This is a genomic window from Pseudomonas sp. PB103 (assembly GCF_009764635.1).
In the GTDB taxonomy this organism is placed as follows: domain Bacteria; phylum Pseudomonadota; class Gammaproteobacteria; order Pseudomonadales; family Pseudomonadaceae; genus Aquipseudomonas.
In genome coordinates this window covers 1-46,141 of sequence record NZ_RWIL01000011.1, presented here as the reverse complement: position 1 = coordinate 46,141, position 46,141 = coordinate 1, and the positions used below count along the sequence as shown (strand labels likewise).

General features: G+C 59.8%; 42 protein-coding genes and 1 pseudogene. 15 read left to right on the top strand and 28 right to left on the bottom strand.

Translation table 11 applies throughout. The features are described from left to right. Window positions 1–67: 67 nt before the first annotated feature. From EJA70_RS02285 to EJA70_RS02265, 5 genes are all read right to left on the bottom strand, one after another. Window positions 68–589 (bottom strand): hypothetical protein, encoded by a 522-nt coding sequence (locus EJA70_RS02285; RefSeq protein ID WP_158829340.1) that lies wholly within the window; start codon window positions 587–589, stop codon window positions 68–70. After that, a complete protein-coding gene (locus tag EJA70_RS02280; RefSeq protein WP_008083144.1) occupies window positions 589–1,233 on the bottom strand; it encodes a hypothetical protein in 645 nt (214 codons plus the stop codon). Before EJA70_RS02280 ends, EJA70_RS02285 begins: the two co-directional genes overlap by 1 nt. Before the next feature lie 157 nt (window positions 1,234–1,390). Beyond that, a complete protein-coding gene (locus EJA70_RS02275) occupies window positions 1,391–1,735 on the bottom strand; it encodes a YegP family protein (protein ID WP_158829338.1) in 345 nt (114 codons plus the stop codon). 172 nt (window positions 1,736–1,907) lie between these two features. Next, entirely contained in the window at window positions 1,908–2,213 is a 306-nt protein-coding gene (locus EJA70_RS02270; protein WP_158829336.1) for a ribbon-helix-helix domain-containing protein, read from the bottom strand. 14 nt (window positions 2,214–2,227) lie between these two features. After that, the gene (locus tag EJA70_RS02265; protein ID WP_008083139.1) at window positions 2,228–2,809 is read right to left on the bottom strand and encodes a DJ-1/PfpI family protein; all 582 of its coding nucleotides are present in this window, start codon (window positions 2,807–2,809) and stop codon (window positions 2,228–2,230) included. A gap of 280 nt (window positions 2,810–3,089) precedes the next feature. Between EJA70_RS02265 and EJA70_RS02260 the strand changes: the two genes are divergently transcribed. After that, window positions 3,090–3,980 (top strand): DMT family transporter, encoded by an 891-nt coding sequence (locus EJA70_RS02260; RefSeq protein ID WP_158829334.1) that lies wholly within the window; start codon window positions 3,090–3,092, stop codon window positions 3,978–3,980. A 227-nt stretch (window positions 3,981–4,207) separates the two neighbouring features. Here EJA70_RS02260 and EJA70_RS02255 read toward each other — a convergent pair whose 3' ends face one another. The 4 genes from EJA70_RS02255 to EJA70_RS02240 all read right to left on the bottom strand — a co-directional run bounded on the left by EJA70_RS02255 (window position 4,208) and on the right by EJA70_RS02240 (window position 7,843). Next, window positions 4,208–5,425: an SAM-dependent methyltransferase gene (locus EJA70_RS02255; RefSeq protein ID WP_158829332.1), complete on the bottom strand. Its 1,218-nt coding sequence runs from the start codon at window positions 5,423–5,425 to the stop codon at window positions 4,208–4,210. 302 nt (window positions 5,426–5,727) lie between these two features. Next, window positions 5,728–6,345 (bottom strand): TPM domain-containing protein, encoded by a 618-nt coding sequence (locus EJA70_RS02250; protein WP_158829330.1) that lies wholly within the window; start codon window positions 6,343–6,345, stop codon window positions 5,728–5,730. Between the two features lie 33 nt (window positions 6,346–6,378). After that, a complete protein-coding gene (locus EJA70_RS02245) occupies window positions 6,379–7,119 on the bottom strand; it encodes a YgcG family protein (protein ID WP_158829328.1) in 741 nt (246 codons plus the stop codon). A gap of 115 nt (window positions 7,120–7,234) precedes the next feature. Continuing rightward, on the bottom strand, window positions 7,235–7,843 hold the full coding sequence (locus EJA70_RS02240; protein WP_008080121.1) for a LemA family protein: 609 nt from the start codon (window positions 7,841–7,843) through the stop codon (window positions 7,235–7,237). 259 nt (window positions 7,844–8,102) lie between these two features. On the opposite strand from EJA70_RS02240, the gene bglX reads away from it, so the two are divergent. Next, window positions 8,103–10,394, top strand: coding sequence for a beta-glucosidase BglX (gene bglX / locus EJA70_RS02235; RefSeq protein WP_158829326.1), 2,292 nt, complete (start codon window positions 8,103–8,105; stop codon window positions 10,392–10,394). A 130-nt stretch (window positions 10,395–10,524) separates the two neighbouring features. Here bglX and EJA70_RS02230 read toward each other — a convergent pair whose 3' ends face one another. The 6 genes and pseudogenes from EJA70_RS02230 to EJA70_RS02205 form a co-directional block, all read right to left on the bottom strand. After that, on the bottom strand, window positions 10,525–11,682 hold the full coding sequence (locus tag EJA70_RS02230) for a phosphatidylserine/phosphatidylglycerophosphate/cardiolipin synthase family protein (RefSeq protein ID WP_158829324.1): 1,158 nt from the start codon (window positions 11,680–11,682) through the stop codon (window positions 10,525–10,527). A 1-nt stretch (window position 11,683) separates the two neighbouring features. Next, window positions 11,684–12,274, bottom strand: a complete 591-nt coding sequence (locus EJA70_RS02225) for a YceI family protein (protein ID WP_158829322.1) — start codon at window positions 12,272–12,274, stop codon at window positions 11,684–11,686. Between the two features lie 259 nt (window positions 12,275–12,533). Further along, window positions 12,534–12,884, bottom strand: a pseudogene (locus tag EJA70_RS02220) (peptidase dimerization domain-containing protein); the annotation flags it as partial. Window positions 12,885–13,221: 337 nt separating this feature from the next. Beyond that, window positions 13,222–13,518, bottom strand: a complete 297-nt coding sequence (locus EJA70_RS02215) for an amidase (protein WP_158829320.1) — start codon at window positions 13,516–13,518, stop codon at window positions 13,222–13,224. Continuing rightward, window positions 13,515–14,588 (bottom strand): serine hydrolase, encoded by a 1,074-nt coding sequence (locus tag EJA70_RS02210; RefSeq protein ID WP_158829318.1) that lies wholly within the window; start codon window positions 14,586–14,588, stop codon window positions 13,515–13,517. Before EJA70_RS02210 ends, EJA70_RS02215 begins: the two co-directional genes overlap by 4 nt. 138 nt (window positions 14,589–14,726) lie before the next feature. Continuing rightward, entirely contained in the window at window positions 14,727–15,608 is an 882-nt protein-coding gene (locus tag EJA70_RS02205) for an acyl-CoA dehydrogenase family protein (protein WP_158829316.1), read from the bottom strand. 153 nt (window positions 15,609–15,761) lie between these two features. Here EJA70_RS02205 and olsB point away from each other — a divergent pair, with 153 nt between their 5' ends. After that, complete coding sequence (gene olsB, locus EJA70_RS02200) at window positions 15,762–16,517, top strand: L-ornithine N(alpha)-acyltransferase (protein ID WP_158829314.1); 756 nt, start codon at window positions 15,762–15,764, stop codon at window positions 16,515–16,517. Continuing rightward, window positions 16,517–17,308 (top strand): 1-acyl-sn-glycerol-3-phosphate acyltransferase, encoded by a 792-nt coding sequence (locus tag EJA70_RS02195; RefSeq protein ID WP_158829312.1) that lies wholly within the window; start codon window positions 16,517–16,519, stop codon window positions 17,306–17,308. Before olsB ends, EJA70_RS02195 begins: the two co-directional genes overlap by 1 nt. Window positions 17,309–17,433: 125 nt before the next feature. Here EJA70_RS02195 and EJA70_RS02190 read toward each other — a convergent pair whose 3' ends face one another. Then, a complete protein-coding gene (locus EJA70_RS02190; protein WP_158829310.1) occupies window positions 17,434–18,012 on the bottom strand; it encodes an ACP phosphodiesterase in 579 nt (192 codons plus the stop codon). A 169-nt stretch (window positions 18,013–18,181) separates the two neighbouring features. On the opposite strand from EJA70_RS02190, the gene EJA70_RS02185 reads away from it, so the two are divergent. The 4 genes from EJA70_RS02185 (at window position 18,182) to EJA70_RS02170 (ending at window position 21,654) form a co-directional block, all read left to right on the top strand. Then, a complete protein-coding gene (locus EJA70_RS02185) occupies window positions 18,182–18,484 on the top strand; it encodes a helix-turn-helix transcriptional regulator (protein ID WP_008080109.1) in 303 nt (100 codons plus the stop codon). 34 nt (window positions 18,485–18,518) lie between these two features. Continuing rightward, complete coding sequence (locus EJA70_RS02180) at window positions 18,519–19,685, top strand: MFS transporter (protein WP_158829308.1); 1,167 nt, start codon at window positions 18,519–18,521, stop codon at window positions 19,683–19,685. Window positions 19,686–19,713: 28 nt separating this feature from the next. Beyond that, a complete protein-coding gene (locus EJA70_RS02175; RefSeq protein WP_008080107.1) occupies window positions 19,714–20,763 on the top strand; it encodes an alkene reductase in 1,050 nt (349 codons plus the stop codon). 186 nt (window positions 20,764–20,949) lie between these two features. Next, window positions 20,950–21,654: a hypothetical protein gene (locus tag EJA70_RS02170; protein ID WP_158829306.1), complete on the top strand. Its 705-nt coding sequence runs from the start codon at window positions 20,950–20,952 to the stop codon at window positions 21,652–21,654. A gap of 233 nt (window positions 21,655–21,887) precedes the next feature. Here the strand turns inward: EJA70_RS02170 and emhR are convergent, their stop codons facing one another. After that, a complete protein-coding gene (emhR, locus tag EJA70_RS02165; protein ID WP_008080104.1) occupies window positions 21,888–22,520 on the bottom strand; it encodes an efflux system transcriptional repressor EmhR in 633 nt (210 codons plus the stop codon). 266 nt (window positions 22,521–22,786) lie between these two features. Here emhR and EJA70_RS02160 point away from each other — a divergent pair, with 266 nt between their 5' ends. The 5 genes from EJA70_RS02160 (at window position 22,787) to EJA70_RS02140 (ending at window position 31,352) form a co-directional block, all read left to right on the top strand. Beyond that, a complete protein-coding gene (locus EJA70_RS02160) occupies window positions 22,787–23,944 on the top strand; it encodes an efflux RND transporter periplasmic adaptor subunit (protein WP_008080103.1) in 1,158 nt (385 codons plus the stop codon). A 3-nt stretch (window positions 23,945–23,947) separates the two neighbouring features. After that, window positions 23,948–27,100, top strand: a complete 3,153-nt coding sequence (gene emhB, locus EJA70_RS02155; RefSeq protein WP_158829304.1) for an efflux RND transporter permease subunit EmhB — start codon at window positions 23,948–23,950, stop codon at window positions 27,098–27,100. Then, window positions 27,097–28,557, top strand: coding sequence for an efflux RND transporter outer membrane subunit EmhC (gene emhC, locus EJA70_RS02150; protein WP_158829302.1), 1,461 nt, complete (start codon window positions 27,097–27,099; stop codon window positions 28,555–28,557). The genes emhB and emhC overlap by 4 nt, the downstream gene beginning before the upstream one ends. Window positions 28,558–28,999: 442 nt before the next feature. Further along, window positions 29,000–30,259, top strand: a complete 1,260-nt coding sequence (locus tag EJA70_RS02145; protein WP_158829300.1) for an OprD family porin — start codon at window positions 29,000–29,002, stop codon at window positions 30,257–30,259. A 286-nt stretch (window positions 30,260–30,545) separates the two neighbouring features. Beyond that, window positions 30,546–31,352, top strand: coding sequence for a methyltransferase domain-containing protein (locus tag EJA70_RS02140; protein WP_158829298.1), 807 nt, complete (start codon window positions 30,546–30,548; stop codon window positions 31,350–31,352). Between the two features lie 131 nt (window positions 31,353–31,483). On the opposite strand, the gene pcaC is transcribed toward EJA70_RS02140, so the two are convergent. The 11 genes from pcaC to pcaR form a co-directional block, all read right to left on the bottom strand. Then, entirely contained in the window at window positions 31,484–31,876 is a 393-nt protein-coding gene (gene pcaC / locus EJA70_RS02135; protein ID WP_008080096.1) for a 4-carboxymuconolactone decarboxylase, read from the bottom strand. A gap of 13 nt (window positions 31,877–31,889) precedes the next feature. Further along, window positions 31,890–32,678 carry a 3-oxoadipate enol-lactonase gene (gene pcaD, locus EJA70_RS02130; protein WP_158829296.1) on the bottom strand — a complete coding sequence of 263 codons (789 nt, stop codon included), beginning with the start codon at window positions 32,676–32,678 and terminating at the stop codon, window positions 31,890–31,892. A 12-nt stretch (window positions 32,679–32,690) separates the two neighbouring features. Next, entirely contained in the window at window positions 32,691–34,055 is a 1,365-nt protein-coding gene (locus EJA70_RS02125; RefSeq protein WP_158829294.1) for a 3-carboxy-cis,cis-muconate cycloisomerase, read from the bottom strand. A gap of 45 nt (window positions 34,056–34,100) precedes the next feature. Beyond that, window positions 34,101–35,396 carry an MFS family transporter gene (locus tag EJA70_RS02120; protein ID WP_008080093.1) on the bottom strand — a complete coding sequence of 432 codons (1,296 nt, stop codon included), beginning with the start codon at window positions 35,394–35,396 and terminating at the stop codon, window positions 34,101–34,103. Window positions 35,397–35,677: 281 nt separating this feature from the next. Further along, entirely contained in the window at window positions 35,678–36,244 is a 567-nt protein-coding gene (pcaG, locus tag EJA70_RS02115) for a protocatechuate 3,4-dioxygenase subunit alpha (RefSeq protein WP_158829292.1), read from the bottom strand. A 1-nt stretch (window position 36,245) separates the two neighbouring features. Next, on the bottom strand, window positions 36,246–36,950 hold the full coding sequence (pcaH, locus tag EJA70_RS02110) for a protocatechuate 3,4-dioxygenase subunit beta (protein WP_008080089.1): 705 nt from the start codon (window positions 36,948–36,950) through the stop codon (window positions 36,246–36,248). A gap of 36 nt (window positions 36,951–36,986) precedes the next feature. Beyond that, window positions 36,987–38,192, bottom strand: coding sequence for a 3-oxoadipyl-CoA thiolase (pcaF, locus tag EJA70_RS02105; protein ID WP_178116826.1), 1,206 nt, complete (start codon window positions 38,190–38,192; stop codon window positions 36,987–36,989). Then, entirely contained in the window at window positions 38,189–38,968 is a 780-nt protein-coding gene (locus EJA70_RS02100; protein ID WP_008080085.1) for a CoA-transferase subunit beta, read from the bottom strand. Before EJA70_RS02100 ends, pcaF begins: the two co-directional genes overlap by 4 nt. Next, window positions 38,968–39,825: a CoA transferase subunit A gene (locus EJA70_RS02095; RefSeq protein WP_158829288.1), complete on the bottom strand. Its 858-nt coding sequence runs from the start codon at window positions 39,823–39,825 to the stop codon at window positions 38,968–38,970. Before EJA70_RS02095 ends, EJA70_RS02100 begins: the two co-directional genes overlap by 1 nt. Window positions 39,826–40,087: 262 nt before the next feature. Next, window positions 40,088–41,434 carry an MFS transporter gene (locus EJA70_RS02090; RefSeq protein ID WP_158829286.1) on the bottom strand — a complete coding sequence of 449 codons (1,347 nt, stop codon included), beginning with the start codon at window positions 41,432–41,434 and terminating at the stop codon, window positions 40,088–40,090. Between the two features lie 293 nt (window positions 41,435–41,727). After that, window positions 41,728–42,570, bottom strand: coding sequence for a pca regulon transcriptional regulator PcaR (pcaR, locus tag EJA70_RS02085; RefSeq protein WP_008080069.1), 843 nt, complete (start codon window positions 42,568–42,570; stop codon window positions 41,728–41,730). A 649-nt stretch (window positions 42,571–43,219) separates the two neighbouring features. Here pcaR and EJA70_RS02080 point away from each other — a divergent pair. Both EJA70_RS02080 and EJA70_RS02075 read left to right on the top strand, forming a co-directional pair. Further along, window positions 43,220–43,420: a hypothetical protein gene (locus EJA70_RS02080; protein ID WP_008080067.1), complete on the top strand. Its 201-nt coding sequence runs from the start codon at window positions 43,220–43,222 to the stop codon at window positions 43,418–43,420. Window positions 43,421–43,795: 375 nt separating this feature from the next. Continuing rightward, window positions 43,796–45,271, top strand: a complete 1,476-nt coding sequence (locus tag EJA70_RS02075; RefSeq protein ID WP_158829284.1) for an inorganic phosphate transporter — start codon at window positions 43,796–43,798, stop codon at window positions 45,269–45,271. Window positions 45,272–46,141 lie beyond the last annotated feature (870 nt).

The following is a 46,141-nucleotide window of genomic DNA, read 5'->3' as shown; positions in this document are numbered from 1 at the left end:
CGATCTTTTGCTCTTGAAAACAGAATCAAAAGATCGCAGCCTGCGGCAGCTCCTGCATTATCGGCGCTCAGAGGCTGGCGGCGCGTTGCATGGCTTCACGGTTGAACGGTTGATCCTTGAGCACCTGCGCGATAAACGCATCACTGATCAGACGCACATGCTCCATCTGGCCTCCAGACGGATTGACCAGACCACGCCAGGCGCTGGAATGGTTGTTCACCGCGTACACACCCAACACTTCCTTGCCATGGCTGAGGCTGAATACCACCGTGCTGTCCCAACTGACCGGCACCGGCACAATGAACATCGTCAAGGCGCTCAAAAACATCTGTGGCTGCAGGCCGCCGATGTTGCTGTTGGCGATCACCAGCACGTTGTAACCGTCCTCGCTGCGTCCAGCCTTGACCTCGTCGAAGGTGCCGCGATGGCGCAATTCGTCGCGCAGCATCCAGCTCGGCAGCCCGATGACGTTGACGCTGATCGCCGGCAAGCGTTCGCTGTAATCGACCTCAGGTGTCTTCAGGCTGTGGGTGGTCTGACAGCCGCCCAGCAGCAAGAGTATTCCGAGTAACAGAGCATGGATACGCATTAGAGTTTTCCTGACAGCATGGCTTTATAAACAGAGGCGCTGGGGCCGTTTTCTTCGCGGATGAACGGCGTCGCGGTGTACAGGTTCGGCATGTCCAGACGCTGCAGGCCTGGCACTTGCGGGTACTTGGCGCGCACCAGCGCCGCGTCGCGCTCAAGGTGATCGCTGTGCAAAAACAGGCACGTCATGTCGCGACCGAGCAAACAGCCAGCGCGAAAATCACCGATGTAATAGGCTTTGCCGGCGTCCAGTTGCAGGCCAATGGTGAAGTCTTCACGGCTCCACGACAGCGACTGGCCGCGATCGAAACGCACGTTATAGATTTCGTAGCGTCCGGGTTTCAGCGGCATGACAAACAGCGTGCCGATACCGTGACCGGTCTCGCGCACGTCGCGCTCGGTGCGGGCATAAAACTCGTTGTGCAACCGCGCCGTGGCGAAGTCATCGCTGCCACGTTTGCGGATCATCAGCATCTGGTCATGAGCGCCGAATTTGGCCTTCGGCCAGATACCGACCACGCCCACCAGATAAGCCACGCCGGAATCGGCGGTCGGGCTGAGTTCGTCATCAATCTGGGTCGGGGACAGGCTGTAGCAGCCGCTCAAGCCGAGCAGCACGGTCAGGACAGCAAAAAAACGCATCATCAGCGGAAAAACTCTCGCGGGTAAACAAATCAGACACGCACGAAAGAGTTCTTCAGATCGCCCCTTCCATGGATTGGCGGCGAAGGATACGCAAAATGATGGCACATTGCCAGAATTCGGGCGCCATTGCTTTGGCGCACGAATACCAGGGGGATGTTCAGAGCACTGGCAGGGTCTTGTCTTTGATCACCTTGGTCGGGCCATTGACCTTGACGCTGGCGATGCCTTTATCGCAGGCAGCGTCCGAGGAATAAGCCTCGCTGCTGCCAATGATCTGGTGATTGGCGGCTTTGAGATTGAAGTACGGATGCCCGTCCTTCGTCGACTTCTTCTCGTAGCGTTCATCCAGCGGGCTGTTGCTCTGCACTGACGCAATGCCGCCCTCGGCTGCCGCGCGGGTGGTGTACAGCTCGCTGGTCAGAATCGTTTCGGCATTCGCCGCTTTCAGCACGAACCGGAACTGGCCGTTGCTGCTTTTACTCAATTCATACCATCCGGACATGCTCGTTTCTCCTGGGCGATTGAGGGATTTCGCGCTTCAGAGTAAAGACCAGCCAAGCGAATCTGTCGCCTATACCGGCCCCATCGCGGGCAAGCCCGCTCCCACAGGGTACGAGGCACACACAATACCTGTGGGAGCTGGCTTGCCAGCGATAGGATCAACCCGGTCTGGGCTATTTCACCTGCGCCCGCACCACCGACAACGCCGGCACAGCCACCCGCCGCTGGCTCAGATAGCGCATGCAACTCACGCGCAGGAACGAGGCAAAATTCACCACTTCACCGCGATAATCCATTACCTCCTCATACAGCTTGGCGATCAATTGGTTGGTGCTCATGCCGTCGACCTCGGCAATCTCGCTGAGGATGTCCCAGAACTGATTTTCCAGGCGCAATGTCGTCACTACGCCGCAGATGCGCAGCGAGCGCGAGCGTGACTCGTAGAGAATCGGGTCAGCCTTGACGTAGAGCTCGCACATGGGCGAAACCTCATTTACAGGGTGATTTTCGTGCCGAGCAAGCCAAGGAAACCCGCCAGCCAGTTCGGATGCGCCGGCCATGCCGGGGCTGTCGCCAGATTGCCTTGAACGTGGCCATCCGTCACTGCGATGTCGATGTACGTACCGCCCGCCAGTCGCACTTCCGGGGCGCAGGCCGGATAGGCGCTGCACTCACGTCCTTCGAGCACACCCGCTGCGGCCAGCAGTTGTGCGCCGTGGCAAACGGCGGCGATCGGTTTGCCGGCCTTGTCGAACGCGCGCACCAGGTCGAGGACTGTGTCGTTGAGGCGCAGGTATTCCGGCGCACGGCCGCCGGGGATCAACAGCGCGTCATAGTCGGCCTCGCGGGCCTTGGCGAAGTCAAAGTTGAGGGCGAACAGGTGACCGGGTTTTTCGCTGTAAGTCTGATCGCCTTCAAAGTCATGGATCGCGGTGCGCACGGTGCTGCCAGCCGCTTTGTCCGGGCACACGGCGTGGACGGTATGCCCGACCATTTGCAGGGCCTGGAACGGCACCATCACTTCGTAGTCTTCGACGTAATCGCCAACCAGCATCAGGATTTTTTTCGCGGCCATGGGGAGGACTCCTCTGGGAAATGCTTGGGAGTATTGAAGGTAGACCTATTCGACAGTGACGGGTAACAACGGGCTACTACTGTAGGAGCTGCCGAAGGCTGCGATCTTTTGATCTTGACCTTAAAAACAGGTCAAAAGATCGCAGCCTTCGGCAGCTCCTACGTGGCGGGGATTACCCGCAACTGTACGGATAAGTAAGTGCCTAGCTGTAACAGCCACAAGCCCCCGGTTTATGGCTTGATGAAGGTCACTCTCAACCCCTACGATTCTGGTCCCCATCATGTCCTCGCGCGAAAATACCGGCATGGCCCTAGGCCTGCTCGGCGTGGTGATTTTCAGCCTCACCCTGCCCTTCACCCGCATCGTGGTGCAGGAACTGCATCCGCTGCTCAACGGCCTGGGTCTCGCGTTGTTCGCGGCGATTCCGGCGGCGTTGCTGTTGTTGTGGCGTCGTGAGAAGTGGCCGACCTGGCGGCAAGTCAAAGGCCTGAGCCTGGTGATCGCCGGGGTGATTCTCGGGTTCCCGGTGTTATCGGCGTGGGCGATGCAAACGCTGCCAGCGTCCCACGGCGCATTGGTCAATGGCTTGCAACCGCTGTGCGTGGCGCTGTACGCGGCATGGCTGTCCCACGAGCGGCCTTCAAAAGCCTTCTGGGCCTGCGCGGCATTGGGCAGTGCGTTGGTGCTCGGTTATGCGCTGTATAGCGGCGCGGGCAGCATTCAGGCCGGGGATTTGTTGATGCTCGGGGCGATTGCGGTCGGCGGCCTGGGTTACGCCGAAGGTGGCCGGTTGGCCAAGGAAATGGGCGGCTGGCAGGTGATCTGCTGGGCGCTGGTGCTGTCGACGCCGCTATTGATCGGGCCGGTTTTGTACTTGGCACTGCAGCATCAAGGCGCGGTCTCGACCAAAGCCTGGTGGGCGTTTGGCTACGTCGCCCTGTTCTCGCAGTTTCTCGGGTTCTTTGCCTGGTATGCCGGGCTGGCCATGGGCGGGATCGCTCGAGTCAGTCAGATCCAGTTGCTGCAGATCTTCTTCACCATCGCGTTCTCGGCGCTGTTCTTTGGTGAGCACGTCGAGCCGATTACCTGGGTGTTTGCCTGCGGGGTGATTGCGACCGTGATGCTCGGCCGTAAAACCGCCGTGCAACCGGCCCGCATAGCCAGCGTATGAACGGTTGAACGGTTGAACGGTTGAACGGTTGAACGGTTGATCGGTTGATCGGTTGATCGGTTGATCGGTTGATCGGTTGATCGGTTGATCGGTTGATCGGTTGATCGGTTGATCGGTTGATTATGTAGGAGCTGCCGAAGGCTGCGATCTTTTGATTTTGTTTTTAAGATCAAAAGATCGCAGCCTTCGGCAGCGCCTACAGGATGTGTATTCCAAGGCAATAATCGTCAGGCCAGGTAGCCGTCGGCGCGCAGCAGGGTTTCCAGGCAGTGCTCGCTGATGTGGTAGAACGCCTTCAACTCGGCAATCTTCACCAACAGCTGCGCGGGGTCGACCGGCTCGGCGCGTTTCACCGCGAGGATCATCTTGTTCTTGTTGGTGTGATCGAGCGAGATGAACTCGAATACCTTGGTCTCGTAACCGCACGCTTCCAGGAACAACGCACGCAAACTGTCGGTAACCATTTCTGCCTGCTGGCCCAGGTGCAAACCGTATTGCAGCATCGGCTTGAGCAGCGCCGGGCTCTGGATTTGCAGGCGGATCTGCTTGTGGCAGCACGGCGAGCACATGATGATCGACGCCCCCGAACGAATGCCGGTGTGGATCGCGTAGTCGGTAGCGATGTCGCAGGCATGCAGGGCGATCATCACGTCCAGTTCGCTGGGCGCGACACTGCGCACATCACCGCACTTGAACACCAGTCCCGGATGATCGAGTTTCGCCGCCGCAGCGTTGCACAGGTTGACCATGTCTTCACGCAGCTCGACGCCGGTGACTTCGCCTTCGGCCTTCAAGGTGTTGCGCAGGTAGTCGTGAATCGCAAAGGTCAGGTAACCCTTGCCCGAACCGAAGTCCGCCACGCGCACCGGTTTGTCCAGCGCCAGCGGCGACGAAGTCAGCGCGTGGCTGAACACTTCGATGAACTTGTTGATCTGCTTCCACTTGCGCGACATCGCCGGAATCAGCTCTTGCTGCGCGTTGGTCACGCCGAGGTCTTTGAGAAACGGTCGGCTCAGTTCGAGAAACCGGTTTTTTTCACGGTTGTGCTCGGCGGACGGCGCTTCGCGCAATTGCTGCGGTTGGCTCTTGAACAGCGAACTCTTGCCCTTTTTGCTGTATTCGAGCTGAGCTTCGTCAGTCACAGTGAGCAAATGCGCATTTTTGAACGCAGTCGGTAGCAGCGCGGCAATGGTTGCCACGGCTTCGCTCAGCGGCAGGTTTTTGGTGATGTCGCGGGTTTTGTAGCGATAGACAAAAGACAGGTTCGGCTGCGCCTTGACCGTCACCGCTTTGATGATGACCCGTTGCAAATCCGCTTCTTCACCGACGTATTTGGCCAGCACCAGTTTGATGAAACCGTTCTGGTCGAGGCTGGTCTGCAGCAGCTCGATGAACTGGGCGTGGTGATCGGGTGCAGGCTTGGTGGACGGCGCGGTAACGGACATGGAAAAGCGGCCTCGGACGGGCAAAATCGGGAATGGCGGGTATTTTAGGGGGGATGTCGGTCGGGGACACTCTCTTATTTACCGAACGGTTCTCAAGAGCCCCCTCACCCTAGCCCTCTCCCGGAGGGAGAGGGGACTGATTGGGGGATATTGAAGAGGTTCACCGACTTGAAAGAGTGTCTTTGAATCCATAATCGACTCGGTTCTACAGGTCGATGTCGAGCACCAGACACCTCGGTCGGCCCCCTCTCCCTACGGGCGGTCCGACGTTTCGGGAGGGCTGGGGTGAGGGGCTTTGGCTTTTAGGCCAACACCACCAACCGATTCGGCAATTCATTGCGCACTTGCGTCACCGGCACATGCACTTTGAGCAATTCTCCGCAGGCTTCGATACACGTCACAAACCCTTCCAGCGTGCGCCCCTGCCGCACCTGCTCGGTAAACGCCGCGACAATCGCATCCCAACGCTTGTTGTCCAGCCGACTGGAAATCCCCTCATCCACCAGAATCTCCACATACCGCTCCGCCTCGCAGACAAAAATCAGCATGCCGGTGCTGCCCACCGTGTGATGCAGGTTCTGCTCGAGAAACTGCCTGCGCGCCAAGTTCGACGCACGCCAATGGCGTACGCGACGCGGCACCAGATGCGTGGTGATTTTCGGCAGACGAAACAGCAGGCACAGCACGATAAACGCGCCCCACTGCACCAGCAGCAGACTGTGCAGGGTCAGCCAGCCGGTCAGGTAATGCACGACACCTGGCACCACCAGCGCCAGCAAACTCGCCCACAGCAGCGGGATGTACGCGTAATCGTCGGCGCGCGCCGCGAGTACTGTCACCAGTTCGGCGTCGGTGTCGCGCTCGACCCGGGCAATGGCCTCGGCGACTTTGCGTTGTTGATGTTCGGTCAGTAGTGCCATGTCGAAAAGTGCCTGCTCATTATTGTTTTAATGTCACCAGCCGCCGGACGATCCACCGCCGCCGAAACTGCCCCCGCCACCGCTGAAGCCGCCGCCGCCAAAACCGCCACCACCAAAGCCGCCGCCTCCGCCACCACCGCCACGGCCGGCGGGAAGGATACCGAGCATCTGGAAGACAAACACCGCCAGGATGAACAGCATCAACAGAAAAACGAACAATCCGGGATGGCGCGAGATGAAATCATCGGAAGGATCACCGCTCGACTCATACACCGTCGACGGCTCGTCCAGCGGATTGCCGCCGAGCACCACCAACATCGCCGCGACGCCGTCGCTGATGCCTTTGCTGAAGTTGCCGGTCTTGAACGCAGGCGTGATCACTTGATGGATGATCACCGACGTTTGCGCATCGGTGAGTCGATCTTCCAGGCCATAACCGACTTCAATGCGCAGTTTGCGCTCGTCACGGGCGACGATCAGCAGCGCGCCGTTGTTCTTGTCTTTCTGGCCGATGGCCCAGTGCCGACCGAGCTGAACACCGAAATCCTCGATGGTGGTGCCCTGCAGATTGGGCAGCGTGACCACCACCAATTGCTCGCCGGTCGCCTGTTCGTGGGCCTGCAACTGCTGATTCAATTGCGCACGCACCGACGGCTCGATCATCTGCGCGTCGTCCACCACCCGCCCGCTCAGCGCCGGGAACGTCAACTCGGCCCGGGCGCTGAGGGCAAATACCCACAACACCAACACCAGCCCCATCTTCAACACACGCATCTATTACCCCCACCAATCCCCTGTAGGAGCTGCCGAAGGCTGCGATCTTTTGATCTTGATTCTAAAAACCAACGTCAAAAGATCGCAGCCTGCGGCAGCTCCTACACAGGCTTTCTCAGAATTTCACTTCCGGGGCCTTTTCCGCACCGGGTGTGGTGGCTTCAAAGGTTTCGCGGATCGGCAGGTCGCTGTACATCACGCTGTGCCAGAGGCGACCGGGGAAGGTGCGGATTTCGGTGTTGTATTTCTGCACCGCCAGAATGAAATCGCGGCGCGCCACGGCGATGCGGTTTTCCGTGCCCTCAAGTTGCGATTGCAGGGCGAGGAAGTTCTGGTTGGCTTTCAAATCCGGATAACGCTCGGAAACCACCATCAAGCGACTCAAGGCGCCAGTCAGTTGATCCTGTGCCTGCTGGAACTGCTTGAGCTTCTCGGGATTGTCGAGGGTGCTGGCGTCCACCTGAATCGAAGTGGCCTTGGCCCGCGCCTCGATCACCGCCGTCAGGGTTGCTTCCTCATGCTTGGCGTAGCCCTTCACCGTTTCCACCAGGTTGGGGATCAGGTCGGCGCGGCGCTGGTACTGGTTCTGCACCTGGCCCCACGCCGCTTTGGCCTGCTCGTCGAGGGTCGGGATGTTGTTGATGCCGCACGCCGTCAGCAATGTGGCCATGACCAGTAACGTGGCGACCTGCAAGCGCGAGCGGTAGGTTGGGCTGACATTCATCAGAGTGATGCTCCCTGGCACATTGGATTAAAAATCCGGTGGAAAAACATTCGCGACCGGCTCTTGGGGCATAATCGGCCGCGCCACTGGATTGGTACGGGTTAATGGGCTAAAAAGTGCCCTGTGCGATCACGCTGCCGAGGCTCGGCGGTCGTTTTTGCTCGGTGTTTTCGAGCTTGCACCCGAACAACAATAGTCGCTCCCTAAATTTTGGCTGGCCGGTGTTGCATCGCCGCTTGGGCCCTTGAGAAAAATATTCATGAAGAAGCTGTGTTTGCTGGGTCTGTTCGTCAGCCTGGCCAGTCATCAAGTATTGGCCGCCACGACCCCGGTACCCCTGGAAAACAAGGACGCATTCATCAGCAACCTGATGAATCAAATGACCCTCGATGAGAAGATCGGCCAGTTACGCCTGATCAGCATCGGCCCGGAGATGCCCCGCGAACTGATCCGCAAAGAGATCGCCGCCGGTAACATCGGCGGCACGTTCAACTCGATCACCCGCCCGGAAAACCGCCCGATGCAGGACGCCGCCATGCGCAGCCGTCTGAAGATCCCGATGTTTTTCGCCTATGACGTGATCCACGGTCACCGCACAATTTTCCCGATTCCGCTGGCCCTCGCGTCGAGCTGGGACATGGACGCCATCGGCCAGTCCGGCCGTGTCGCGGCTAAAGAAGCCGCCGCCGACAGCCTCGACATCACCTTCGCGCCAATGGTCGATATCTCCCGCGACCCGCGCTGGGGCCGCAGCTCCGAAGGTTTCGGTGAAGACACCTACCTGACCTCGCGCATCGCCGGCGTGATGGTGCGCGCCTATCAGGGCGCTACCCCGAGCGCGGCCGACAGCATCATGGCCAGCGTCAAACACTTCGCCCTGTATGGCGCGGTTGAAGGCGGTCGTGACTACAACACCGTCGACATGAGCCCGGTGAAGATGTACCAGGATTACCTGCCGCCGTACCGCGCCGCGATTGATGCCGGCGCCGGTGGCGTGATGGTTGCGCTGAACTCGATCAACGGCATTCCGGCCACGGCCAACACCTGGCTGATGAACGATCTGCTGCGCCGCGACTGGGGTTTCAAAGGCCTGGCGGTCAGCGACCACGGCGCGATCTTCGAACTGATCAAGCACGGTGTCGCCCGCGACGGTCGTGAAGCGGCGAAGCTGGCGATCAAGGCCGGCATCGACATGAGCATGAACGACACCCTCTATGGCAAAGAACTGCCGGGGCTGCTCAAGGCCGGCGAGATCGAACAGAAAGACATCGACAACGCCGTGCGCGAAGTCCTCGCCGCCAAGTACGACATGGGCCTGTTCAAGGACCCGTACCTGCGCATCGGCAAAGCTGAAGATGATCCGGCCGACACCTATGCCGAAAGCCGCCTGCACCGTGCCGAGGCCCGCGAAGTCGCGCGCCGCAGTCTGGTGCTGCTGAAGAATCAGAACGAAACCCTGCCACTGAAGAAAGACGCGAAAGTCGCACTGGTCGGCCCGTTGGCCAAAGCGCCGATCGACATGATGGGCAGTTGGGCCGCAGCAGGTAAACCGACGCAATCGGTGACCCTGTTCGACGGCATGAGCTCGGTGATCGGCAACAAGGCGAACCTGATCTACGCCCGTGGCGCCAATATCACCAGCGACAAGAAGGTGCTGGATTACCTGAACTTCCTCAACTTCGATGCCCCGGAAGTGGTCGATGATCCGCGCCCGGCCAACGTGTTGATCGACGAAGCGGTCAAAGCGGCGAAGGATGCTGACGTGATTGTCGCCGCGGTGGGCGAATCGCGTGGCATGTCCCACGAATCCTCCAGCCGTACTGACCTGAACATCCCGGAAAACCAGCGTGAGCTGATCCGTGCGTTGAAAGCCACCGGCAAACCGCTGGTGCTGGTGCTGATGAACGGCCGTCCGCTGACCATCCTCGAAGAGAACCAGTCGGCTGACGCGATTCTGGAAACCTGGTTCAGCGGCACCGAGGGCGGCAACGCCATCGCCGACGTGCTGTTCGGCGACTACAACCCGTCGGGCAAACTGCCGGTGACCTTCCCGCGTTCCGTGGGCCAGATCCCGACCTACTACAACCACCTGAGCATTGGCCGGCCGTTCACGCCGGGCAAACCGGGCAACTACACCTCGCAGTATTTCGATGACACCACCGGGCCGCTGTTCCCGTTCGGTTATGGCCTGAGCTACACCCATTTCGCCCTGAGCGACATGGCGCTGTCGTCGACCACGCTGAACGCCACCGGCAAACTCGACGCCAGCGTCATGCTGAAAAACACCGGCAAGCGTGACGGCGAAACCGTGGTGCAGTTGTACATCCAGGACGTCACCGGCTCGATGATCCGCCCGGTGAAAGAACTGAAGAACTTCCAGAAAATCATGCTCAAGGCCGGCGAACAGAAAGTCGTGCACTTCACCATCAGCGAGGATGACCTGAAGTTCTACAACGCCCAGCTCAAATACGCGGCGGAGCCTGGCAAGTTCAACGTACAGATCGGCCTGGATTCGCAGGACGTGACACAGCAGAGCTTTGAACTGCTGTAACAGCAGCAACACTGCAAAACCTGTGGGAGCTGGCTTGCCAGCGATGGCGGCCTAACAGTCAATTGATATGTTGAATGTGACGGCCTCATCGCTGGCAAGCCAGCTCCCACAAAGTTTTTTGGTGTGACCGCTACCCGCGGCGATCAAGGATGTTGACGACCACCCGATCCACCCACCCCCACACCCGCTGCTTGACCCGCCGCCACAACGGCCGACGCTGCCACTCTTCCAGACTCACCCGCTGACTCAGCCCGAAGTCCTTCACAAAACTCGCCTGCACCGCTGCCGTCAACGTCGGATCCAGCGCCTCCAGATTCGCCTCCAGATTGAAGCGCAGGTTCCAGTGATCGAAGTTGCACGAGCCGATGCTCACCCAATCGTCCACCAGCACCATTTTCAAATGCAGGAAGCACGGCTGATATTCGAAGATCTGCACCCCGGCCTTGAGCAGTCGCGGGTAGTAGCGATGTCCGGCATAACGCACCGACGGGTGATCGGTGCGCGGCCCGGTCAACAGCAAACGTACATCGACACCGCGCGCGGCAGCCTTGCGCAGGGAGCGGCGGATTTTCCAGGTTGGCAGGAAATACGGCGTGGCCATCCAGATGCGTTTTTGCCCACTGTTCAATGCACGGAACAATGATTGCAGAATGTCGCGATGCTGGCGGGCATCGGCATACGCCACGCGGCCCATGCCCTCGCCCTTGTCCGGTACGCGCGGTAATCGCGGCAGACCGAAATGCGCGGCCGGGCGCCAGGCGCGGCGATAGCGGTTGGCGATCCACTGACGATCAAACAGCAATTGCCAGTCGATCACCAATGGCCCGCTGATCTCGACCATCACTTCGTGCCATTCGCTGGTGTCATGCCCCGGCGTCCAGAATTCGTCGGTGACGCCAGTGCCGCCCACCACCGCCAGACGCTGATCAACCAGCAGCAATTTGCGGTGATCGCGATAGAAGTTGCCGACCCAGCGCCGCCAGTTCAGCCGATTGTAGAAACGCAGTTCCACCCCGGCATGGGTCAGGCGCTGGCGCAGATTGAGGGTGAACGCGAGGCTGCCGTAATCATCGAAAAGGCAACGCACGCGCACCCCACGTTCGGCCGCCAGCACCAGCGCTTGCACGATGGTTTCGGCACAGGCACCGGCCTCGACCAGGTACAGCTCAAGCTCGATCTGCTTCTGCGCGCCAGCGATCTGCTCAAGCATGCGCGGAAAGAATTGCGGGCCGTCGATCAACAGTTCGAACCGGTTGCCGTCACGCCATGGGAACACCGCGCCGCGCATGTCAGCGCGCCGTGAAGATCAGCACCGCACCCACCGGCACCGACAGACTGATGGCCGACAGGTCGGCGAGTTTGCGCAGGCTTTCCAGCCCCGGCGCCAGATCAAAATCTTCGGCGTTGATCACCAGCGGTTCCAGGGTGACCACCTGAAAGCGCCGATCATCGAGCCGCGTCGCCAGCAATTCGGCAGGGTATTCGTGTTGTTTGCCATGCAGGTTGACGGTCAGCGGCAGGCGCAATTCCAGCTGCGCGCCGGGGGCCAGATCGTTGATCGGGCGCAGGTCGATCTGGGTGGTGATGGTCGCTTCGGGAAATTGCTCGATCTGGAACAGCTCCTTGCGCATGCGCTCATCGCGCAGCGGGATGCCACTGTTGATCGAGTCCAGCTCGACTTCGACTTCGGCGCGACCGTCGGGATCGACCTTGCCGTGCAGCACCAGAAAGCGCTGCACTTCGGAAATGTGGGCATTTTTCGTGCTGACGAACGACAGCCGCGACGACTCGCCGTCCAGGTACCAATTGGCCTGCGCTGGCAGCGCGACGGCGGCGAGCAGCAGGCTGGACAGGGTTGCACAGAGGGAGCGGTTGAACATTGAGGACTCGTGGGGCCGATAAACCTGCACGAACCTTAACTGGCTGGGGCGTTATTGCAAACTTTCACAGAGCTTCCGCTGATTTCCCTGGGTAAGGGGGATCCTGTGGCGAGGGGATTATCCCCGCTGGGCTGCGAAGCGGCCCCTGCGGTGTGTCATTGAAACCCTACATTCAGGATTTGCGACTGCTGCACAGCCGAGCGGGGATAAATCCCCTCGCCACAAAAACACCCTGAACCTCCAAAATCCATTCACCGCAAACATCGGCATTCAGCGCACGCAAACTCAGGCGCAGAATCGCCTGCTGCGGAATGACGTTGGCCGCCTCCCCCGCTTGCAGTGCGCCGACGGTAACCACCGCTGCCTGCTGCGCATCAATGTTGCGCGCGACCACGGTTTGCAGCGCCATCACCACACTCGCCGCAGCGACCAGTGGATCGACCGTCAGGTGCGGCATCGAGCCGTGGCCGCCAACGCCTTCGATGACCACGTTGAGCAAGTCCTGCGAAGCCATCATCGGCCCTTCGCGAAAGCCCAGATGCCCGGCGGGCAGGCCCGGCATGTTGTGCATGCCGAACAATGCATCGCAGGGGAAACGTTCAAGCGGGCCAGAATGTGCTGATGTCGGGGCATGACGGTTCTCCTCGCGCGGGTGTTCCCGGTCTTGTTGTTTGCAATGAATTCACGACACGTTGAAAGGCAGGTCGTGCTCACCGCCAGATAACCGCGAGACGCGCGCGAGGACAATCAAATGTGGTTCCACAGAGTGGAACCCGAGATCTTCTGGCTCTGCGAATACCTTGTGAACCAACACAAACCCTGTGGGAGCTGGCTTGCCAGTGATAGCGTCGGCACAGGCGATATTTTTTGACTGACACACCGCCATCGCTGGCAAGCCAGCTCCCACAGGGTTCTCTATTTACAGGGTTATGATGATGCCCCTTGGATCAGGGATTGAGGCGGCAGCCCTGGCGTTCGCTTTGCCACTGGGCGCTGTTGCTGCGGCCCATGCCGCTGACGGTGATGGTTTTGCTGGCGGGGTCATCGCTGAACTGGCTGATCGGCAGCCATTGTTTTACGTAGCCACGGCAATACTCGGCATTGTTGTTCATCACGTAGCGGCACGAGCAATATTCCTTGGCGGTGTAGGCGCTGATGATGTCCGGGAAGGCCCACACATTTTCACGCTCGTAGACCATCCAGCCGAGCAGAAGAACCAGCAGCAACAGCGAAAAGCGCTTCATGGCCGCACCGCCTTCAGCACACGTTTGAGCAACTCGTTATGACGGTAGCTGCCATCGCGATCATCGCCATAACGGACGATCACCAGTTTCTCGCTGGGAATCACATACAGCGCCTGCCCCCAATGGCCGAGGGCAGCGAAAGTATCGGACGGCGCCTCGGGCCACGGTGACGCCGCGCCATCTACCGCTCGATTGAGCCACCACTGTCCGCCGGGCACGGCTTCGTCCTGGTGGGCCTGGTAACCGGCGAACGGTTTCAGGTTGAACCCGAGCCAATCCTTGGGCAGCAACTGCTGGTCATCCCAACGCCCGTCGCGGGCCATCAACAGCCCGACTCGCGCCAGATCCCGTGCGGTGAGATAAGCGTAAGACGAAGCGACAAAAGTGCCCGTCGCATCGGTTTCCCACACGGCGTGGTGGATGCCCAAAGGCTCAAACAGCGCTGTCCACGGATAGTCGGGATAACGCTGCGGGCCGACGATGTTTTTCAATGCGGCGGCGAGCAGATTGCTGTCGCCGCTGGAGTAACGGAAGGCCTGCCCCGGCGCAGCGTAGCTGTCTTGTTCGGCAGTGAACGCGGCCATGTCGCGATGACCACGGGTGTAGAGCATCGCCACTACCGAAGATTTTAGCGGCGCGTATTCGTAGTCTTCCTGCCAATCGATACCTGAAGCCCAATGCAGCAGATCGGCGAGTTTGATGTCCGGGTGTTTTGCCAGCGGCGGGTAAAACTTTACGGCCGGGTCTTCGAGTTTGAACAGGCCTTCGCCGTACGCCACACCGAGCACGGTGGCCATCAGGCTTTTGCTGATCGACCAGGTCAGGTGCGGGGTTTGCGCATTGGTCGCGCCGGCGTAACGTTCGTAGATGATCTGGCCGTCGCGGATGATCAGCAGCGCATCGGTGCGGATGCCTTTGCGGGTGGTGTCGTCGCGGGGTGGGAAGGCGTAACTTTCCAGCGCCCCTGTATCGGTGATGGTCGCGCCGATTGGCCACTGCTCGCCAGGCCATTGTTCGGCGTGAACGGTGCAGCTGATCAACAGTAGAAACAGCGACAGGCCTTTGCACATGGTGAAGTCTCGGCAGACAAGTGTGCTGATCCTAGCCCGGAAAAATGACAATCTGCCCTGTAGGAGCTGCCGCAGGCTGCGATCTTTTGACGTTGTTTTTGAAAGACAAGATCAAAAGATCGCAGCCTGCGGCAGCTCCTACAGGGGACGTTGAAAAGCTTTGGCCAGGCGTTTGGCTCGGGCGGCGGAGGCCAACCGCATCACTCCTTGATCGCGCTGCCACATCATCGCCCACTCCGGATTACCGTCGCACAACGCCTGACTCACCTCGCCCTCCAGCGAATCAAATTGCGCAAACAACCCACCCAACAACACATGCCCGGCCGGATTGTTCGGCGGTTGCCGACTCGCCTCTGCACACCCGGCCAACAGCGCCAGCAAGCGCAATTGCAGCGCTTGCGGCCAATCGCTGTCCCGCCCGACGCCATACAGCCACGCGGTCATCGCGCTCAACACATAGACATCTTCAAGGGTACGGAACGGTTTCACATAAGCGTCCCAACCATCCCCCGCCAACAACTCACACAGCGCGCCATCGAGCAGCAACCGACCATGACTGATGTCCGGCATCAACGGCAGCGCCGGCAGTTTTTCCACGCTCACGCCGGGTTCGCCGCGATACACCACGGCCAGACTCAGACGCGGACTTTCGCCGGGTTCTTCACTGCGCGCGGCAATCAGCAGCCAGTCCGCCGCATCGCCGGCGGTGACGAAATCCTTGCGTCCGCTCAGGCGCAAATCGCTCAGTCGCGTTTGCATATCCGCCGGGCGCAGGCTGCGCTGTTCGGTCGCACACAGAGCGCCAAGGCTGAGCGGCGCGCTCGGCCACAACATGCGCAATGCCGCCTGATAACCGACCAGAAACGCCAGCCCCGGCGTCGCCATCCGCCGCCCGCCCGCGACCGCCAATTCGAACGGTGTGACGTTGCCCAGTTGCTGCAACAACGTCGCGAAACCCTCGGCCAGGTCAGCAACGGCAGGCAATCGTTCACGGCTGTGCAGCAGATCTGGCCAGGGCAAAAGAGGCTCCTTGTGGGCTGTCATATAAGCATCACCGAACGTTCATGGCGATGACACCGGGGCTACATAGCCTGACTTTGCACAACACGGCTGCATAAAGAAAGTCGATCGGCTGCAACCCACGACGGGTTCAAGGCCCGTACGGAGATTCACATGACTCAGATCGCCCGCATCAGCGACACCGGCAATGAACGCCGCCTGCAAGCCGAACGCCTGATCGGCGCCGAGGCCTTGCAGCAAGCCCAGGCCTTGCGCTTCAACGTCTTCAGCGGCGAATTCAACGCCAAGCTGAAAGGCGCGGAACTGGGCCTGGACATGGATGATTATGATGTTCACTGCAGCCACATCGGCGTGCGTGACTTGAACACCGGGCGCCTGGTGGCGACCACGCGTCTGCTCGATCACACCGCCGCCAGCAGCCTCGGCAAGTTCTACAGTGAAGAAGAATTCAGCCTGCACGGCCTGCCGCATCTGCAAGGCCCGATCCTCGAAATCGGCCGCACCTGCGTCGACCCGGCGTACCGTAATGGCGGCACCATCGCCGTGCTGTGGGGCGAGTTGGCCGAAGTGTTGAATCAGGGCGGCTACAGCTATCTGATGGGTTGCGCGAGCATTCCGATGCAGGACGGTGGCGTTCAGGCGCACGCGATCATGCAGCGTCTGCGCGAACGCTATCTGTGTACCGAACACCTGCGCGCCGAGCCGAAAAATCCGCTGCCGACGCTGGATATTCCCTCCAACGTAATCGCCGAAATGCCGCCGCTGCTCAAGGCCTATATGCGTCTGGGCGCGAAGATCTGCGGCGAGCCATGCTGGGACGAAGATTTCCAGGTCGCCGACGTGTTCATCCTGCTCAAGCGCGACGAACTCTGCCCACGCTACGCCAAACACTTCAAGGCGGCCGTGTGATGAGCCGGCTGCGGGTGTACGCGCGGATCGCGCGGGTGCTGCTGGTGGTCTCGCTCGGTTTGACCATGGCCAGCGTGTTCGGCGTATTTGAACGGATTGGTCTGGCGCATTCGATGGAGCGGCGTCAGCGTTGGTCGCGTTTTTTCATGGCACGCCTGAGCAACGCCCTGCCCTTTCGCATGACCGTGCTCGGCGAGCTGCCCAGGCAGCCGATGCTGTGGGTCAGCAATCATGTGTCGTGGACGGACATTCCGTTGCTCGGCATGCTCACGCCGCTGTCGTTTCTGTCCAAGGCTGAAGTGCGCACCTGGCCGGTGGCCGGTTGGCTGGCCGCGAAGGCTGGCAGCCTGTTCATCCGCCGTGGTTCGGGCGACAGCCAGTTGATCCGCAAGCAGATGACCCGTCACCTGCAAACCGCTCACCCGCTGCTGATGTTCCCGGAAGGCACCACCACCGATGGCCGCTCGCTGCGCACGTTTCACGGTCGCTTGCTGGCGGCGGCGATTGATTCCGAAGTGATGCTGCAACCGGTGGCGATTCGTTATCTGCGTAACGGCGAAATCGATGCGCTGGCGCCGTTTATTGGTGACGATGATTTGCTGTCGCACTTGATGCGTTTGTTCAGCAACGATTGCGGGGATGTCGAAGTTCACCTGCTCAAGCCAATTGCCTGTCAGGGTCGCGAACGTGCGGCCCTGGCGTTCGAGGCGCAGCAGGCGGTGCAGAAGGCGTTGTTTGGATCGATCCCGGAAGTCCGACAATCGCCAGTGCGCCCGGCAATTGCTGCCTGAAATACAAACTTTGAAATCACCCTAAGACCCTGTGGGAGCTGGCTTGCCAGCGATACCGGCAGACCAGTCGACATCTAAGCTGGATGTGCCGACGCCATCGCTGGCAAGCCAGCTCCCACAGGGATTCAGGTTGTCTGAGAGAATTGAGAAAAGTGCTGGAGATGCGGGTAGAAGAGCCGGAAGTCTTCACTCAGCGGCTCATACAACCGCCGCAATTCCTGCATCGCCCCCGCCAGCTCTTCTGGCCGGCTCAAGCGCCGCGAGATCCCGCGCAACACCTGTTCCAGCACTTCAAATTCCTGATACGAACCCAACCAGTCATTGGCGACCATATGCGGCGCAATCTTCGCCAGTCGCTCGGGCAACTGCTGCTCATGGGTGAGTACCCGATAAACGTCTGCGGTGAAGATCTCCAGCGGTTGATCGGCGTACAACCGCCAGTCTCGCGCCAAACAGTGATCGAAAAACACATCGAGCACGATTCCCGCATAACGCCGCCGCGTATCGGTAAACCGCCCCAAGGCGATGTCCACCAGCGGATGGCGATCGGTAAACACGTCAATCCGTCGATGCAGTTGAATCGCTGCCTCCACCTCCGGCGCAAACTGCCCTTGCAACCGACCTTTGACGAAGTCGCCATACAGGCTGCCGAGCAATTGACCGGGGCGCTGGCCACCGAGGTGTAAATGTGCGAGATAGTTCATGGGCGCAGCTTAGCACCGCGCCCTGCAATCGACACCTCACCATATCGTTATAACCCGATATACCGATTTATGCGCTCATCAGATCAAAATCATATTGGTATATCGCGAAATACCGATTTAAAGTTCGCCTCATCGCGATATAGCGTTGTACACAACCGAGCACCCTGCCATGAACCTTGACCTCGACGAAATAATAAAAGCCCTGGCGCACCCAGTACGGCGAGACATCCTCAACTGGCTGAAAGACCCGAAAGCCGAGTTTCCGGAACAGCTGCACAACCACGAGTACGGCATCTGCGCCGGACAGATCGATCAGCGCTGCGGCCTGTCGCAGTCGACTGTTTCTGCCCACCTCGCGACGTTGCAACGCGCCGGGTTGATCAGCAGCCAGAAGGCCGGGCAATGGCACTTTTTCAAACGTAACGAGGACGTGATCCAGGCGTTCCTCAGCACCCTCAGTAAAGAGCTCTGACCCTTAACGTCAGCCAGCCGACAAGGAAACACACATGCCCCTCTCGCTACTCATCCTCGCCTTGAGCGCCTTCGCCATCGGCACCACCGAATTCGTCATCATGGGCCTGTTGCCCGATGTCGCGGCCGACCTCGGTGTGTCGATTCCCGGCGCCGGCTGGCTGGTGACCGGTTACGCCCTGGGCGTGGCCATCGGCGCGCCATTCATGGCCATGGCCACCGCCAAACTGCCGCGTAAAGCGGCACTGGTCGCGTTGATGGGCATCTTTATTGTCGGCAACCTGCTCTGTGCCATGGCCAGTGATTACAACGTGCTGATGTTCGCCCGAGTGATCACCGCGCTGTGCCACGGTGCGTTCTTCGGTATCGGTTCGGTGGTGGCGGCCAACTTGGTGCCGGCCAACAAGCGTGCATCGGCGGTGGCCTTGATGTTCACCGGTCTGACTTTGGCCAACGTGCTTGGCGTGCCGTTGGGCACTGCGCTGGGTCAGCAATATGGCTGGCGCTCGACCTTCTGGGCGGTGACCGTGATTGGCGTGATTGCGCTGATCGGCCTGATCCGCTTCCTGCCAGCCAAGCGTGATGAAGAAAAACTCGACATGCGCGCCGAACTCGCCGCCCTCAAAGGGGCTGGGATCTGGCTATCGCTGAGCATGACCGCGTTGTTCGCCGCCTCCGTCTTCACCCTGTTCACCTACGTTGCGCCGTTGCTCGGCGAAGTCACCGGCGTGTCGCCGCGTGGCGTGACCTGGACCCTGATGTTGATCGGCCTGGGCCTGACCGTCGGCAACATCATCGGCGGCAAGCTCGCCGACAAAGGCATGGCCGCCACGCTGATCGGCGTATTCATCACCATGGCCGTGGTCTCCACCGTGCTGACCTGGACCAGCGTCGCGCTGATCCCGACTGAAATCACTCTGTTCCTCTGGGCCACCGCGTGTTTCGCCGCCGTGCCTGCACTGCAAGTCAACGTGGTGACCTTCGGCAAGGCCGCACCGAACCTGGTCTCGACCCTGAACATCGGCGCCTTCAACGTCGGCAACGCCCTCGGCGCCTGGGTCGGCGGCAGCGTCATCGCCCACGGCTATGGCCTGACCAGCGTGCCACTCGCGGCCGCCGCCCTGGCAGTGCTCGCCCTGCTGGTGACCCTGATTACTTTCCGTCAGAACGGCAATACCGATCTGGCCCCCGCTACTCACTGATTAACTTTCACCTACGAGGGTTGTAGACATGGCAACTATTTTCGATCCGATCAAACTCGGCGACGTCGAGCTGGCCAACCGCATCATCATGGCTCCACTGACCCGCTGCCGCGCCGATGAAGGCCGCGTACCGAATGCGTTGATGGCTGAATATTATGTACAGCGCGCCTCCGCCGGCCTGATCCTCAGCGAAGCCACTTCGGTGACGCCGATGGGCGTGGGCTACCCGGACACCCCGGGCATCTGGTCCAACGATCAAGTGCGCGGCTGGGCCAACGTGACCAAAGCCATTCACGGCGCTGGCGGCAAGATTTTCCTGCAACTGTGGCACGTCGGTCGCGTCTCGCACCCCTCGTACCTCAACGGTGAAGCGCCGGTTGCCCCGAGCGCCATTCAGCCAAAAGGTCACGTCAGCCTGGTTCGCCCGATGGCCGACTACCCAACACCACGTGCGCTGGAAACCGCTGAAATCGCCGACATCGTCGACGCCTACCGCACCGGCGCCGAGAACGCCAAAGCCGCCGGTTTTGACGGCGTGGAAATCCACGGCGCCAACGGCTACCTGCTCGACCAGTTCCTGCAAAGCAGCACCAACCAGCGCACCGACAACTACGGTGGCTCTTTGGAAAACCGTGCGCGTCTATTGCTGGAAGTGACTGACGCAGCGATCGAAGTCTGGGGTGCCGGCCGTGTCGGTGTGCACCTGGCACCGCGCGCCGACTCCCACGACATGGGTGACGACAACCTGGCGGAAACCTTCACCTACGTCGCGCGTGAGCTAGGCAAGCGCGGTATCGCGTTCATCTGCTCCCGTGAAAAGGAAGGCGCGGACAGCCTCGGCCCGCAACTCAAAGAAGCGTTCGGCGGCCCGTACATCGCCAACGAGCGCTTCACCAAGGACAGCGCCAATGCATGGCTGGCCAGTGGCAAGGCTGACGCGGTGGCGTTTGGCGTACCGTTCATTGCCAACCCGGATCTGCCGGCTCGCTTGCAGGCCGATGCGCCGTTGAATGAAGCGCGCCCGGAGTTGTTCTACGCTAAAGGCCCGGTGGGTTATATCGACTACCCGACGCTGTAAGCCGTACTACGAAAAAAACAAAAGCCCCGACGTGTAAACGTCGGGGCTTTTTTATTAGCCTCCATCCATGCAACTTACCACTGTATACATAACGGGCAATCATTCTACATATCCGCAAATACAAGCCCGAATGAACTTCCTGTTGATGACTGATAGTTTTGTTCAAACATCAAAAGGAGCTGCACCATGGAAGGCAATACCGATATCAACATTGATGACTACGAAGATTTCGAAGAATACGAAATCATAGAGCAGGTCGACCTCGCTTCGGTGAATTCGACACTGGTGTTTGCACTGGCACAGATCAACCCGATCGCCGCGGCTATTCTGCACACTGCACTGGCGGGCCTTTCTCCTGAGAAAGTCCTTGCTCTGGAGGATAAATCGCAGGTCCCTCCGACATTCCTCGACTACCTCAAGCAGGCGAGTGATGCCGAACAGGATGAATGGAACAGTATTTCGCGCATTGGCTCTTATACGAGCATCCTGATCAGCATTTATAACAACACCAACGAAGTGTTCACATTGCGCCATGCCAACTGGGACCACAGCCGCGTAGCCACTTCCGACTTCGATATTGAACCCATGCAAACCATGAGCTTTACTTTGCGCCACGAAATACCGGTGGTTAAAGTCAGTTCAAAAACCAAAGGCCCGACAACGATCAATCATGGTTTTGCGTTTGCAAGCGAGTCGTACGGTTTCGAGTTTTCGACGTTACTGAAACTAAAGAAAAAGTACTCTACGTTTTCGTTCTCGCCACCGACCATTCCTCATCGCGAGCATAAAGTCGCTTCGACGGGACGCAAGGCCTTGCGCTGCAGTTCGAAAATCTCGCGCGCGCTGCCGAATCGCCCTTACAGCTACGCGGTAGCCATCACACTGGGCTGACAGATCAACGACACTGACAGGTGCCTCGCAACGGGGCACTTTTGCATCGGCTGTTCGCGTATTGCCGCGCAAGCTGCCGGATGCGGCCCGTACGATCATATCCGGGCAACAATTTTCCTACAAAATAGCCCGGCATCCGGCTGTCAACGGACAAACCGAGCGTATATAAATGCACTCTTGCTCAACCCCACACGTGGTAAAACTCTGTTCACCTGCGAAGGCTGTCAGTACTTTCATTTGCGCAGGCTCGGGCTCAGGCGCAGCATATCCAGTCCTGTATCGACCCAACGCTCGGCCTCGGCATGCAGCTCAAAGCTGTCCGGTGCCAGAAGCCACCCATACAGGAGGCCATCGATATAAGCATGAATGCTGATGGCCGCACGGGCAGTGTCGAGATCTTCCGGCAACTGGCCGCGATTCACCGCATTACGCAAGGTCAGGCCGATACGCAGATTGCAATCGAGGCTGGCCGTCCGGCGCTGCTGGCGCAAATCGCACATTTCATCGGTGAATTCGCACTTATGAAACAGAATTTCGTTGATACGCCGGGTTTTCGGGTCCAGCGCAACTTGATGAAACAAATGAATCAGCAATTTGCGCATGCAGCCCAGCGGGTCGAGTTCGTCCTCGCTTTCACTGGCCTTGGCCAATTCATCCAGCGGCTCATGCAGGCTGTCGAGCATGGCCTGAACCAGGTCGGCCTTGTTGCTGAAATGCCAGTAGATCGCGCCGCGCGTCACGCCGGCCATGGTCGCGATGTCCGCCAGCGTCGTACGAGCGACACCCCTTTCATAAAAGGCTTTCTCCGCCGCTTCCAGAATCTGGCTGCGGGTTTCTTGAGCTTCCTCTTTGGTACGACGGACCATGGCAGTAAAACCTCAAACAGGATGTTTCAGGGATGGCTGAATATCCGCTGAATAAAGTGGGGGCGATCTCTCGTGAATCGGCTCCCCGGCCTACAATTTCAAACCTTGCGACGTTTTTTGTACCAGGGTGGGTACGACGCCAAGGTGTTTACAAACAACCATGAACGTAAGTATATTACTTAGCAAGCTACTTATCCACCCGGCATCATTTTTTTACCCTTCCACACTTCTTGTGCGCTTTTCGCGCGCCTGACCCGAGGATCTTCATGCAATTCAAGCCAGCTGTTACCGCTCTGGTCACTGCCGTCGCCCTGGCATCGCTGCTCAGCGGATGTAAAAAGGAAGAAGCGGCACCGGCCGCTCCGCCCCCTCAGGTCGGCGTCGTCACCCTGCAACCACAAGCGTTTACCCTCACTTCCGAGCTGCCAGGTCGCACCAGTGCGTTCCGCATCGCTGAAGTGCGTCCACAGGTCAACGGCATCATTCTCAAACGTCTGTTCAAGGAAGGCGGCGATGTCAAAGCCGGCCAGCAGCTGTATCAGATCGATCCGTCGGTCTATGAAGCGACCCTGAAAAGCGCCGAAGCCAACCTGCGTTCGACCAAGTCGATCTCCGACCGCTACAAGCAACTGGTCGATGAGCAGGCTGTCAGCCGCCAGGAATACGACACCGCCGTGTCCAACCGCATGGAATCGGAAGCGTCGTTGCAGACCGCGCAGATCAACGTGCGTTACACCAAGGTCTACGCGCCGATTTCCGGTCGCATTGGCCGTTCTTCGGTGACCGAAGGTGCGCTGGTCAGCAATGGTCAGACCGACGCGATGGCGACCATTCAGCAACTGGACCCGATCTACGTCGACGTCACCCAGTCCTCGGTTGAACTGCTGGAATTGCGCCGCGAGCTGGAAAGCGGTCGTCTGCAGAAGTCCGGCGAAAACTCGGCAGCGGTCAAACTGACCCTGGAAGACGGCAGCCAGTACAAGCTCGACGGTAAGCTGGAATTCTCCGAAGTCACGGTTGACCCGACTACTGGTTCGGTGACTCTGCGTGCGGTGTTCCCGAACCCGGATCACACCCTGCTGCCGGGCATGTTCGTCCGCGCCCAGTTGCAGGCCGGTGTCAACGCCGCGGCCATTCTGGCGCCGCAACAAGGTGTGACCCGCGACCTCAAAGGCACCCCGACCGCACTGGTCGTCGGCGCCGACAACAAGGTCGAGCTGCGTCAGCTCAAGGCCAGCCGCACCGTCGGCAGCCAGTGGCTGATCGAAGATGGCTTGAAGGCGGGCGATCGTCTGATCACCGAAGGGCTGCAATACGTGCGTCCAGGTGTTCAGGTCAACCCGACCGAAGCTACCAACGTAGGCAAAAAGAACCCGGCCCCCGCTCAGCCAGCTGACAAAGCCGCTGGCGGCAAAGGGGAGTAACTCATGTCAAAATTCTTTATCGACCGTCCGATTTTCGCCTGGGTAATTGCCCTGGTGATCATGTTGGTCGGGGCACTTTCGATCCTGAAATTGCCGATCAACCAGTACCCGAGCATTGCGCCTCCGGCCATTGCGATCTCCGTGACCTACCCGGGCGCTTCGGCGCAAACCGTGCAGGACACCGTGGTCCAGGTGATCGAGCAGCAGCTCAACGGTATCGACAACCTGCGTTATGTATCCTCGGAAAGTAACTCCGACGGCAGCATGACCATCACCGCGACCTTCGAGCAAGGCACCAACTCCGACACCGCGCAGGTACAGGTTCAGAACAAGCTGAACCTGGCCACCCCGCTGTTGCCGCAGGAAGTGCAGCAACAAGGTATCCGCGTGACCAAGGCAGTGAAAAACTTCCTGCTGGTGATCGGCGTGGTATCGCGTGACGGCAGCATGACCAAGGACGACTTGTCCAACTACATCGTGTCGAACATGCAGGACCCGATCTCGCGGACCGCCGGTGTCGGTGACTTCCAGGTCTTCGGTGCCCAGTACGCGATGCGCATCTGGCTCGATCCGGCCAAGTTGAACAAGTACAACCTGACCCCGGGCGATGTCAGCACCGCGATCTCGGCGCAGAACGTCCAGGTGTCTTCCGGTCAGCTCGGCGGTTTGCCGGCGCTGCCTGGCCAGCAACTGAACGCCACGATCATCGGCAAGACCCGTCTGCAGACTGCCGAGCAGTTCAAGGCAAGTCTGCTGAAGGTCAACCAGGACGGCTCGCAAGTGCGTGTCGGCGACGTCGCTGACGTCGGTCTGGGCGGTGAAAACTCGAGCATTTCCGCGCAGTTCAACGGCAGCCCGGCCTCTGGTCTGGCGGTGAAACTGGCCAACGGTGCCAACGCCCTCGACACCGCCAAAGCGCTGCGCAAGACGATTGACGACCTCAAGCCGTTCTTCCCGGAAGGCATGGAAGTGGTGTTCCCGTACGACACCACCCCGGTGGTGACCGAGTCGATCAAAGGTGTCGTTGAAACCCTGGTCGAAGCGATCGTGCTGGTGTTCCTGGTGATGTTCCTGTTCCTGCAGAACTTCCGCGCCACCGTCATCACCACGATGACTGTGCCGGTGGTATTGCTGGGTACATTCGGCATCCTCGCGGCCTTCGGTTTCAGCATCAACACCCTGACCATGTTCGGTATGGTGTTGGCCATCGGCTTGCTGGTGGACGATGCCATCGTCGTGGTGGAAAACGTCGAGCGGGTGATGAGCGAAGAAGGCTTGTCACCGAAGGAAGCGACCAAGAAGTCCATGGGCCAGATCCAGGGCGCACTGGTCGGCATTGCGCTGGTTCTGTCGGCGGTACTGCTGCCGATGGCGTTCTTCAGCGGCTCTACCGGTGTGATCTACAAGCAGTTCTCGATCACTATCGTTTCGGCCATGGCCCTGTCGGTAATGGTTGCGCTGATCTTCACCCCGGCCCTTTGCGCGACCATGCTCAAAGCGATTCCGAAAGGTGAACACGGCACGCCGAAGAAAGGTTTCTTCGGCTGGTTCAACCGCAACTTCGACCGTGGCGTGCAGAGCTATGAGCGCGGTGTTGGCAACATGCTGTCGCGCAAAGCACCGTACCTGCTGGCTTACCTGCTGATTGTGGTTGGCATGATCTGGCTGTTCACGCGCATTCCGACTGCGTTCCTGCCGGAAGAAGACCAGGGCGTACTGTTCGCCCAGGTGCAGACCCCGGCCGGTTCGAGTGCCGAGCGTACTCAGGTGGTGATCGACGAAATGCGCAGCTACCTGCTGGATAAAGAAGCAGGCGCAGTGTCCTCGGTGTTCACCGTGAACGGCTTCAACTTCGCCGGTCGCGGTCAGAGCTCGGGTCTGGCGTTCATCATGCTCAAGCCGTGGGACGAGCGTAACGCGGACAACAGCGTGTTTGCCCTGGCCCAACGTGCCCAGCAGCACTTCTTCACTTTCCGCGACGCGATGGTGTTTGCTTTCGCCCCGCCAGCGGTACTGGAGTTGGGTAACGCCACCGGTTTCGACGTGTTCCTGCAAGACCGCGCCGGTATCGGTCACGACAAGCTGATGGAAGCGCGCAACCAGTTCCTGGGCCTCGCCGCTCAGAGCAAGGTGCTCTATCAGGTGCGTCCGAACGGACTGAACGATGAACCGCAATACCACTTGGAAATCGACGACGAGAAAGCCCAGGCCCTTGGCTTGAGCCTGACCGACATCAACAGCACGCTGTCGATCTCCTTCGGTAGTAGCTACGTCAACGACTTCATCGACCGTGGTCGTGTGAAGAAGGTTTACGTGCAAGGTCAGGCCGGTGCTCGCATGAGCCCGGAAGACTTGAAGAAATGGTACGTGCGCAACAACGCCGGGACCATGGTGCCGTTCTCCGCCTTCGCCAAAGGCGAGTGGATCTACGGTTCGCCGAAGCTGGCCCGTTACAACGGCGTGGAAGCGATGGAAGTGCTCGGTTCTCCGGCGCCGGGTTACTCCACCGGTGAAGCGATGGCCGAAGTCGAAGCGATTGCCAAGAAGCTGCCGGCGGGTGTCGGTATCTCCTGGACCGGTCTGTCCTATGAAGAACGTCTGTCGGGTTCGCAAGCGCCGGCGCTGTACGCCCTGTCGCTGCTGATGGTGTTCCTGTGTCTGGCGGCGCTGTACGAGAGCTGGTCGATTCCGATCGCCGTTATGCTCGTGGTACCGCTGGGTATCATCGGTGCACTGCTGGCCACCAGCCTGCGCGGTCTGTCCAACGACGTGTACTTCCAGGTGGGTCTGTTGACGACCATCGGTCTGGCGGCTAAAAACGCCATTCTGATCGTCGAGTTCGCCAAGGAACTGCATGAACAGGGCCGCAGCCTGCGTGATGCGGCGATTGAAGCCTGCCGCATGCGTCTGCGACCGATCATCATGACGTCGCTGGCCTTCGTCCTCGGTGTTGTACCGTTGGCGATCTCCACCGGCGCCGGTTCAGGCAGTCAGCACGCGATCGGTACCGGCGTGATTGGCGGTATGCTCACGGCAACGATCCTGGCGATCTTCTGGGTCCCACTGTTCTTCGTCACGGTTTCGTCCATCGGCCAGCGTAAAATCGCCGATCCAGATGACGATGCTAAAGAAACTCCTAAAGAGGCTGGCCAATGAGCAAGTCGCTACTCTCCATCGCAGTCGCCGCCTTCGTGCTGAGCGGTTGCTCGCTGATACCTGACTATCAGCAGCCTGAGGCTCCGGTCGCAGGTCAGTACCCGCAGGGGCCGGCGTATTCGCCGGCCCAGGCACCGGCGCAAGCCGCTGCCGAGCAGGGCTGGAAGCAGTTTTTCCATGACCCGGCCCTGCAACAGCTGATCCAGGTGTCCCTGGAAAACAACCGCGACCTGCGTGTCGCGGCACTGAACATCGACGCCTATGCGGCTCAATACCGCATTCAGCGGGCCGACCTGTACCCAGCCATTTCGGCCAATGGCACTGGCAGCCGTCAACGTCTCCCGGAGCGCGCTTCGCAGACCGGCGAGTCGATGATCAGCAGCTCGTACTCGGCCACCGTTGGCATCAGCGCCTACGAACTCGACCTGTTCGGTCGCGTTCGCAGCCTGAGCGAACAAGCGCTGCAACAATACTTCGCCACGGAAGAAGCGCGCCGCAGCACCCAGATCAGTCTGGTGGCCAGCGTCGCCAACGCTTACCTGACCTGGCAAGCGGACAAGGAACTGCTCAAGCTGACCCAAGACACCCTCGGTGCCTTTGAAGAAAGCTACAAGCTGACCAGCCGCAGCAACGAAGTCGGTGTCGCTTCGGCACTGGATCTGGCGCAGTCGCGTACCTCGGTGGAAAACGCCCGTGCACAACTGGCGCGCTACACCCGCCAGGTCGCGCAGGACGAAAACAGCCTGACCCTGCTGCTCGGTACCGGTATCCCGGCCAACCTGCAAGCGGCCAAACCGCTGTCGGATGATCTGCTCAGCGACGTGCCGGCCGGTCTGCCATCGGATCTGCTGCAACGTCGTCCGGACATTCTGCAAGCCGAGCACAACCTGAAAGCGGCCAACGCCAACATCGGCGCGGCCCGTGCAGCGTTCTTCCCAAGCATCAGCCTGACCGCCAACGCGGGCACACTGAGCCCGGATCTGTCCGGTCTGTTCAAGGGTGGTTCGGGGACGTGGCTGTTCTCGCCGCAGATCAACCTGCCGATCTTCAACGCCGGCAGCCTGCGCGCCAGCCTCGACTACGCCAAGATCCAGAAGGACATTGGCGTGGCGAACTACGAGAAGTCCATTCAAACGGCCTTCCAGGAAGTCGCCGACGGCCTGGCCGCCCGCCAGACCTACACCGAGCAGTTGCAAGCGCAGCGTGACTTCGTTCAGGCCAACCAGGATTACTACCGCCTGGCCGAGCGTCGCTACCGCATCGGTGTCGACAGCAACCTGACCTTCCTCGATGCCCAGCGTCAGCTGTTCAGCGCGCAACAAGCACTGATCACCGACCGCCTCGCGCAGCTGACCAGTGCGGTCAACCTGTACAAGGCCCTGGGCGGTGGCTGGAATTCGCAAACAGCGCAGAACGAGCCGGTGAAAGAAGAAGCACCGAAGATGAGATTGTTCTGATCATCATCCGGTAAAAACAAGAAGCCCACCGATTGGTGGGCTTTTTGTTGTGTCTGAAAAAGTTGTGGTGTCTGGACTGGCCCCATCGCTGGCAAGCCAGCTCCCACAATGTTCTGTGGTGTACCCAACATTGTGAACGACACAAAAACCTGTGGGAGCTGGCTTGCCAGCGATGACGTCCTCACATTCACCCCGAAACTCCGACCAAATCTTGCGTTCGATAATCGCCCAAAACCCGCTTCTCCCGATTGAATCCCCACCACCGCGCCCCGCACCATTCGATCCACAAAACCAATAACAACAGGTTCGACACATGCTCCCACGCCCTGCTCCTTCCGGCTGATCGCCGCCGCTCCGCCCCCTGAATTCATCGCATTTCTGCGCCATCAAAATTGGCCGCAGCGCATTCCGTTTGCCTCAAAAAAACAAGAGAGACCCAGCTATGACCACCTCCCCTGCGCCCTACGTATTTCCCGGCCTGATCGCCCTGGCCCTGGCGGGTGCCGCCCTCCCCGTCGCAGCTGAAGAAGCGGGATTTATCGAAGGGGCCAAGGTCAACCTCAACCTGCGCAACTTCTACATCAACCGCAACTTCACCAACCCGACCAAGGCCCAGGGCAAGGCTGAAGAGTGGACGCAGAACTTCATCCTCGACGCCAAATCCGGCTTCACTCAAGGCACCGTCGGGTTCGGCATGGACGTGCTCGGTTTGTACTCGGTAAAACTCGATGGCGGCAAAGGCACGGGCGGCACCCAGCTGTTGCCGCTGGACCATGACGGGCGCCCGGCTGACAACTTCGGCCGCACCAATGTCGCTTTCAAGGCCAAGCTTTCGCAGACCGAAGTAAAGGTCGGCGAGTGGATGCCAGTGCTGCCGATCCTGCGTTCGGACGACGGTCGCTCGCTGCCGCAAACCTTCCGTGGCGGCCAGATAACTTCGAAGGAAATCGACGGGCTGACCCTCTACGGCGGCCAGTTCCGCGCCAACAGTCCACGCGACGACAGCAGCATGAGCGACATGTCGATGACCGGCAAATCGGCGTTCACCTCGGATCGTTTCAACTTTCAGGGCGGTGAGTATGTGTTCAACGACAAGCGCACCCAGATCGGCTTATGGAACGCTGAACTCAAGGACATCTACAGCCAGCAATACGTCAACCTGACCCACAGCCAACCATTGGGCGACTGGACACTCGGCGCCAACCTCGGTTTTTTCTACGGCAAGGACGACGGCAGTGCGCGCGCCGGCGATCTCGACAACAAGACCTGGTCGGGGATGTTCTCGGCCCGATACGGCGGCAACACCTTCTACGTCGGCCTGCAAAAACTCACCGGCGACAGCGCGTGGATGCGCGTCAACGGCACCAGCGGCGGCACGCTGGCCAACGACAGCTACAACGCCAGTTATGACAATGCCCAGGAACGTTCCTGGCAGCTGCGCCACGACTACAACTTCGCCGCACTGGGCGTGCCCGGCCTGACCCTGATGAACCGCTACATCAGCGGCGACAACGTGCACACCGGCACCATCACCGACGGCAAGGAGTGGGGCCGCGAATCGGAACTGGGCTACACCGTGCAGAGCGGCACGCTCAAGGACCTCAACGTCAGATGGCGCAACTCGACCATGCGCCGGGATTTCAGCAATAACGAATTCGACGAAAACCGCCTGATCGTCAGCTACCCGATCAGCCTCCTCTAAACACCGTTAGACCTGATCCCCGCGATCCCTGTAGGAGCTGCCGAAGGCTGCGATCTTTTGATCTTGAAAACAACGTCAAAAGATCGCAGCCTTCGGCAGCTCCTACAGGGGGCTATGCCATTGGTCTGGATTAATGGCACTTTGCCGGGCGTCGAGTAGAGTGAAAAAACCTGAAGGACTCAGGTGTACGCCCCTTCCCGCTTCCGTTATCTGTTGATGTTGGTCCCCTAAAGACTTGAGCCAGGCTGTCATCGGAAGACACTGTTGATCACCAGAGGACGACCTCATGATCACCCGACTCAAAGCAGTCCCTGACTGGAACGCCAAGGCGTACCAGCAGTTTTCCAAGCTCAGGCAACGTCCGGTCAATGAATTGCTTGATCGCGTAGACCTGCAAAATCCCAAACGCATAATTGACCTCGGTTGCGGCACTGGCATCGCCACGCGGTTGTTGGCCGAACGCTGGCCGCGCGCGCAGTTGCTGGGTATCGACAGCTCAGCGCAGATGCTCGACGAGGCGCGCGGCCTGCCGATCAACGCTTCATGGCAACAGTGCGACTTGCTCGACTGGCAACCCGAACAACCGGCGGATCTGCTGTTCGCCGCCGCTGTGCTGCATTTCATCCATGGCCATGAAACGCTGCTGCCGAACCTGCTTGGTCAACTCAACGCGGGTGGTTGCCTGGCGGCGCATATGCCCGACTGGCGCGATGCGTTGTGGTATCGGCTGATGCTCGAAACACTCGACGACGGCGGCGTCGGCGGCACGCCATTGGGCACGCCTGAACTGCGCCAGCGCATGGCGGCGCGGCCATTGTTGGCGCTGGAGAACTACTACCGATTGCTCGCGCCAATGACCTCGTCGCTGGATATCTGGGAGACCGAGCAGTTGCAGGTGGTTGACGGTAAATCGCCGGTGTATGACTGGGTGAAAGTGTCGGCGCTGCGGCCGGTGATGCAAGCGCTGAGTTCAGCAGAACAGGCGCGGTTTATTTATCACTTTCTGATGCGGGTGCACGCGCAGTATCCGCAGGAGGCGGACGGGCATACGTTGTTTGCATTCAAGCGGATATTTATTGTCGCCACGGTTTGATTCGTCGCGGCCACTACCGCTATCGCTGGCAAGCCAGCTCCCACAGGGATTTTCAGCGAACACAAATTTTGTGCACATCTGAAAAACCCGTGGGAGCTGGCTTGCCAGCGATGGCGCCAGTGCAGGCAACGTCACTCGCGGGATTCAACCCCAAGCTCATCCCACACCGCTTCGGCCAGATGAAACGTCGCATTTGCCGCCGGAATCCCGCAATAGATCGCGCTCTGCATGATCACTTCCTTGATCTCGCCACGACTAACGCCATTATTGGCAGCAGCGCGCAAATGCAGTTTCAGCTCGCCTTCGCGGTTCATGCCGATCAGCATGGCGATGGTAATCAAACTGCGTGTGTGCCGAGGCAAGCCCGGACGCGTCCAGATATCGCCCCAGGCATGCCGGGTGATCATCTCCTGGAACTCCGAGTTGAACTCGGTCAGCGTGGTCAGGCTGCGATCGACATGCGCATCGCCCAACACCGCGCGGCGCACTTGCATGCCGTCGTCGTAACGTTGTTTCTCGTCCACGAAAATCCCCTTGTCAGGCGTTTAGAAACGCCAATACGCGATCACTGAAATCAGCACCGGCCTGCACGTTCGACAGGTGCGCCGCATAGAACTCGGCGTACTCGGCACCGCGTACGTGCTCCTGAATGAAGTGCCCACCGGACGGCGGCGTCACCGCATCTTCGGTGCCGGCAATCACCAGCAACGGCACGTTGATCGAAGCCAGTTGCTCGCGGAAATCGGCATCACGCACCGCCGCGCAATTGGCCGCGTAACCTTCAGGCGAAGTCGCCGCGAGCATGTCGGTAATCTGCTTGGCTGCGGCCGGATGTGCAGCGGAAAAATCCGGGGTAAACCAGCGAGCAATCGATGCATCGCGCAGAGCAACCATCGCCGCCGCGCCATCACGCAGCACGGTTTCGATGCGCGGATTCCACACCGACGGATCGCCGATTTTTGCCGCTGTGTTACAGACGATCAGCTTGTGCAGACGGTGACTGGCGTTGATCCCCAGCCACTGGCCGATCAGGCCGCCCATCGACAATCCGCAGAAATGCGCACGCTCGATATGCAATGCATCCAGCAGACCAAGAACATCGTGACCCAATTGCTCAATGCTGTACGGTCCCGGCGTCACCAGTGATTTGCCGTGCCCACGGGTGTCGAAACGCAGCACACGAAAGTGCTCGGTGAACGCCGGCATCTGCGCGTCCCACATGTGCAAATCAGTGCCCAGCGAGTTGGACAGCACCAGCACCGGTGCATCGACCGGGCCTTCTATTTGATAGTGCAGTTCGCCATCGGCGAGTTGAACGAAAGCCACAGCCCTCTCCTTTCAGTCAGACAATGCGTTGTGTTCAGCCACCGCACGCTCGACCCAGACTTGCGCCTGGCCGAGGTAATGGGCGGGGTTCAAAAGATGATCGAGTTCAGCGCTGCTCAATTCGGCGGTGACTTGCGGTTCGTCACCGAGTACGCCGCGCAAATGGCGCTGTTCGGCCACCGCGCGTTTGCAGCATTGTTCGAGCAGGTGATGCGCGGTGTCGCGGCCAACACGCTGAGCGAGGACGATGCTCACCGCTTCGGCCAGCACCAGCCCTTGGGTCAATTCGAGATTGCGCGACATGCGTTCGGCGTCGACTTCCAGCCCTTGCGCCAACAACCGAGCCTGTTGCAGCGAGCCGGACACCAGGCAGCAAATCTCCGGCAAGGTTTCCCACTCGGCATGCCACAGACCGAGGCTACGCTCGTGTTCCTGCGGCATCGCGCTGAACAGCGTCGAGACCAGGCCCGGCACCCGCGTCGCCGCACCGATCAACACCGCAGCGCCCACCGGATTGCGCTTGTGCGGCATGGTCGACGAACCGCCCTTGCCCGGCGCTGAAGGCTCGAACACCTCGGCGGCTTCGGTCTGCATCAACAGGCTGATGTCGCGGCCGAATTTGCCGAGGCTGCCGGCGATCAAACCGAGCACCGCGCCGAACTCCACCACGCGATCACGCTGGGTGTGCCACGGCTGTTCGGGCAAGGTCAGTTGCAGTTCTTCAGCCAGCGCTTCGGCAATCGGCATCGCCTGTTCGCCCAAGGCTGCGAGCGTCCCCGAGGCGCCGCCAAATTGCAGCACCAGCAGACGCGGTTTGAGTTCACGCAGACGCTGACGACTGCGAGTGACAGCGCCCAGCCATCCGGCGATTTTCATGCCGAGGGTGACCGGCGTCGCGTGTTGCAGCCACGTGCGTCCGGCCAGCGGCGTCGCAGCATGACGTTGCGCCTGGCTGGCGAGCGAATCGGCCAATTGCGCCAGATCACTTTCAATCAATTCCAGCGCCTGACGCAATTGCAGCACCAACCCGGAATCCATCACGTCCTGACTGGTCGCGCCCAAATGCACATAGCGCTCAGCCTCGGCATCGGTCGCGGCAATCTGTTTGCCCAACGCCTTGACCAGCGGAATCGCCGAATTACCCGCCGTGGCAATCGCCTCGCCCAGTGCCGCGAAGTCATACAGACCGGCGCTGCACGCCGCCGCAATCGGTGCCACCGCAGAGGCAGGAATCAAGCCGACCCGCGCCTCTGCCCGAGCCAGCGCTGCTTCGAAGTCGAGCATCGCCTGCACACGGCCCTGATCGCAGAACACCTCACGCATGTTGCGGGCAGTGAAATAGGCATCGAACAATTGATTGCCCGGTCGCTGAGTCATAAAGGTCCTTGCCGGCGCGGGCCATCACGGCCCGCGCGCATCGGGTTAGAGGTCGTGGTGCAAGTACGCCGCCTGTTTCGGCAAGCGCAAACTGAACAGGAACGCGATCGCCATCATCACCGTCACGTACCAGTAGAAAGAATTTTCCATGCCGATGTTCTTCAGGCTAAGCGCAACGAATTCCGCCGAACCACCGAAGATCGCGTTGGCCACCGCATAGGCCAGACCGACGCCGAGGGCGCGGACTTCCGGCGGGAACATTTCGGCTTTCACCAGGCCGCTGATCGAGGTGTAGAAACTGACGATTGCCAGCGCCACGGTGATCAACACAAACGCAAGGAACGGGCTGCTGACGCTTTTCAGGCTCAACAGAATCGGCACGGTGAACAGCGTACCGAGCGCGCCGAACCAGAGCATCGAGTTACGTCGGCCGATCTTGTCGGCGAGCATGCCGAACAGCGGCTGCATGCACATATACAGGAACAGCGCGCCGGTCATGATGTAGCTGGCGGTCTTGGCGTGCATGCCGGCGGTGTTGACCAGGTATTTCTGCATGTACGTGGTGAAGGTGTAGAAAATCAGCGAGCCACCGGCGGTGTATCCGAGCACGGTGATGAACGCGGCTTTGTGATCGCGGAACAGCGCGCTGATGCTGCCAGCGTCTTTGTGCGCGCGGGTTTCTTCGTTGGTGGTTTCTTTCAAGCTGCGACGCAGGAACAGCGAAATCAACGCCGCCACCGCACCGACCACAAACGGAATCCGCCAGCCGTAGGCGCGCAGGTCTTCTTCGGTGAGGAACTGCTGCAGGATCACCACCAGCGACACCGCCAGCAGTTGCCCGCCGATCAGGGTCACGTACTGGAACGAGGCGAAAAATCCGCGCTGGCCCTTGAGGGCAACTTCGCTCATGTAGGTGGCGGTGGTGCCGTACTCGCCGCCGACCGACAGGCCTTGCAGCAGACGTGCGAACAGCAACAGGATCGGCGCCCAGACGCCAATGGTGTTGTAGGTTGGCAGACAGGCGATCAGCAACGAGCCAAAACACATCATCAGAATCGAGATGAGCATCGACTTCTTGCGCCCGTGCTTGTCAGCAACCCGGCCGAAAATCCAGCCACCGATCGGGCGCATCAGGAAGCCGGCAGCGAACACGCCGGCGGTGTTGACCAGTTGCACCGTCGGGTTGTCGGAGGGGAAAAACGCCGGGGCAAAATAGATCGCGCAAAAGGCGTAGACGTAGAAGTCGAACCATTCGACAAGGTTGCCGGACGAGGCGCCGACAATGGCAAAGATGCGCTTGCTGCGCTCTTCGCCGGTGTAATGGGAGGTGGTGGTTGTCATTATTTTTCACTCGATAGGGACAGTGAGAGTCTAGACATACTTTGCAACAGTCCCGTTCCACATTGGATCATCACCCAGCTCTTGACCAGCCTTTGTGGCGAGGGGATTTATCCCCGATCGAGTGCGCAGCACTCGCAAACCCTACAACCTCGGTAATTCTGGTGCACCGAGATTTCAGGTTTTGGGGCTGCTTCGCAACCCGTCGGGGATAAATCCCCTCACCACAGAAAGATCAACAGCTGCTCTATGTAGGAGCTGCCGCAGGCTGCGATCTTTTGATCTTAATAATCGAAGAACACCGTCTCGGCATCAGTGCCCTGCAGGATCACATTCCACTGGTAAACACCCGATTCATCCTTCTTCGCCAGCAAGGTCGCGCGGCGTTCAGCCGGCACACATTCGAGCAACGGATCATCAACGTTGGCCGGCTCGCCTTCAAAGTAGATCCGCGTCAGCAAATGCTTGACCAAGCCACGGGCAAACACCAACACCACCAGATGCGGCGCCTGGGTTGAACCCTTCAGCCCCTCAACCGTGCCCGGCTTGATCGTGGTAAAGCGAAACCGCCCTTCAGCATCCACCGGCACCCGGCCAAAGCCTTCAAAGTTCGGGTCGAGCGGTTTGGCCTGCTCGTCTTCCGGGTGGTCGTACTTACCGGCAGCATTCGCCTGCCAGACTTCGAGCATGGCGTCGTTGACGACATCGCCATTGCCATCCACCACTTGCCCAGTGATCGCCACGCGCTCACCAAGGGTTTGCTCGACGGTGAGGTCTTCGCGGTTCAGCCAGGTCAGGCCGATGTGGTAATACGGCCCGACGGTGTGGGACGTGGTCGCAGTCAGCGTCATCTTATTTCTCCATCGGCGTGGCTTCACGCCCGCGCAGCACGATGTCCCAGCGATAACCGAGGGCGTAGGACGGAATGGTTTTTTCCAGATCGAAACTGGCGATCAGGCGTTCCTTGGCCGAAGTGTCCGGCACGCAGTTGTAGATTGGGTCGTAGGCCAGCAGCGGGTCACCCGGGAAATACATTTGCGTGACCAGGCGCGTAAGAATGCTCGGCCCGAACAGCGAAAAGTGGATATGCGCCGGGCGCCAGGCGTTGTGGTGGTTGCCCCACGGATAGGCGCCAGGCTTGATGGTCTGGAACTGGTACCAGCCATCGGCGTCGGTCACGGTGCGGCCGGTGCCGGTGAAGTTCGGGTCGAGCGGCGCGTCGTGCAGATCGCGCTTGTGGTTGTAGCGGCCGGCGGCGTTGGCCTGCCAGATCTCCACCAGAATCCCCGGCACCGGCAGACCGTTTTCGTCCAGTACGCGGCCGTGAATGATGATGCGTTCGCCCTGTGGCTCGCCCTCATGCTGGGCGGTCAGGTCGTTATCGGTGTCGCCTACACGTTCGGCGCCGATGGTCGGGCCGGTGATTTCCGACAGCGAGTGCGGCAGAAACACCAACGGTTTCGACGGCGAGCGCAGGTTGGTGGATTGATAGGTCGGGTGCAGGTACTCAGGCTGAGTGCCTTCCTGCGGACGACGGTAACCAGGCTTGTCAGACATGTCGCTTTCCTCTGTTCTTTTTCGTCACGGCTTGCGTCAGACGCGTTCGATGGCCAGGGCCAGACCTTGGCCGACGCCGACGCACATGGTCGCCAGACCTTTCTTGCCACCGGTCTTTTCCAACTGATGCAGCGCGGTCAATACCAATCGCGCACCGCTCATGCCCAACGGGTGGCCGAGGGCAATCGCCCCACCGTTCGGGTTGACCTGCGCGGCGTCGTCCGCCAGGCCCAGTTCACGCAGCACTGCCAAGCCTTGGCTGGCAAACGCTTCGTTGAGTTCGATCACGTCGAAATCGCTGACCGCTACGCCGAGGCGTTCGATCAATTTACGCACCGCTGGCACCGGGCCGATGCCCATCACGCGCGGCGCTACACCGGCACTGGCCATGCCGAGCACTTTGGCGCGGGCGGTCAGGCCATGTTTTTTTATCGCTTCGGCGGACGCCAGAATCAGCGCAGCGGCACCGTCGTTGACGCCGGAGGCATTGCCGGCGGTGACGGTTTTGTCCGGGCCGTTGACCGGTTTCAGTTTAGTCAGCGCTTCTATTGTCGTGTCAGCACGCGGATGCTCGTCCTGGCTAACCACGGTTTCGCCCTTCTTGTGGGCGATCCGCACTTCGACGATTTCTTCAGCGAAGTAGCCGGCGGCCTGCGCGGCGGCAGTACGTTGCTGACTGCGCAGGGCAAAAGCGTCCTGATCGGCGCGCGAGACTTTATAGTCGTCGGCGACGTTATCAGCGGTCTGCGGCATCGCGTCGACGCCGTATTGCGCCTTCATCAAAGGGTTGATGAAACGCCAGCCGATGGTGGTGTCTTCCAGCTTCATGTTGCGCGAAAACGCCGCGTCAGCCTTGCCCATCACGAACGGTGCGCGAGACATCGACTCGACGCCGCCGGCAATCGCCAGCTCCATCTCACCGCTGGCAATCGCACGAAATGCCGTGCCAATCGCGTCCATGCCCGAAGCACAAAGACGATTGAGGGTCACGCCCGGCACGCTTTCCGGCAGGCCCGCCAGCAGCAGCGCCATGCGCGCGACATTGCGGTTGTCTTCGCCGGCCTGATTGGCGCAGCCGAGGAATACTTCGTCGATGGCGTTCCAGTCCACCGAGGGATTGCGCTCCATCAGGGCTTTGATTGGCACGGCGGCCAGATCATCGGCGCGCACGGCGGACAAACCGCCGCCGAAGCGGCCAATGGGTGTGCGAATCGCGTCGCAGATATAAACGTCACGCATCATGCTTCTCCTGGTGCCTGACCGTGGGCGGCGGCCGTGCGCGCTTCAAGATCGCGCAGTGCGGTCAGTTCTACTTCTGTTGGTTCTGCGGTGCTCTCGACGGTGTCGGCAAAACGAATTGCCCAACCGGTGGCCGCGACCACTTGCTCGCGGGTCACGCCCGGGTGCAGTGCGGTGACCACGAATTCGTGGGTGCCCTCCTCCGGCTCCATGATGCACAGGTCGGTGATGATGCCGACCGGCCCGGCGCCTGGCAGGCCCAGACGTTTGCGCGAGTCGCCGCCCTCGCCGTGACCGACCGAAGTGATGAAATCGAGCTTGTCGACAAACGAACGTGCCGACTGTTTAAGGATGATCAACACGCTTTTCGCCGAACCGGCAATCTCCGGCGCGCCACCGGCACCCGGCAGGCGCACTTTCGGCGAGAAATAATCGCCAACCACGGTGGTGTTGATGTTGCCGAAACGGTCGACCTGCGCAGCACCGAGAAAACCGACGTCGATGCGTCCGCCCTGCAACCAATAGCGAAAAATCTCACCGGTTGGGACGACGGTGTCAGCGGTTTCCGCTAGCTCGCCGTCACCAATGGACAGCGGCAGCACGCTCGGCTTGGCACCAATCGGGCCCGATTCGTAGATCAGCACCACGTCTGGCGACGAGGTCAGGCGCGCCAGATTGGCGGCTTTCGACGGTAGGCCGATGCCGACGAAGCACACCGAGCCGTTTTTCAGGCGACGGGCTGCGGCGACGGTCATCATTTCATTGGTGGTGTACGTCATTACTTGGCCTCCGAAGCAGCGGCCAACTTGGCCTGGAACGCGCTGAAGTCAGCGCAGCCATGGATGTATTCGTTGATCCACGCGGTAAACGTCTCACGGTCGCGGGCGATCGGATCCCACGCTTGATAGAAACGATTGTCGCGCTCGTTGTAACCGTGGGCGTAGGACGGATGTGCGCCACCGGGCACATGGCAGACCGCGCTCAGGGCCCAGGTCGGCAATACGCAGGAGTTCATGGGTGCGTTGAGGTTGTCGACGATTTCTTCGACGGTAACGATGCAGCGCTTGGCGGCCAGAGCGGCTTCTTTCTGCACGCCGAGAATGCCCCACAGCAGCACGTTGCCTTGGCGGTCGGCTTTCTGTGCGTGGATCACCGTCACGTCCGGGCGCACCGACGGCACCGCCGCCAACACTTCACCGGTGAACGGGCAGGTCACGGTTTTGATCAGCGGGTTGACCTTCGGCAGGTCGGAGCCGGCGTAGGCCCGCAGCACCGCGAACGGTAGGCCGGAAGCGCCGGCAACGTAGGCATTGGCCAGGTCGGCGTGGCTGTGTTCTTCGATTTCCAGCGGCTGCGGCCATTGTTTCTCGACCGCATCGCGCAGACGGTGCAGCGAACCCACGCCAGGGTTGCCACCCCAGGAGAAAATCAGTTTGCGTGCACAACCGGCGCCGATCAATTGGTCGTAGATCAGGTCAGGCGTCATCCGCACCAGCGTCAGATCTTTCTTGCCCTGACGAATGATTTCATGGCCCGCGGCCGTGGGGATCAAGTGAGTGAAGCCTTCGAGTGCGACGGTGTCGCCGTCGTTGACGAATAGCTTCACCGCTTCGTGCAGCGAAAGGATCTCAGCCATGGAGCGGGCTCCTGTTTTTGTAATAAATCGCCAGTGATAAAAAGGCGCGAGGTTCAGCGCCGGAGTCACTGCAGATTAAGCCTGGGAAAATCGCCAAACAATCCGATAATCGACTGAGTGTTCGTTTATCGAACAGATTGTTGCTTCCCTATCATTTCGTGTTGTCTGCAAAAGATCGCAGCCTTCGGCAGCTCCTACATGGGAATGTAAAACCCTGTAGGAGCTGCCGAAGGCTGCGATCTTTTCGCTTCACACCGCGATATCAGGTCGCATCCGCATGGCTGACCATGCCCTTGATCAACACCGCCGCCGTGGCCAACGCCGCCGGAATCACCAACGCCGTCAGCACCTGCTCGAAATTCCAGCCCAAGCCCAACAACGTCGCGCCCATCCACGCCCCGAGAATCGCGCCGAAGCGGCCAATCCCGAGCATCCACGACACGCCGGTCGCCCGCCCCTGCGTCGGATAAAACCGCGCGGCCAGCGACGGCATCGCCGATTGCGCACCGTTCACGCACATACCGGCTACCAACACCAAGGTCGCCAGCAACGTAATGTTGCCCAGGCTTTGCCCCACCGCGTAGGCAAACACCCCCGCCAGCAGGTAGAAAACGCCAATAACCTTGTGCGGATTGAAGCGATCCATCGCCCATCCCACGGCGACCGCGCTCAACACCCCGCCGAACTGGAACAACGCGCCGATAAACGCGGCTTGCTCCATGCTCGCGCCGCTGTCGCGCATCAGCGTCGGCAGCCAGCTTGTCAGCAGGTAAACAATCACCAGGCCCATGAAGTAGGTCAGCCACAGCAGCAAGGTGCCGGTGCTGTAAGTGCCGGAGAAAATCACTGCGAAGACGTTACGTGCCTTGACGGTTTTCTGTTCCGGCACGCTGAAGCTGGCGGCCTGGGCGACGGTGGCCGGGTCGATTGGCGCCAGGGTTTTACGGACCTTGTCGGTGCCACGGTTACGGACTACAAGGTAGCGCGCCGATTCCGGCAGCCAGAACAGCAGCACCACGGCGAGGATCAACGGCAGGATCCCGCCGATCATCAGCAGACTGTGCCAGCCGAACGCCGGGATCAGCTTGGCGGAAATGAACCCACCACCGGCCATGCCGAGGTTGAAACCGCAGAACATGCTGGTCACCAGCAGCGATTTCTTGCGCTCCGGGGTGTATTCCGAGAGCAGCGTGGTGGCATTGGGCATGCCCGCGCCCAGGCCGAGGCCGGTGAGGAAACGCAGTACTAGCAATTGCTCGACGTTGGTGCTGTACGCCGACGCCAGACTGAAAGCACCGAACAGCACCACGGCGCCAACGAGTACGACTTTTCGCCCGAAGCGGTCAGCCAAAGGGCCGGAGCCGAGTGCGCCGAAGACCATGCCGATCAACGCGGCGCTCATCACCGGGCCGAGGCTGGCGCGGTCGATGCCCCAGTCCTGCGACAACGCTGGGGCGATGAAGCCCATCGCGGCGGTGTCGAGGCCATCGAGGAAGACAATCAGGAAACACAGGATCACCACTCGCCACTGATAGCGCGAGATCGGTTGGGCATTGATGAAGGTCTGCACGTCGAGGCATTGACCTACAGCGGACTGAGGCTGGTTCATTATTTTTATTCCACGCAAAAAACGCAGTCGAACGGCGGCCGGCCAAAACACGGCACGGGCACAAGAATAGAAGGTCTGGATCAGGCGTTGCGGTGAACCCGGCAACAGCGGGTGGAGCGGAGACAGTCGGAGAGCGTGCGCATGGTCAGTTGCCTCTTGTCATTATTATCGGAGTCGCAGTCCGGCGGGCTCATTCACATCGGCGCCGGATGACGCTGCCGCGACATTAATGATCCGGGGGTTTTAGCGTCAATTCGATAAACGCAACACTGTGCGTTTATCGAACAGCTTCATCAGGCAAACAACTGCGCGCTGAGGTCGCGGCTGGCGCTGAGCAGGCCCGGCAGGAAGCGCTGTTCCAACTCGGTGCGGCTGACGCGACCGGCGTGGGTGCTGACGTTGAGCGCCGCCACCACTTGGCCCGAGGCGTCGTAGACCGGCACGGCAATCGAACGCAGGCCTTGTTCCAGTTCCTGATCGACGATGCACCAACCCTGCTGCCGCACTTCCTGCAGGCATTCGAGCAACGCCTCGGGGGTGTGGATCGTGCGGCTGGTCTTGGCCACTAGTTCAGCGTGGTCGAGGTATTCGCCGAGCGAGGTGTCGTCGAGTGCCGCCAGCAGGATCCGCCCCATCGACGTGCAATAGGCCGGCAGACGCCCGCCCACCGACAGGTCAACCGAAATCAGCCGTTGCGTGGTCGCCGAACGCGCGATGTAGAGGATGTCGTCGCCCTCAAGCGTGGCCATGTTGCAGGCTTCGTGCAGTTGCTCGCTCATGCGGTCGAGGTACGGCTGGGCCGAGACCGCCAGCGGCGTCGAAGACAAGTAGGCATGGCCAAGGGTCAGCACTTTGGGCAGCAACGAGTAGGTGCGTCCGTCGGTGGTGGCGTAGCCGAGTTTGATCAAGGTGTGTAGGCAACGGCGCACGGCCGCGCGGGGAATTTCCGTGCGATGGCTGATTTGCGCGATGGTCAGGTGACGTTTGCGCTCCTGAAACGCCTGCACCACCGCCAGGCCACGGGCCAGCGACGTCATGAAATCCGGATCACCGGTCAGCGCCTGGATCCGCTTGGCCGGCGAGGCGACGATCGGCGGAGCCACTGAAGTGAAGGAATTGCGCATTTGATCGTTCATTTATTGTCCTTTTATCCGGCACAGATCAACGGGCTATACAAACGGCTCGCGGGCAGATGCACAAGCGTCGAGCCATCAACATTGGGCGATTATCGAACCGAAGGCCGATAATCGCAATCGACCCGCTTGGCTTTCCCCGCCATTTGAGACGCTTGTTCAACTTTTACCGGTCAATTGAAACGCGGTTTAGTTGATCGACTAAATGGCGCCAAAAACAGATCGCGGCCAAGTAAACGTTTGCCTGTATTTGAACTACCCCTAAAAGTTGCGCGTCACAAAACAATCACACATCCGGAACCGTTTTTAACTTGGCAAAGATAGTCAATCCTGAATCGACCGCTATAATGCGTTCAGTGGGGCCGCGTTTTTAATCGCCGTGGCCGCCACTTGCTGACGCGATGTCCATCGCCGACAGCCCCGGCCAGCGCCTGACGCTCATCACCCATGTAACGCCAGCGCTTGCTGAAACAGGACACTGAAGCTGCGTCAGTTTTAATCTGGTGCCGTAGCCGCCTGTAACACGGAAGTCTTGATCGCCCGCCGATTTCAGTAATGCCTGCACAGGCGTTGCGATGTCGAGGGGGCTGCTCAATCGATTCGTTGCAGTGCGTTTCACCAGACATTTAACTCAACTCATACAGGTAGCACTGTGACGAAAGACGAACTGCGCGCGGAACTTGAGCGCCAGGAACAACGTTACAAGGAAGTTTACGGCGGGGAAGTCACCACCTACGCCGCTCAACCAGAACCGGAACGCAAGGCATGGCGTAAGCGCCCTACCGTTCAGGATCAGGTCTTCAAGCAGGAAATTGAAAAGATCGAAAAGGAACTCAAAGCCGAAGAGCCTTGAGCCACGGTTTTTCGCATCTTTAAAAGGTCAGCGTACGCACCGGCTACAAGCGCGGTGGAACGACGATGCCTTGCGCGCCCGCTACCCGCGGGCAGCGGCCATGTCCCTGTCTGACAGGCTGAAACCGAGCGCCCTACAGGTTTCACAGATATTTCAGACAAGCGTTTGAGCCTTCGATACGCCTGCAAAAACACCCCACTCAGAAGTCTTTAATCAATAAAATCAATGACTTGAAAAACCCTGCGCCACGCTTGGTTTTCATCTGCTGCAACAAATTAAATTGAAGAAGAGTGTTACCGATGAGCAGGTAGGGGATCGATTTCGAGACTTTTCTGGCATAATCGCGCCCCCTTACGACCGGGTCAGAAAACCTTCATGATCGATTTATTCAGCGGACTGGATGCTTGGGTGCTTGTGAGCCTCTTGCTCGCCCTGACTTTTGTCCTCGCCTTCGAGTTCATCAATGGATTTCATGACACCGCTAACGCGGTAGCCACTGTTATCTACACCAAAGCCATGCCGCCTCATCTGGCAGTGTTCTTTTCCGGTGTGTTCAATTTCCTCGGCGTGCTGCTGGGTGGCGTTGGCGTGGCGTATGCCATCGTCCATTTGCTGCCGGTGGAACTGCTGATCAATGTGAACACCGGCCATGGTCTGGCGATGGTGTTCTCGTTGCTCGCCGCGGCAATCACCTGGAATCTCGGCACCTGGTACTTCGGTATCCCGGCGTCCAGCTCGCACACGCTGATCGGCTCGATCCTCGGTGTCGGCCTGGCCAATGCCCTGATCAACGATATCCCGTTGGCTGACGGCGTGAACTGGCAGAAAGCGATCGATATCGGCGCCTCGCTGGTGTTCTCGCCAATGGCCGGCTTCCTGATCGCGGCACTGGTGCTGATCGGCCTGAAATGGTGGCGCCCTCTGTCGAAAATGCACAAGACGCCGGAACAGCGCCGCAAGCTTGACGACAAGAAGCACCCACCGTTCTGGAACCGTCTGGTCCTGGTGATCTCGGCCATGGCCGTGAGCTTCGTGCACGGTTCCAACGATGGCCAGAAAGGCATCGGCCTGATCATGCTGGTGTTGATCGGTATCGTTCCGGCGCAGTTCGTTCTCGACCTGAACAGCACCACTTACCAGATCGAACGCACTCGCGATGCCACCCTGCACCTGAGCCAGTTCTACCAGCGCAACGCCGATTCCCTGGGTGAATTCCTGGCCCTGGGCAAAAGCGTGGAAGGCGACCTGCCGGAGAAATTCCGCTGCAACCCGCAGCAGACCGAACCGACCATTTCCGCCCTGCTGCATACGCTCAAAGGTGTCGCGGACTACCACTCGCTGTCCTCGGACAGCCGTGTAGAAGTTCGTCGCTACCTGCTCTGCCTGGACGATACCGCGAAGAAAGTCAGCAAGTTGCCGGTTCTGGATGCCCGTGAAAAGGCTGACCTCGACAAGCTGCGCAAAGACCTGACCACCACCACCGAATACGCGCCGTTCTGGGTGATTCTGGCGGTTGCACTGGCTCTGGGCCTGGGCACCATGGTGGGCTGGAAACGTGTGGTGCTGACCATTGGCGAGAAGATCGGCAAGCAAGGCATGACCTATTCTCAGGGCATGTCGGCGCAGATCACGACGGCCAGTTTGATTGGTCTGGCCAACATCTTCAGTCTGCCGGTGTCGACCACTCACGTTCTGTCTTCGGGCGTGGCGGGCACCATGGTCGCTAACAAGAGCGGCCTGCAGGGTGGCACGGTTCGTACGATTCTCCTGGCATGGGTGTTGACCCTGCCAGCGACGGTTGGGCTGTCGGCCGGGTTGTTCTGGCTGGCTTCGAAGGCGTTGGGTAGTTGATAGATAGCTGAAATGAGAAAGGCGCGATTCGAGAGGATCGCGTTTTTTTTTGTTTTGGGGGTTTGGGGGCATATCCGTTGCTGCGGGTGCTGCCGCTGGCGGTTTCGCTCTTACAGCGACTCACTTTTCCAGACGCCGAAAAGTAAGCAAAAGGCTTTGCCCCTAGCGTACGGCACTTCGCTGAGGCTCAGTGTTCCCTCGCTACGGTGTCCATCCGGGGGCATCGCCTACGGTTTGCTGCGCTGCACCTCCTCTCGATGTGTGCGGCTTCGCCGCACGGCGCTGCGCGCCTAACCCCCGGATGAACACCTACGCTCGGCCTGCCGAAGGGGCAAAAAATCCAAAGCCACATCCAAAGCCACATCCAAAGCCACATCCAAAGCCACATCCAAAGCCACATCCAAAGCCACATCCAAAGCCACATCCAAAGCCACATCCAAAGCAGATCAAAAGATCGCAGCCTTCGGCAGCTCCTACATAGGATTTTTTTACTTCAAGAGGTTGGTCGGCTGCCAGGCCGCCATCGCTGGCAAGCCAGCTCCCACAGGAATTGAGTTCAAACTCAACTACTCGTATCGCTTCGGCTTCTACCACTCAACAGGATGAGCGTTAGCTCGGCTGCGGCTTTTGATCTGTAAGGCGACGTCGGAAGGCTGAGTGGAGGGATTGATCCGGGGGTGGGAGCCCAGCGACCGTTTGGCGCAGCCAAACACAGCGAGAGGAGGTGCAGCGAAGCAAACCGGAGGCGCTGCGCCCGGATCGATCCCGGAGCGAAGGGACCCCGAGCCCCAGCGAGCGGGCCGCACGTAGGAGCAAGCCTTTTGGGTTACCTTTTCGGCGTTTGGAAAAGGTGACCCGCCGTAAGGGCGG

Coding starts and splice junctions, on each gene's coding strand:
- EJA70_RS02285 (WP_158829340.1), bottom strand. CDS start 589: ATGCGTATCCATGCTCTGTTACTCGGAATACTCTTGCTGCTGGGCGGC.
- EJA70_RS02280 (WP_008083144.1), bottom strand. CDS start 1,233: ATGATGCGTTTTTTTGCTGTCCTGACCGTGCTGCTCGGCTTGAGCGGC.
- EJA70_RS02275 (WP_158829338.1), bottom strand. CDS start 1,735: ATGTCCGGATGGTATGAATTGAGTAAAAGCAGCAACGGCCAGTTCCGG.
- EJA70_RS02270 (WP_158829336.1), bottom strand. CDS start 2,213: ATGTGCGAGCTCTACGTCAAGGCTGACCCGATTCTCTACGAGTCACGC.
- EJA70_RS02265 (WP_008083139.1), bottom strand. CDS start 2,809: ATGGCCGCGAAAAAAATCCTGATGCTGGTTGGCGATTACGTCGAAGAC.
- EJA70_RS02260 (WP_158829334.1), top strand. CDS start 3,090: ATGTCCTCGCGCGAAAATACCGGCATGGCCCTAGGCCTGCTCGGCGTG.
- EJA70_RS02255 (WP_158829332.1), bottom strand. CDS start 5,425: ATGTCCGTTACCGCGCCGTCCACCAAGCCTGCACCCGATCACCACGCC.
- EJA70_RS02250 (WP_158829330.1), bottom strand. CDS start 6,345: ATGGCACTACTGACCGAACATCAACAACGCAAAGTCGCCGAGGCCATT.
- EJA70_RS02245 (WP_158829328.1), bottom strand. CDS start 7,119: ATGCGTGTGTTGAAGATGGGGCTGGTGTTGGTGTTGTGGGTATTTGCC.
- EJA70_RS02240 (WP_008080121.1), bottom strand. CDS start 7,843: ATGAATGTCAGCCCAACCTACCGCTCGCGCTTGCAGGTCGCCACGTTA.
- bglX (WP_158829326.1), top strand. CDS start 8,103: ATGAAGAAGCTGTGTTTGCTGGGTCTGTTCGTCAGCCTGGCCAGTCAT.
- EJA70_RS02230 (WP_158829324.1), bottom strand. CDS start 11,682: ATGCGCGGCGCGGTGTTCCCATGGCGTGACGGCAACCGGTTCGAACTG.
- EJA70_RS02225 (WP_158829322.1), bottom strand. CDS start 12,274: ATGTTCAACCGCTCCCTCTGTGCAACCCTGTCCAGCCTGCTGCTCGCC.
- EJA70_RS02215 (WP_158829320.1), bottom strand. CDS start 13,518: ATGAAGCGCTTTTCGCTGTTGCTGCTGGTTCTTCTGCTCGGCTGGATG.
- EJA70_RS02210 (WP_158829318.1), bottom strand. CDS start 14,588: ATGTGCAAAGGCCTGTCGCTGTTTCTACTGTTGATCAGCTGCACCGTT.
- olsB (WP_158829314.1), top strand. CDS start 15,762: ATGACTCAGATCGCCCGCATCAGCGACACCGGCAATGAACGCCGCCTG.
- EJA70_RS02195 (WP_158829312.1), top strand. CDS start 16,517: ATGAGCCGGCTGCGGGTGTACGCGCGGATCGCGCGGGTGCTGCTGGTG.
- EJA70_RS02190 (WP_158829310.1), bottom strand. CDS start 18,012: ATGAACTATCTCGCACATTTACACCTCGGTGGCCAGCGCCCCGGTCAA.
- EJA70_RS02185 (WP_008080109.1), top strand. CDS start 18,182: ATGAACCTTGACCTCGACGAAATAATAAAAGCCCTGGCGCACCCAGTA.
- EJA70_RS02180 (WP_158829308.1), top strand. CDS start 18,519: ATGCCCCTCTCGCTACTCATCCTCGCCTTGAGCGCCTTCGCCATCGGC.
- EJA70_RS02175 (WP_008080107.1), top strand. CDS start 19,714: ATGGCAACTATTTTCGATCCGATCAAACTCGGCGACGTCGAGCTGGCC.
- EJA70_RS02170 (WP_158829306.1), top strand. CDS start 20,950: ATGGAAGGCAATACCGATATCAACATTGATGACTACGAAGATTTCGAA.
- emhR (WP_008080104.1), bottom strand. CDS start 22,520: ATGGTCCGTCGTACCAAAGAGGAAGCTCAAGAAACCCGCAGCCAGATT.
- EJA70_RS02160 (WP_008080103.1), top strand. CDS start 22,787: ATGCAATTCAAGCCAGCTGTTACCGCTCTGGTCACTGCCGTCGCCCTG.
- emhB (WP_158829304.1), top strand. CDS start 23,948: ATGTCAAAATTCTTTATCGACCGTCCGATTTTCGCCTGGGTAATTGCC.
- emhC (WP_158829302.1), top strand. CDS start 27,097: ATGAGCAAGTCGCTACTCTCCATCGCAGTCGCCGCCTTCGTGCTGAGC.
- EJA70_RS02145 (WP_158829300.1), top strand. CDS start 29,000: ATGACCACCTCCCCTGCGCCCTACGTATTTCCCGGCCTGATCGCCCTG.
- EJA70_RS02140 (WP_158829298.1), top strand. CDS start 30,546: ATGATCACCCGACTCAAAGCAGTCCCTGACTGGAACGCCAAGGCGTAC.
- EJA70_RS02125 (WP_158829294.1), bottom strand. CDS start 34,055: ATGACTCAGCGACCGGGCAATCAATTGTTCGATGCCTATTTCACTGCC.
- EJA70_RS02120 (WP_008080093.1), bottom strand. CDS start 35,396: ATGACAACCACCACCTCCCATTACACCGGCGAAGAGCGCAGCAAGCGC.
- pcaG (WP_158829292.1), bottom strand. CDS start 36,244: ATGACGCTGACTGCGACCACGTCCCACACCGTCGGGCCGTATTACCAC.
- pcaH (WP_008080089.1), bottom strand. CDS start 36,950: ATGTCTGACAAGCCTGGTTACCGTCGTCCGCAGGAAGGCACTCAGCCT.
- pcaF (WP_178116826.1), bottom strand. CDS start 38,192: ATGATGCGTGACGTTTATATCTGCGACGCGATTCGCACACCCATTGGC.
- EJA70_RS02100 (WP_008080085.1), bottom strand. CDS start 38,968: ATGACGTACACCACCAATGAAATGATGACCGTCGCCGCAGCCCGTCGC.
- EJA70_RS02095 (WP_158829288.1), bottom strand. CDS start 39,825: ATGGCTGAGATCCTTTCGCTGCACGAAGCGGTGAAGCTATTCGTCAAC.
- EJA70_RS02090 (WP_158829286.1), bottom strand. CDS start 41,434: ATGAACCAGCCTCAGTCCGCTGTAGGTCAATGCCTCGACGTGCAGACC.
- pcaR (WP_008080069.1), bottom strand. CDS start 42,570: ATGAACGATCAAATGCGCAATTCCTTCACTTCAGTGGCTCCGCCGATC.
- EJA70_RS02075 (WP_158829284.1), top strand. CDS start 43,796: ATGATCGATTTATTCAGCGGACTGGATGCTTGGGTGCTTGTGAGCCTC.